This window comes from Spirosoma liriopis, from assembly GCF_023196085.1.
In the GTDB taxonomy this organism is placed as follows: Bacteria; Bacteroidota; Bacteroidia; order Cytophagales; family Spirosomataceae; genus Spirosoma; species Spirosoma oryzicola.
In genome coordinates this window covers 1,093,754-1,151,424 of sequence record NZ_JALPRF010000003.1, presented here as the reverse complement: position 1 = coordinate 1,151,424, position 57,671 = coordinate 1,093,754, and the positions used below count along the sequence as shown (strand labels likewise).

Below are 57,671 nucleotides of genomic sequence, written 5' to 3'. Positions count from 1 at the left end.
AGGTTTTCACCGTACTGCTGCTTGAACTGATCTTTCACGCGGTTCCGCCATTCGACAACGGGCGTAAGATCGGCCTCAACGAACGAACTAACGTGGGGAGAAATCTGCTTTGATTCCACCATCCGCTGAGCGATCATTTTACGCATCCGATCCATCTGGATAATGTCGTTCTGGCCATTAACGGAGCCATGCGCATTACCGTTGATAGGCGTTGCTGATCCTGATGCAGCGGGTTGGGGTTTCGGCGCTTCTGGTTGTGGCTTGGCGGGCTGAGCAGCCGGAGCTGGTTGCGACACTCTACCTTCAGCCCGGTCGATTACATAAGCCAGAATATCCTTTTTCGTAACCCGGTTTTCGAGACCTGATCCGGGAATCCGGTCGAGTTCATCGCGCGAAACACCTTCTTCCTTGGCAATGTTCAGTACCAGTGGGGAGTAGAAACGGTCAGGAAATGCCGTCTGCGTGCCCGCCAACGCCGTGGCCGAAGCGGCAACCGCTTTGTCGGGATTGGCGGGGCGGCTGCTCATGGCCGCGATACTGGTTTCTAGCTCCCGCGCAGATTCCGATACCTCGGACTGATCGTTGTTTTCAATATCGTCGGGAACGTTGGCTACATCACCGATCCCTTCAGGCGTTTGATTCGGTGGAAGTGGAGGGGTGCCCTCCGCTGACGGCTGGTTTTCCTCAATGTCGGTTTCAATACGGGCAATCGGCGCACCAACGGCTACCACGTCGCCGTCTTTAACAAGTAGTTCTTTCAGGATTCCATTTTCGGGTGCTGGTACTTCGGTGTCCACCTTATCCGTGGCTACTTCCAGCACGGATTCGTCGGCGTCAATACGGTCGCCTGGCTGTTTAAGCCACCCAATAACCGTACACTCCATTATACTTTCGCCCATTTTGGGCATTACCATGTCAATTAGTGCCATGTTTATAGGAGTTAGAGGGTAGGAGCTGGCAGCGAAAAACGGGGAAGGAAAATTCCCAAACGCAGCGCATTCACCAGGCTCGTCCTACTTTCTGTTTTACAGCGTCAATAATTCTTCCCGCAGCATATTAAGTACATACGTGGAGGTCAATTGAATATTTTGATCGCGGTACTGACCGAGCTTGAGCAACCGGGCAACGGTGCGTTCATCGGTCGAGCAGGCGATCCAGATCGTGCCGACGGGTTTGTCAGGTGTTCCACCGTCAGGCCCGGCGATTCCGCTGGTGGCAATGCCGACATTGGTTCCTAACGCTTTACGGACACCTTCGGCCATCTGCCGAACCGTCTCCTCACTGACCGCGCCGAACTGATCCAGCGTTTCAGGAGTAACGCCCAACTGGTTCACCTTGACGATGTTGCTGTAGCTGACAACGCTTCCCCAGAAGTACGCCGACGAGCCGGGTATTTTCGTGATCTGGGACGATACATAGCCACCGGTACAGCTTTCTGCAATGCTAAGTGTAAGACCTTTCTCGCTTAATAGCCGGCCAACGACCGTTTCAAGTTCGTCATTATCGAAGCCAAATACGTTCTTTTCGATCAATGGAAGTACTTTTTCTACCTGTTCGGCCAATTGCTGGTCGAGTATTGCTTCGTCGTTACCCGTCGTGGTCAGCCGTAGTTTAACACCGCCAAAGCTGGGCAGGTACGCCAGTTTGATCGGGTCGGGCAGTGCGTCTTCCCAGGCTTCAATGCGTTCCGCCAAGAATGATTCGCCAATGCCAACCGTCCGAATCATTTTGTGCTTGATCACCGGCCTGTTGAAATGCCCGCGTAACTTGGGAAGGATTCGATTCGTCATCAAATGTTTCATCTCGAACGGAACGCCCGGCAACGAAACGTATACCCGGCCTTCGTGTTCGAACCACATACCGGGAGCCGTACCCCAGTCATTCTGCATATAAACAGCGTTGGCTGGTAGGTCCGCCTGGCCCCGGTTGAGGTCTGTCATTTCGCGGCCTCGCTTGACGAAGAAACTCGTTACCAGCGCCAGGGCCTCTTCATTGCGCACCATACCTACGCCAAAGTACGTGCACAAGGTTTTCTTGGTAATGTCGTCTTTGGTCGGTCCCAGTCCTCCGGTCAGGATAATCACGTCGGCGCGTTGGTGCGCTTCGTGAAGAACGTCCAGAATGACATTGGCCTGATCGCCAACGGACGATTTGCGAACGACGCGGATGCCGATGTTTGTTAGTTCGGTTCCCAGCCAGGCCGTATTGGTGTCGGTAATTTGTCCGAAGAGTATTTCGTCGCCGATGGTGATCACTTCGGCACGGATCGTGTTGGTCATAAGAAATGCAACCCGAAGGTCGTCATAAAGTTTGAAGCGATTCGTTATTAAACCTTCGCTTCTGGCAGCGGTCAAAAGTACGAAAAAACGATTTAGGGGCGTTGGCCGTTATTAAACCGCAACCTAATTTATCAATGATGAAAAAAAGTGTGCTTACCGCTACATTGCTGGCGACACTGCTTAGTACAACCAGCTTCGCTCAGGACTCCACCCGTCAGAAGTCATCCGGTGGGGGCATTTTTGGTAAGATTCTCGATGCTGTTACGCAGCCCTCTGCCGGAACAGCGGGAGGGTTGACAAACAGCGATATTGCTTCCGGGCTTAAAGAGGCACTTCGTATTGGTGTAACGAATGGCTCCACGCAGGCATCGCAGGTAGATGGTTACTTTAAGAATCCTTTATTAAAGATTGCTTTTCCACCCGAAGCGCAAAAAGTAGCGACGAAACTTCGTCAGATTGGTCTTAACAAACAGGTCGATCAGTTTGAGTTATCGTTGAACCGAGCTGCTGAGGATGCTGCTAAAAAAGCTGCTCCCGTGTTCGTTAAAGCGATCACATCCATGAGTATTCAGGATGCAGTGGGTATTTTGAGGGGGTCAAACGACGCGGCTACGCAATACCTGCGCCGTACATCAGGACAACAACTCGTCATGCAGTTTACGCCCATTATTGACAGCACCCTAAAGAAAAACAACGCAACGCGCTATTACAGCGATCTCGTCAATACGTACAACAAACTGCCATTCGTGCAAAAAGCGAATCCGAACCTAACGGAATACGCTACCAACAAAGCGGTTGACGGTTTATTTATTCTTGTCGCGCAGGAAGAATCAAAAATTCGCGAAAATCCGGCGGCACGGGTCACGGATCTGCTCAAACGAGTATTCAGCAAACAGTAAAAGCCAATTGTTACGAAGGTATATGAAGCCGCTAAGTCCCGCCAAACGAAACTTAGCGGCTTCACGTGGTTTTAGCCCATGTAGGAATCGTTGTTTAGATACTCCAGCTTATTGTTCCAGACCAGCGCGATCTGGGTAGCCCGCTGTCGGACCTGCTCGGCGGTTTCGCCCGTGAAGTTCTCGGTCAGCGTGGCCGAAAACAACGATAACCAACGCTCGAAATGGTCCATGGTGAGCGTATGCTGCTGATTGATGATCAGATGGGGTCGGAACGGATGACCGTGGTAGGTGTTGTTTCCTAAAATCAAATTCTCCCAAAAGGCGTACATTTTGGGTAAGTGTTTCGACCAGTCAACCTGGGCTACATCGGTAAAGACGGGGCCAATGAGTGGATCAGCCTGTACTTTTTCGTAAAAAGAATCGACCAGAAAACGAACATCTTCCGGCGAATTCAGAGTTCTTGTTGGCATGACTTCGTTGCTTTTATACGAACACTTCTTCGTATTGATCCGCTTTAAAGCCTAACAAAATTAATTGACCATTCGATTCAATCAGGGGCCGGCGAATCACCGATGGTTTGTCGATCATCAGGGTAATAGCGTCACCGGCGTTGGCTGGCTTTTCGGCGTCGGGTAATTTCTTCCAGGTTGTTCCGGCGCGGTTTATCAGGTCCTCCCATGACTTTTGCGTAAGCCAGTGTTCAATCGTTTTTCGATCAATACCCTGTTTTTTATAATCGTGAAATTGGTACTCAATACCATGCTCGGCTAGCCAGACGCGGGCTTTTTTGACAGTATCACAATTTGGAATGGCGTATAAAGTATACATACAAGTTGCTTGCTTTAGGACGAAAGTAGGCGATTTGGGCCATACAATTCCCGACTGCGTTCCGTAAATTTGTGTCTATGAAAAAATCAGACATTCATTTTACGGTCGAGTTAGACAATCAGAATATTCCCGAGAAAATTTACTGGGAAGCTACCGATAACCCAAACGAGGGCCTCAGCGATACGCGTGCCATTGCCATTGCACTTTGGGATCAGTACCACAACAGCACGCTGAAAATTGATCTTTGGACAAAGGAAATGGAAGTAGTGGACATGAAGCGCTTCCTGATCGAGATGATGAGCGGCATCGCTGACACGGCGGTCAATGCAACGGGTGACAAACAGATGGCTACTGACATTGAAAACACCTGTCGGGTGCTGAGCAAGCGTCTCGAAGAAGAAATTAAAGAGCAGCAAAAGCAGCAGTAGCTGACACCGAAGCGACCCAATTGGTCGTTAATTTGCTATAGCCTACCTGGCAATGATTATTAATGTATGAAAAAGATTCTTCTGCTACTCTTCGTCGCTCAGATTGCCCTTGCCCAAAATCAAAAGCAGGGAATTCAATTTAAGCAGACGCCGGTAGAAAAAGTATTTCAGGAAGCTCGCCGAGCGGGTAAACCGGTATTTGTCGAGATTTTTTCGCCTACCTGTCACGTTTGCCAAAGCTTCGTCCCTACATTGGCCGACGCCCGCGTGGGAAAGTACTACAACGACAAGTTTCTCAGCACGAAACTAGACATAGGCCAACCATCGACACGAACATTTCTGGATAAGCACCATTTGTTCGTACCCTCGTTGCCTTTGTTTCTGTATTTCGATCCACAGCAGAATCTGGTTCATTTCGCAATGAGTAACAACTCGACGGATGAAGTGATTCGGCACGGCACTAACGCGTTGAGTCCATCGGGTCGTAGTCAAGCTATGAAGTCACGCTATCAGCAAGGCGAACGGGCTCCTAATTTCCTGATCGACTATGCGATGTATAGCCGCGTTACGAAAGATACAGTGGCAAATATCGCGGCCATGAATGAATACGCTCGTCAGCAGTCTCCCGCTACGTATGCCAACCAGACCAACTGGCTCGCGTTGCAGAAGCTGGTTCTGGACTTCGAAAACCCCATGTTTCAGTACATGCTGGGCCATCTGGACACCTACCGGAAAGCGTACGGGGCCGAACCAACGCAGCAGGTAGCCGAAAACATTCTAATGTCGTCCTTATACAGCGGGCGGGGGGCTCAGTATCCAGTAGCCAAGATTCTGGAGGTACGTCAGGGTCTAACGAAGATTGGTATTGATCCGAGAGTGGCGGCTAACCGCACGTTACTGCCCGAAGTCAATGCGTATTTCCGTGCTCGGCAAACGGGCAAGGCTGTGGAGCGGATGGACAGCCAGGTAGCATCAAACCAACTATCAGCGCCTGAGTACATCTACATCTCCCGGCTTTTCAACCGGGCAAGTCCCGATGCTACGGATGCGCCAACGGTGGTGAAGTGGGTCAATAAGGGTCTTGCTGCGAAACCTGCTCCGAAAGAACAGGCTGATCTGTACTTTGAATTAGCGGAAGCTTATCGACGCGGTGGTAAGAGTGCCGATGCGCAGAAAGCGGCTCAGAAATCGATGGAACTGGCGCAGGCAAGCCGACTGGACACTCGCCGGAATGTAGAGCAAATGGCTAAATTGAAATAGTCTCTGCGTACTAAAAGAGGCTTGGTGGGATGGAATGTCAAAACCCGACATCACATCCCACCAAGCCTCTTTTAATCTATTAAACGCTTACCGGTTTGGTAAACGGCGGTTGAAGCAGCAGGTGAAATGAATTTTCGTCGCCCAGTGAAACGGCCCGGCGTAAATCACTTTCAGCCTGCGGCAGTTGCCGAACCTGAATCCGGGCCAGGGCGCGCCACCGGTAAGCATCCGGTTGCTCGTCACGGAAGTGCCAGACCGCTTTGTCAAACTCGCGGAAAGCGTCGTTGAACTGCTCGGTTTTGTAATAAGCAATACCCCGGTCCAGATAGCAGTCAGCCAACGTATTGTCGCGGTTGATCGCCTGCGTAAGATCGTAGATAGCGGAGTAATAATTTTCCTGAACGAGCTGGCACTTTCCCCGATATGCGTAGGCAATGGCCGATTTCGGGTGCTGACGAACCGCTTCGTCGAAATAAGAATGAGCGCCGGTAATATTCCGATTACTGATCATCTCCATTCCTTTCCGAAATCGATTTCGATCTTTGTCGGCTGGTGTGTCGTGATCAACGAGGTAGTAGCGAATGGTTAAATACACTACAAACAGCAGACATATCAACGCAACTTCCATAACACAGGTCTGGTTTTCTAGCCTTGCGAAATTACAACTTTTAGCCCTGTCGGGGCAAGCCGATGGGTCAGTTTAATTGCTCCCGAATGGCTTTGGGTAAACTCTTGCGGACTAATTCGTAGGAATGATCAATCCACTCCTGAACCATGCTGCTCCGGACGCTACCATCAATCAGGACGGTGTTCCAGTGCGTTTTGTTCATGTGATAGCCCGGCATAACCGCCGAGTATTCGTCCCGCAGTTGCACCGCCCGCTCAGGATCACACTTAAGGTTGACAGTGGTAGGGCGGCTTTCGATGTCGGCAAGCGCAAATATTTTACCGCCAACCTTAAATACCAGCGTCGTTTCGCCAAAGGGAAACGACTCGGTAACACCCGCTTTTGTCAGGCAGTAATCACGCAGGGTTTCGATGTTCATCGGACGCAGTGGCGAACGGTGTAAACAATAATGGCAAACAAGAACATGACAATAGAGACCCGGTTAATGCCGTGCATCATGCGCAGGTTCACGTTTGTCGGATGGTTTGGGTCCGGCTTACGGAAAACGCGAAGAAAGTACGAAAAAACAGGACCAATTTTCAGGTAATCGAGAAAGCGATTCATAAAGAGTAATGGGCGGGTTGTAGTTGCTAGTGCTTACGACTTAAACATAGCCCGCCCTAGTTAACTAACAAAATTTATAGCGTGTTGAGTCACTACAAATCAACTTTTTCAGGCTCAATCCAACGATTATCTTCACGAATAAGGTCGATTAATTCGTCAACGGCCCGGTCGGCAGGAACTGACTTTTTAATGACCTGCTGCCCCCGGTAAAGCGCAATCTTATCGCGACCAATCCCCACATAACCATAATCGGCATCGGCCATTTCACCAGGACCATTTACGATACAGCCCATAATGCCAATTTTGACGCCTTTGAGATGGTCCGTGCGCTGACGGATGTGTGCCGTCGTTTCCTGCAGGTCAAACAGCGTTCGGCCACAGGAAGGGCACGAAATGTATTCCGTTTTGGTAATGCGCGTCCGGGCAGCCTGCAAGATACCGAAGGCCAGATTATTAAGCCGTTTTAGCTCGTCCGCTGAGGCTGAGTTCGGCGAAAGCATAACGCCATCACCCAGACCATCAATCAGCAATCCACCAACGTCGGTAGCGGCAAATAAGGGCACATCTTCTTCGGGTACTGCTGAATAGCTGCGTTGGATGACAACGGGTATCGTTATCGAATCGCTGGTCTGTTCTGGATTGATCAACTCGATGACCAACCGGCGTAATTCAGCCATCGCATGGGCATTTTCCGTTGCGATCAGCAGAACCGCCGTCTTATTCAAACGGAGCGCTTTCAACAGCTCATGCGACAAATCAGCCAGTACTACCCGTACGATGTTCAATCGGTTATGAAGCTTAAGCGCGGTTGACTGAGCGGTTAGGTATTCCGCTGCGGTTAATAACGGGAAAGCGTTAACCTGATCTCCATTTGTTTGCCAGACCGCAAAGTCCTGAATCTCCTTCAAGCCGTTGGGCAACATGAACTGCGCCGGATGCGAACCGGTGTAAATGTAGTCGGCACCGAGGTCATTCATACGCCATTTGTCGGGCACGGGCAGATAAAAATGACCGATTGGCTGTAGCGCGTCGTGGTCCGTAACCCGAATCTGACTGTAATCGGCAATGACCCGTGGTACGTTCTGACCGCCAAAATTAGCTACCTCGTGCGTAGTCCGGCGGGTATATTGGAACGGATTGATGGGGTAATTTGTAACGGGCGGAATGGGCGTCGTAGTAGCCGCCCGGTTGGTATAGCGATCAATCAGGGCCTGTGCAACGGGCGCTTCTCGCTCCGGCTCTTCGGTCAGCGATACGCGAACTGTGTCGCCAATGCCATCTTCGAGGAGTGTGCCGATACCCAGTGCTGACTTGATGCGTCCATCTTCGGCTTCACCTGCTTCCGTGACGCCAAGGTGTAACGGATAAGGTTGTAAGCCTTCTTCGGCCAGTCGCTGCACCAGCAGGCGGTACGCTTGCACCATCACCTGCGGATTGCTCGACTTCATCGACAAAACGATGTTATAATACTTTTCGTTCTCGCAAATGCGCAGGAACTCCAATGCCGATTCAACCATGCCCACGGGTGTATCGCCATAGCGGCTCAGAATCCGGTCGGACAAGGAGCCGTGGTTCGTGCCGATGCGCATCGCCGTACCGTACTCTTTGCAAATGCGGACTAGCGGCAGAAATTTTTCCCGGATACGGCCCAGTTCAGCGGCATAGGCAGCATCGGTGTAATCGATAAACTCGAACCGCTTGCGGTCGGCGTAGTTGCCAGGGTTGATGCGAACTTTCTCAACGATGCGCGCTGCCAGTTCAGCCGCATTGGGTGTGAAGTGAATGTCGGCTACCAGAGGGGTTGTATAGCCACGCGCCCGCAATTCCTTCCGAATATTCTCTAGATTCTGCGCTTCCTTCACACTGGGTGCCGTAATGCGGATATACTCACAACCGGCTTCGATCATGCGAATACTCTGCTCCACAGAGCCAAGCGTGTCCATCGTGTCAATGGTGGTCATGGACTGAACCCGAATCGGATAATCGGAGCCTAGCGGTACGTCGCCAATGGTGACCGTAATCGTTTTCCGGCGGTTGTATTGCGTCAGCGAAGGCGTATACAGTACTGGTGAGTCTGGCGTTGCCGCCGAAATAGAAGGAGTGAGCAGCGAATCAAGCATACAAATAGCGGCACAGCCGATTGACACAGATGGTTGTCGTAAACAAAGGTACGGAAAAAGGTCCTTCTTCGTTGTTATCTGTTTGTCCTGAAAACGTTGTGTTTCGCATAAATGTTCGCCTTTGAAATTTCATCTGTTGAGACTCTTTGCGCTGACTATGAGTTGGTTTAACACAACGTTAATAAACATTATAATCCGAAGCGAGTTGAATTAAGCTGATAAAGTTTAGCGGGCTTAGCTACATGGCTGAACCGGAAACTGAACGTACAACCTATCATTTACACAAAAAAATAGAACATGAAAACCAAGATAGTAAGTGTTATCGCGCTGGTTCTGATGGTAACTGTCGGAGCCTACGCCCAGGATAGTACAGCCGCGAGCACCAAAGAAATGCGTAAGCAGGAGCGGGCCGAACGGAAAGCTCGGGTGAAAGATGACGTGAAGACCGCAGGTCGTCGTGTTGGCGATGCGGCCACAGAAGTTGGTCAGGAAGTAAAGGAAAAAACGAAAGTAGCTGGTCAGGAAATCAGCGAAGAAACGAAAAAGGTAGGGGACAAACTCGACCAGAAAGAAAAAGAAATAAAAGCAAAGCGGGCTGCCAGACGGGCCGCTAAACGAGATACGCTGTAAGTGCCTTTATTCCTTGAGAAACGCAAATCCCGTCAGTGACCGATTAGTTAGGTCGCTGGCGGGATTTACGTTTTTACTTGACGAATTGTTCGGCTTACTGCTTGATCAATTTAACGGATTTTTGTTCGGAAGCCGTGCCAACGTGCAAGAAAAGCAATCCTTTCCGACCATTCACTGGTAAGCTAAGCCGTTCAACGGATTTGGCCTGATCGATCGTCCGCTGTTGCAACACTTTTCCTTGAACGTCGATCAAGTTGAGTTGTACGGATTGCCCGGAAACGCCTTTAATTTCGATGTCGGCGGTTTCGCCCACGGGGTTGCCTAATACGTCCACCTGTAAGCCAGAGCCCATTTCGGCGGCCAGACGTGCGCCGGTTGATCCACAAGCGGCCAGCCAGTTATAGGTAAAGCTTGCTTCTGTGGCGGTTCCCGTTTGGGTTGCTTTGAGCGTAATCACTGGATTATCGGTATAGATCGTTAGCGTATACGGACCGGGGTTGGTTGTTGGTAGCAATTCATTGACCACGGAAAAGGACACAGGCTGGCCACTTAGTCCTGCGTATTGGGGATTAAACGTTAACGTGCGCTGACTAGGGGTTACTGCTGTGCAGGTTACCGTTGTTACACCGATAATTGAAAAAGAACCCGATGGGATTGTGTTGGTTCCACAGGCGTCGAGCCAGTTATAGGTAAAGCTTGCTTCACCGGAGGAGCCTGCCTGCGTTGCTTTGAGTGTGATTACCGGATTGTCGATGTATAGATTAAGCGTGTAAGGACCAGGGTTTGTCGTAGGGCTCAACTCATTCGCTACGGAAAACAAAATAGGCTGACCGCTCAATCCTGCGTATTGGGGATTGAATGTCAACGTGCGCAGTCCCGCCGAAACCGTGGTGCAGGTCACTTTAGTTACGCCAACGATAGCGAAATCCGATGACGTGGCACTAATGGCCTGAATCGCTTTGTCCGCCTGAATGAAGCCATAACCAGTTCCAAAGTCAAAACCCGAATCAAAGCCGGCTGTTACCGGATCGTCCATATCCAGTGCCGTTTGCTCCAGCGCTGAAAGAATCGAATTGGTGGACAGACTGTTGCCTCCTTTTTCTTTCATCAGAGCAGCTACTGCTGCGGCATGAGGGGCAGCGGCTGATGTGCCGAAAAAGTTTGGAAAGGAATCCGGGTCACTACCTGAGTCGGCATAAAAGAACGTGGTATTCGTACCATCAACAGACGTGATCTCGGGTTTCTGGCGCGTGACTGAGCTGATGCGCGTACCATTGGTGTTGAAAAGAATGGGCGTTCCACCGGCGGACGAAAAGGGTTCGATGATAGCTGTTGTCAAAGCACCCTTGAATGCCGGCGTGTTATAGTAGGGAGCAGCACCTACGGCAATACAACGACTAGCGTTTGGGTGGCCAGCAATTGTCGAGCTTTTCGTGTCATGTTCAACAACAACATCATCACCAAAATTTATCCACTTAACCAGCGTTGGGTCTGGTCCCGAGTATTTAACAAGAGCGATTTCAATGGTAATCGCAGCGCTACCATTATTTTGTACACCGATGATTTCAACCGGGTCATTGCCTTCGTTGGCGTCAATTCCCGACAAGTTTGCCAGAAGGACTCCGTTGTAATAAACCAGGACATCCATATCCGTTTTGGCACCTGCACCGCCACTAACGGAAAAGAATGGATCATCCCATTGAAAACTAAAGATGGCCGTGCCCCCTCTCCCTGGAATCGTGATACTTTGTTTGATGTCACCTCCGCCGAAATCGTGAGCTGTATACGTGTTTGAATCGTACTGAGGATCTTTGAAAGAAACAGGCTTGAACGAGTTCTGGTAGGAGAAACGACCGGAGTTGCCTGCCGACGAAAAATACGTTACTCCCTTGTTGTTAACAACATCATCAACGGCCTGGGCAACGACGCCGTCCTGAAAAAATGGTTCAGCAAAATACCCGACATCATCCGTAATAATTTTACAGCCAATGTTGGCCAGATTACGAATACCCTGCGCAAACTCAAGCTCTGTATTGTAGGCCGTATGGAAAGCAATGGGGGAGCCAGGGGCTATATCGTGAACCAATTCGGCCATGGCGCGCCCTTCGTCAGTTCCTTCACCTGTAGGGAGGTCCGAAAGCACTTCTACACCGGAAGGCAGATCGCCGGATGCTACACCAGCGGCTGCTCCACCCAGCGCATTGTACGAATCAGACAAGATTCCTACTTTAACCCCCGAGCCTGATACACCATAAGCTGAGCGGGCAACATCCGCCCGTAGTGCTGCGTCGCCCTGTGAGGTAACCGATCCAACCCGATTTTTGGGTTTATAAGAAGGACGGGCAAATTTTAGCGATGGTATTTTTTTTAGCTCCGTAAGCTTGTCGATCGGCAAATAGCCCGATACTTTTTGCTTGTATGCCAATCCTCGCTGAAGCCCCAGGGCTTGCAACGCTTGTAATAAAGCTTCCCCTTCCTGTTCGGAGTTGGCTGTCGCGTCAATAGCGATCGTGTTGCCAGCTGTTTTGAATAAATTGGGGCGTTGCAACCCATCAATGGGTGCCTGATTTGGATTGCCGTTGTTGCTGATAATGGCATACAAATCAGGCGACACTTTGGCATCCTTAGCTACTTGCTTAGGGTTTTGCGCTTGACTCAGCGACGATAAGCATAGCATGGTGAGCGCAGAGGTAACAACCCATCTGCCCGTTCGTAAAAATAATTTCATAGGAAAGTTGAGATATTATAAAAGAAATTATAAACTACTTGGATAAAGATGGAGTAAAAAAAATGGTTATTACGTAATCGATAGAATTATTTATTGATTTAGTGAGGGAGCGTGTCGGTTTCGGTTTAAATAGCCTGTCGACTCCTAAAAAGAGCGTCCAGACGAAAGGCAAAAGCGTTAATACCATCTCTTCATGATAGAGGTGTCCGTCGAATGTGAGGTAGGCATTGTCTCTCAAAAGCTACTAGATCTTCGCGCCGACTTTCGCGTATTTACCCCGCCAGTGTTTCCACCGCTTGTGTGACCAGAGCCAGTCGGAGGGGTATTTTCGAATGGTCTCTTCCAGCAAATCGCGGTATTTCTCCAGCATAGCCCCCGAGGGTAAAGCATCGTAGGGGGGCTGGCCGATGTTGGTAAACGTCACTTCATAATAGCCACGCCGAACCCGGCGGAGCTCCGTATAAAAAACGGGTAGATTTCGGCTACGGGCCAGTCGTTCGGTACCTGGATAGAAAGGCGTGTCGCGGTGGAGAAAATCGATCCAGTGCGCGTATTCAGGAATATCCGGCACTTGATCGGCGACTAGAGCGACAATACGCGGAACGTCCTTTTGGGCTACCATCCGGCGGGGAAGGGTATTCATTGGTACCGGAACAGCGCCAAAACTAGCGCGTATCGACCGCATCAAATTCTCAAAGAAAGGATTATTCAGTGTTTTGTAGACACTGTCAGTTGGCATGCCCTGCAAGACGGAAGCGGATGGAATCCATTCCCAGTTGCTGGTGTGCGAAGCCATACCAATTACTGCCTGACCTGCACCCAACTGGTCTTTGACCAGCTCTGCATTTGAGAAATGGACCCGTCGTCTCAATTCATCGGCGGAGAGCGCGGGCATCTTGATCGTTTCAACGATCAAGTCAGTTAAGTTGCGGTAAAATCCTTTGGCAATCGACTGTATTTCAGCGGCTGATTTTTCTGGAAACGACAAACGAAGGTTTTCCAGTACCACATCACGCCGGTAGCGAACTACGTAAAGCAATAGAAAGTACAAGAAGTCAGATAAGCCATAGAGGACACTGAGCGGTAGTCTGGACAGCAAACGGAAAAAGATCATTCAGCAATCGACGGAATATTCAGCTACAAAATTGTGGTTTTGTGCCAGGGATACCCAATAAATTAAAAATTTATAAAATCAGTTGGTGGTATTGATTTTTTACCTTACTTGTGAACAGATACGTTTGTAGTTATTGGAAAAGTACCAACCGCAGCCTGATCATACCGAGTTACTCGTTGAATTACATTATTTGCCTTGTTTAGATTATGTCTCAGGGTTATTGCAGTTTCGGCGAGTGCGGGTTGAGGCTCATGAGCATTACCAGAAGCAAAGTTACAGAAATCGTTGCTACGTTCTGACGGCAAATAAAGTAGACACCCTGACGGTGCCGGTGCAGCAAGGAACGCACCACAATCCAGTTCGGGACCTTCGGATCGATACGAGTCAGCCCTGGCAAATGCACCACTGGCGATGCCTGAAATCGGCTTACGGAAAAGCACCTTTTTTTGACTATTACGCGCCGGAGTTTGAACCAGTGTACCAAAAAAACTGGGCATTCCTGTTTGATTTGAATTATGAACTGCTGACAATTTGTCTGAAACTAGTAGGGCAACGTGTCGACCTAAACCTGACAGATTGCTATGAGAAAGTACCGGAAGTCGGCCTATTTGACGCTCGCTCATTAATAAATCCGAGAAACAGGCCTGAATCGTATGTATTCTACAAGCCGAAGCCGTACGCACAAAACTTTGGCTTTGATTTTGTACCAAACCTTAGCATAATAGACCTATTATTTTGCCAGGGACCGCTGGCGACGGAGTTTTTAAGTTTGAAATGATTTATCGATTTCAGGTGTTATATACATAGCAGTTATCCTGAAAACGTACTCACCGATAATTGCAAAACTGGCTCGCTGGCAGAAGTGAACAAATCCTTAAATCTCTTCGTTAAGCCAGTATACGCTTACCCAAGGAGACCCCAAGCGAATGGAAGCAAAATTCTCAAACCGCGTCAAGGAAGTTATCACGCTAAGTCGGGAGGAAGCCTTGCGCTTAGGCCACGACTACATCGGCACCGAACATCTGCTGTTAGGCATGATTCGTGAGGGCGAGGGTGTGGCCGTCGGGCTACTGAAAAAACTCGGTATCTCGCTCGACGAACTCCGGGTCACTATTGAACAGGCGACGAAAGGAACGGCTACGAACAATGTGAAAAACCTGGCGAATATTCCGCTGACCCGTCAGTCGGAAAAAACGCTGAAAATCACGTACCTGGAAGCTAAGATTTTCAAAAGCCCGCTCATTGGAACGGAGCATTTGTTACTATCGATTCTGCGCGATGAAGACAATGTTGCCACGCAGATTCTGAATAAGTTCAACGTTAACTACGAAGTCATTAAAGAAATGCTCGAATATCAGTCTTCGGGAAGCCGTCCAGTGATGGGCCCCGAAACCGACGATGACGACAATGACCGGGGCATGTTCGGTGGTGGCGGTAGTTCCAGTTCGGGCAAAGATCCGAAGGGTTCTGAGAAGTCGAGAACACCTGTTCTTGATAACTTTGGCCGTGACCTGACCAAACTTGCTGAAGTCGGTAAACTTGATCCGATTGTTGGTCGTGAAAAAGAAATTGAGCGTGTGGCCCAAATCCTGAGCCGCCGGAAGAAAAATAACCCGATCCTGATTGGTGAGCCGGGCGTCGGTAAGACGGCCATCGCCGAAGGACTTGCTCTGCGCATTGTGCAGAAAAAAGTATCGCGGGTACTGTTCGGCAAACGCGTCGTGACGCTTGATCTGGCATCGCTCGTTGCTGGCACGAAATACCGTGGTCAGTTCGAAGAGCGGATGAAAGCCGTCATGAACGAGCTGGAGAAGTCGCCGGAAGTAATCCTGTTCATTGATGAGTTGCATACCATCGTTGGAGCTGGTGGTGCGTCGGGTTCACTCGATGCCTCGAACATGTTCAAACCAGCACTGGCACGCGGTGACATTCAATGCATTGGTGCTACCACGCTTGACGAGTATCGTCAGTACATCGAGAAAGATGGTGCGTTAGCCCGTCGTTTCCAGATGGTCATGGTCGATGCTACGTCAATCGAAGAAACCATTGAAATCCTGAATAACATCAAGGATAAATACGAAGATCACCACCACGTTAACTACACACCCGAAGCGATTGAGGCTGCTGTGAAGTTATCGGAGCGGTATATCTCGGACCGGTTCCTACCCGACAAAGCCATTGACGTGCTGGATGAAGTCGGTGCTCGCGTACACATCTCAAACATCACGGTTCCCGAAGATATTTTGAAGCTCGAAGAGCAGATTGAGAATATTAAGAAGGAGAAAAACCAGGTTGTTAAGAGCCAGAAATACGAAGAGGCTGCTCAGCTTCGCGATAAAGAAAAACGCCTGATCGACCAACTCGACCGTGCCAAGCAGGCATGGGAGGAAGATACTAAGAAACGTCGCTACACGGTAAACGAGGAAAGCGTTGCCGAAGTCGTTGCGATGATGACGGGTATCCCAGTCACGAGCGTATCAAATGACGAAGGCAAGAAACTCGTCAACATGGGCGAGGAGCTGAAAGGTCGGGTTATTGGACAAAACGCTGCTATCGAGAAACTGGTGAAAGCCATTCAGCGGACGCGCGTTGGTCTGAAAGATCCAAAGAAACCAATCGGTTCGTTTATCTTCCTTGGCCCAACGGGTGTTGGTAAGACAGAGCTTGCGAAAGTACTCGCTACCTATCTCTTCGACAAAGACGATGCGCTGGTTCGGATCGATATGTCGGAGTACATGGAGAAATTCAGCGTCAGCCGACTGGTTGGAGCTCCTCCGGGCTACGTGGGTTACGAAGAGGGTGGTCAGTTGACCGAAAAGATTCGTCGGAAACCATACAGCGTTGTATTGTTGGATGAGATCGAAAAAGCGCACCCAGATGTGTTCAACATTCTGCTGCAAGTGCTTGACGATGGTATCCTGACAGACGGTCTGGGCCGCCGGGTTGATTTCCGGAACACGATCATCATCATGACGTCGAATATCGGGGTTCGTGATCTGAAAGATTTTGGAGCCGGTATTGGTTTCGCGACACGCAAGTCTGCCGAAACGCAAGACGAGCTGATGAAGAACACGATCCAGAGCGCGCTGCGCAAAGCGTTCTCACCGGAGTTCTTAAACCGTCTGGACGATGTGATTGTGTTTAACTCACTGCAACGTGAAGACATTCACCGCATCATCGATCTTATGCTGGGTAAACTCCTGGGCCGCGTAACCAACCTTGGCTACACTGTCCAACTGACCGAGAAAGCGAAAGATTTCTTGTCAGAAAAAGGATATGACCCACAATACGGTGCTCGTCCGCTAAGCCGTGCGATTCAACGTTACCTTGAAGATCCCGTTGCAGAAGAAATTCTGAAAGGCGAATTGAAAGAAGGCGATGTAATCATGGCTGATTATCCCGGCGAAGGTGAAGTACTTACCATCACGGTTAAGAAGCCGGAAGCAGTGGTTGAGTAAGAACACCATATAGTTTTACAAAGAAGGCCGAGCGGAAACGTTCGGCCTTCTTTGTTTTAAGCTTATCAGGACTGACACCTTTACAATCAAGCCTAGCATGAGCGACTGGTGATGTAAGGTCATTTCGTCTTGCTTACCGTTTCAATGACCACCGAATGGAGTTCCAAACACACCTACTGCAAGCTCTATCCAAATCAGAAAGAGTGCCGCCAAAAGAGCTATACAGCCAGCAATTCGGTATTCGCTTTTGCTAACCTTTCTCATAACAAGCTCGCATAGATGACCGGTGCCCAACAGCAGGACAGCCGCGACGACAAAATCGAACACGGTCCAGTTCACTTCGTTCGTGAACTGCATCGCAACAAATGGTATAAGTAACAAAAATGCTATTACAAGCAAGATGGTAATAAGCCGTTTGTTTTGCATGATCGTAAAAGTGCTTGTTTATAATAATGTATAGATCTATTAAAAGTACTTTGTACTGCAAAGTAAGTAAAATCTGTTAGAAATAATCAAATAAATTTTTCAATAAATAGCGCTGACTCTGAGAGTTATGGTCTGTATAAACGCAATACGCATCAAATAGGAAGAGAGCGCCGAAAATTATGGTTCTATTTCCAAAATCCCATCGCTCTCTTCCTATTGGTAAGACTTCACTAGATACTTCGCTTTTTCACCTGATCGATTAGATACTCCGACGTGCGCATAGCACTGGCGAGAATAGTCCAGGTAACATTCTTGTCCCCTTGCGAGACAAAGGGAGCGGCATCGACAACAAATAGATTTTTTACGTCGTGTGCCTGTTGATATCCATTCAGCGCTGACTTTTGTGGATCGCTCCCCATCCGTACGGTACCCACTTCGTGGATGATGCGACCAGGAGCAGCCAGTCCGTACCCGTGTGCCGTATCAGGGCCGGGCTTTGGACCTAGCGCAATGCCCCCCATTGCATGAATAATTTCTTCGAACGTGTCCTGCATGTGCTTGGCCTGCTTCACTTCGTAGTCAGACCATTTGTAATGGAAGCGTAGGGCAGGAATACCGTATTTATCCACTTTGTCAGGATCAATTTCGCAGTAGTTGCTTTCGAGCGGGACGGGCTCACCGCGACCGGACATACCGATATAAGCACCATAAAATCGGCGGTAATCGTCCTTTAGCCCTTTGCCATAACCGCCCCCCGGCTTTTGTTTGCCATCGCGACCGGGAATCATACCGTTGAGCGCTTCGATACCGCCACCGAAACCGTAACCCGGCATACCCATTCCGCCCCCGTATTCGATGTGATAGCCACGCGGGAAATCCAGTTTTTTGTTGTCGAGCCACCAGGGCGTAAAGACGTGCATACCACCCACGCCATCTTCATTGTAGCGTTTGCGATCCATCAAGGCCGGGATAAAGCCGGAGCGGCTGGCCCCTGTCGAATCGTTCAGGTATTTGCCCACGACGCCACTGCTGTTGGCCAACCCATTCGGAAAGCGAGCGGATTTCGAATTCAACAGAATCCGCGCTGATTCGCAGGTACTAGCCCCAAGCATAACCGCTTTGGCCCGAACGGTTATTTCCTGCAACGTGCGAGTATCTACGTAGCTTACACCCGTAGCGAGTCCCGTGGCTGGATCGGTGAGCACTTCACGCGCCATGGCTCCATTGATCAGCGTTACATTTCCGGTCTTGACGGCTGGTATGCAAAGTACGGATGATGCCGAAAAATCGGCGTAAGCCTGACAGCCGCGATTACACTGATGACAGTAAAAGCACTGACCGCGCTCATTGTTAATGGGTTTTGTCAAAATGCTTAGCCGCGACGGAATAACCGGAATCCCAATGCTCTGTGCTCCTTTCCGAATCATCAACTCGTGCAAACGTGGCTTGGGGGGAGGTAAAAAGATTCCGTCCGGTTCGTTCGGTAAGTTCTCGATTGAGCCAAAGAGGCCAATCAATCGGTCCACGCGGTCGTAGAAAGGCTTGAGGTCTTCGTAGCGGATAGGCCAGTCATCGCCAACGCCCGTTAACGAGCGACGTCGAAAATCGTCCGGACCGAAGCGCATGGATATTCGTCCCCAGTGGTTGGTGCGTCCGCCCAGCATTCGGGAGCGAAACCAATGAAATTCCGTGCCTGATTTTGCGGAGTAAGGTTCACCGTCAATGGCCCAGCCACCCCAGGCCGCATCGAAATCTCCGCCGGAGCGAGCCGCCGTACTGGCCCCGCGCCGGGGCGATTCCCAGGGCCATTTCAATTGCGTAATGTACTTGGGGTCGGCGGGGTCGTAGTAACCACCCGCTTCCAGCAACACGACTTTAGCCCCGGCTTTGGCTAACATATAAGCGGCCATACCGCCCCCGGCACCCGAACCGACAATGGCTACATCGTAAGTGAGCGGAGCCTTCTTAAGTTGTGGAATTTCCATTGAGAAAGAAAAAGGTTAAGGAAAGACAACGAACGTTGATACCTCTATAAGACAGAGTGGTAGTATGTTTACTGATTGACAGCTAGGCACGTAAAAAGAAAAGCCCGACGAAAACGCCAGGCTTTTGTGTCGTGTTATGGATGAAAAATAAAATCGTAATGTGCTCAGTGGAATTCCTTCACCGCTTCGCCTACTTTGTCCGTACTGATCACGTCAACGCCGAGCTTCTTTAGTTTCTTCCAGGCATCGGGCGTGTCGGGCGCTCCCCAGAAACGCATTGGTTTATTGTCGTTGTGGGCTCGCTTGATGATGCGCTTAAGTTTCTCGCGATCAACATCAGGAATGTCGCCGATACCATTCCAGCGGGAATACGACTGAAAATTGTCGCTAATCATCGCCACACGCTGCAACGTTTCCTGATCATATACTTCACTAGGCCGGCCATCGAACTGAATCAGGAAAGGATAATCGAGGTAGGTGTCGATTCTTGGGCGGTTACCACTGACGATAACCTGTATAGCCTTGCTGTTTGCCGTTCGGTTAAAATAAGACAGGTTTTCCTGCAAAAGCTCGATTAGTTTGGGCAATACAACAGCAGGATCGTCCTTCACGTCGATCATCAGGCCAAAGGTATAATCCCGGTCGGGGCTTACTTTATCGCCGTATTGGGTGAACAGTTTGGCGATGGGCTTTATATACAGGGAATCCAGCGTAGGAGCGATAGTTGTAGGCTGGTCATGGACGACAACCAATTTGCCATTCTGTACCCAAACGTCGGCTTCGATAAAGTCGGCGCGTTGCTCGTAGGCTGTCGCGAAAGGTACCGGCTGAACATAGTCGTTATGAGCGAAAATTTTTTGAGCCTTGGCCGTAGATACAAATACGAGTAAAGGAAGTAGCAGGGCACGGAAATACATAAGCAGTGGGTTATTTATGACAAAGTAACATAGCTTATTTACTAAACCAAAACCGTCTGTCAACCTTGCCGTTTCCGCTCAAACTGCTATTTTTGGCTCTTCGTGTTTTTTACTAATAGTCCGTACGCGTTACGTTCGGATTTTTGACTAACCAATGGATTTACTGAAAGGAAAAGTTGCGCTAATTACCGGTGCGTCTCGTGGAATCGGGCGGGCGATGGCGGTTAAATTCGCTCAGGAGGGGGCCACCGTAGCGTTTACGTATTTGTCGAGTGTTGAAAAAGGACAAGCGCTGGAAGAAGAACTCCGGGCGTTCGGGGGCGACGTAAAAGGGTATCGCTCCGATGCATCGGACCACAAAGCTGCCGAAGAACTAATCAGCCAGGTGGTAGCGGATTTTGGCAAGATTGATGTACTCATCAACAATGCGGGTATTACCAAAGACGGATTGCTGATGCGCATGTCGGAAGAACAATGGGACAGCGTTATCAACGTTAATTTAAAGTCTGTCTTTAATTTAACCAAAGCGGCCATTAAACCAATGATGAAGGCTAAGTCCGGGTCGATCATTAACCTGACATCCGTGGTTGGTATTCGGGGTAATGCTGGACAGGCCAACTATGCCGCGTCAAAAGCGGGTATTATTGGTTTTACTAAATCGGTCGCGCTTGAATTGGGGTCACGGAATATCCGGTCCAATGCCATCGCACCGGGCTTTATCGAAACCGAAATGACCGGCGAAATCAATGAAAAGGCGCTGGAAGAATGGAAGCAGCAGATTCCGATGAAGCGTGGGGGGCAACCCGACGAAGTCGCCGACTGCGCTGTTTTTCTGGCCTCCGACCTATCCCGCTACATCACCGGCCAGGTGCTGCAAGTGGATGGGGGAATGCTTACTTAAAAAGTTCGGCGGTTGTCGTTTTTAGCTTTTCTAAAAACGACAACCGCCGAACTGAAACTCCTTACTGAATGCGCTCCGACGTTATTTTTCAATCTTCACCCTGGTGGATTTTAGTGTGCCTGCTCGTTGGAGCGGCTTACGCGTTTGCGATGTACCAGCCCTTGCCCCGGTTAGCGGGTAGTGGGGCCACAGTCGGTGGGTTTGACAAGCGAACTACGTATGGCCTGGCCGCTTTACGGTTTGTGATCGTAAGCTTTCTGTGCTTTCTGTTGCTTAATCCGCTCATCCGCGGTATACGCACGATCACGGAAAAACCCAAGGTAGTATTGGCGGTTGATAACTCGGAGTCGCTCACGGCGGCTGGTCGGCCTGCGCTGAACCGGGCGTTGACGAGCCTGCAAACCTTACGGCAGCAATTGACCGAAAAGGGCCTCGACGTGTCGGTGCGAACGTTTGCCGATACCGTTTCTGAAGCTGATCTAACCCAAATTCCATTCACGCAACGGACATCCAATCTGTCGGGTTTGTTGTCGGGCATTCGGTCCGATTACGAAGGGCGCAATTTAACGGATGTGGTGCTGGTGTCAGATGGTATTTTCAATCAGGGCTTATCGCCGACGTTCGGTCAGTACCCATTTGCCGTTCAAACGGTTGGGTTGGGTGATACGGTGGCCAAGAAGGATATTCAGCTAAAAGGCATTATCGCCAATCGCATTGCGTATCTGGGGAATCAGTTTCCGGTACAGGCCGAAATCGTTAGTAACGGTTTCCAAGGACGTAGTGCTGCCGTTGTCCTGCGTCAGAACGGACGGGAACTAGGTCGGCAATCAATCAATTTTGGTAAGAACGACACGTTTAATCAGGTAACTTTCCAAACGACGGCTACGCAAAAAGGGGTACAGCATTATGTGGTGGAGGTGCTACCGCAGCCGGGCGAATTCACTACGCAGAATAACCGTCAGGACGTGTATCTGGACGTTATCGATGGGAAAGAAAAAGTACTCCTGCTGGCCCTGTCACCCCACCCCGACGTTAAAGCGTTGCGGAACATCCTGGAGCGCAATCAAAACTACGAACTTGACGTACGCATTCTGACCGGTACACCCGCCGAAGCGACGCCACCCGCCGATAAAATCTACGATCTGATCATCCTGCACCAGATTCCGGATAATGGGGGTTTGGGCAATGCACTCGTTCAAAAGTATTTGGCTAAGAATACGCCGGTGCTTTTTGTGTTGGGCAATCAATCGTCGCTGGGGCCGTTCAACACGTCGAATCCGGTCGTACAGGTAGTGGCTCAACCGAACCAGAGCGACAAAGTAACGGGCGTTTTCAACGGCGAATTTAAGCAACTGAATTTCGATCCGGCAAAGCTGGAACTGTTAAGCAAGCTGCCTCCTATGGCCGTTCCGTACGGTGAGTTTCGCCTTCAGCCGGGAAGCGAAGTGGTGTTGTGGCAGCAGGTCGGTAATGTTCGTACCACAAAACCACTGTTGGCCCTAAACGTAACCGCACCCCGCAAAACGGCTGTTCTGGCGGGCGAAGGTTTGTGGTCGTGGCGGCTCGAAGAATACGCGCTGACCGACAAACAGGACGTTGTTGATGAGTTGGTTCAAAAGGTAATTCAACTGATCTCCGTCAAAGAAGATCGCCGGAAATTGCGAGTCTATCCAATCCGTGATGAGTTTGTAGCAGGAGAGAAGGTCATTTTCGAAACCGAACTTTACAACGACATCTACGAACGACTCTACGACAAACCCGTTAAACTCGATATTACCGACGAAAAAGGCGTAAACCGTTCGTACAACTATACGCCCACCGAGACAAACAGCCGTTTTGAGATCAGCCGTTTGCCCCAGGGCGCTTATCGCTTCCGGGCGAGCGTGACGGTCAACAACCGGCCTGAGCAATCGTCTGGTCAGTTTGTGGTGCGTGACCTTCAGCTCGAAGCCCTGAACACAACCGCCGATCACGGAATGCTTCGTCAGCTCGCTCAACAGACGGGTGGACATTTTTACGGACCCGCTCAGGTAGACAACCTCGTGCGTGACCTGACCGCCCGCTCACACCCAGCCCGGCTCAGTAGTACCGAGGAAATGAACGAAATCATCAACTGGCGCTGGCTGTTCTTTGTTGTGCTGATTCTAGCATCGGTTGAATGGGGATTACGTAAATTCTACGGCGGTTATTGATACCCTTCGACCTGCATCGCGTTTCGAACGAATCGAAGTTCGGTGTACGTGACGTCATTGCCAATGGCTTCCAGAGCCTCGCCCAGCGTTTCGGGTTGATTACTTTCGAGATACGAGCGGATCATTCGAATGCGGTCGGCAGGCAGCAACTCGTCGATGGACAGCTCACCAGTGGTTATGCATTTGGCTAAATGCCCCTCAACCGTCGAAACGGATAAACTGCGTTCGGTAGCAATATCGGTGACTGTTTTACCCGATTGAAAGAGCGTCAGGGTAACCGTGATCGTAGGGACTTTCGGTTCTTTAACTTTTGCTGCTTTCTGCGGTTTGGCCGGTAACTCGCTTCGGTCGGTGTAAGTGCGGATAATAGCCAGTACGTCAGCGCCAATTTGCTTAACTTTTGTTTTGCCAAAGCCCTTGATACGAAGTAGTTCGTCCGTTGTCGTCGGACGAACGCGGGCCAATTCGACAACCGTTTTCTGGGGCAGGACCATGTAGGTGGACGTGTTGTGTTCACCGGCTAATTCGTTACGCCATTTCATCAAGGCGCTGTACAAGCTGCCTCGCGAGGATTCGCTGACAGCGGCTTCCGATGGTTGTGGCTCGAATTTTCGGCGTTCGGGGATAAAGTCCAGTTCGGCCCGGTTTCGCGCCTGTAAATACGCCAATGCTTCAAAGCCATTAAGGCTGTTTTCGAAACTGCGCAGTTTACTGAACAACTCCTTCTCCAGTTCATCGAGCATATCGAGCATACTTTCGCGGACCTGTTTGTTGTCGCAGTCGGTCGGGCATTGATAGATGATCGGCAGCAACTCATCGGCGAGTAAGGTTCGGAAATAAGCACTGGCTTTTCGAATCCGTTCCTGCAACGGTTCGTTTCGTTCGGGAAGCACGTCGCTGGCGAAATAACCCGAAAGTTGCTGTTGAAACCGGTTCGCAATCTCCGATGCTTTCGTGCGTAAACTGTCGGCCAGTTGGGTTAATCCCAAGTGAAGTTCACTGGGAAAACTGTCGAGGTGCTGGTTGATAATGCGTCTACAGCGGTAGGCGAACGAATTAGCCCGCTCAAACGAAAACAACTCGCGAAGCAAATACTCCTGGTTAGTCCGCTTTGATTCTTCGAGGTGCTGTTCGGTGGGCGTTTGTTGCTGTACCTGATCGTGGAAATCTTCCAGCATTTGTTCGGTTTTAATGCTGGAGGAGGGGATAGGCGTTCGCAATACGAGACCGTCCAGGCTTTTGCATCGGCTCAGCGCCACGTACACCTGACCGTGGGCAAACGCTCCCGACGCATCGATAATTGCTTTCTCGAAGGTCAATCCCTGGCTTTTGTGAATGGTAATAGCCCAGGCGAGTTTGAGCGGAAACTGCGTGAACTTACCGATGGGTTCCGCTTTAATCTCCTTTGTCTCCGCATCCAGGCTGTAGCGAATATTGGTCCAGTCAGCGGGATACACGGCTATTTCCTCACCGTGACTTCGCACGAAAATGACATCCTCTTCCATCGCCGTTACCTGCCCGATCTTACCGTTATAAAACAGTTTGTCACGGGAAATATCGTTTTTGATGAACATAACCTGTGCGCCAACTTTCAGGTCAAGATCGGCTTCGGTCGGATAAGCATGGTTCGGAAAATCGCCCTCGACGGTAGCGGTAAACGTACGGAGTTTGGCCTTCAGGGACGCTAACTTCTGGTTATTGATCTGCTGCGCTGTCGTGTTATGCGTTGATAGCGTAATATAGCCTTCGTCGTCGTGCGGCTGAAAATCGGGGACGTAATGCTGGTTTAGTTCGTCCAGTTGCGTTCTCGTTATGGATTTTTCCCGAATGCTGTTTAAAATCGAAATAAAGCGTTCATCGGCTTGCCGGTAGATGTGCGTCAGTTCGATCGACACGTAGGGCGTTTGTTGCAGCGCTTTGCTGCCAAAGAAATAGCCCGTATCGTAATGAGGACTCAGCAAGGCCCAGTCATCGTCGCGGATAACGGGAGGGAGCTGCTGCATGTCGCCAATAAGCAACAACTGAACACCACCAAACGGTGCGGAGTTATACCGATACCGCCGGAGTACCTCGTCAATACCATCGAGCACATCGGCCCGGACCATACTAATCTCATCGATCACCAGCAAATCGAGAGTACGGAGCAGATTGATTTTCTCGCGGTTAAATTTACGGTTTTCGCGCTGCGTCGAACCCGGTACCAGCGGCCCAAAGGGTAGCTGAAACAACGAGTGAATGGTGACGCCCCCGGCATTGATAGCCGCTACGCCCGTGGGAGCCACCACGGCCAGCCGTTTGACATTCGACTGTTTGATCTGGTGCAAAAACGTCGTCTTTCCTGTCCCGGCTTTTCCGGTCAGAAAAATATTCCGGTTCGTGTGAAGAACAAAATTCGTGGCAAGGTCTAGCTTTTCGTTTACGGTAGGTGACATGGTACGGCGGTATAATCCCGGTAAAATTAATGAACATCGGGGACCACAAAATTTGTTTATAGAACGTCCGATATTTTCGGAACGGCTGCGGGGTTTTTATAATCAATCAATCAGTCAACGTTGTACTTTTGAAAATTGACTACAGAGTTATGAATATAGGTGATCGAGTTCGTCTGCTTCGGGCGAAAGAACAGGGTGTTATATCGCGCTTCTTACCCGGCGATATGATCGAAATAGAAATTGAGGACGGGTTCCGGATTCCCGTGATGCGGTCGGAGTTGGTACCGGTTTCGCCATTGGAATCGGAGCGGTTATTAAAAACCAGCGCTTACGCCCCACAAAAAACGGTAGCACCATCGGCACCAGCCATTTTGGCCAATCAGGGCATTTATCTGGCATTCGTCCCCGTCAACGATCGTGAATATACACTTCACTTGATTAACAACACGGATTGGGAATTTCCCTACACGCTGGGCGAAGAATCGGCGGGCGTTGGTAGTGGTGTGCAGTTTCGGGGTTTGCACAGTGGTCTGCTGAAACCAAAGACGCAGCAGAAAATGAATGACCTATATCAGCACGCCAAGTTTGAAGAATGGCCGACGTTTGTGGTTCAGGGACTTTGGTTTCGGGCCGGAAAATCGTCGCTCCGTACCCCACTGCTCAAACGCTTCAAAGCGCGGGCTGCTACATTTTTTAAGAACAAAGTAACCGTTCCGGTGCTGAATCAAACCGGTTTTCAGACGCAACTGGATGCCGAAGCCATAAACGCAAATCCGGCTGATTCAGGACAACCCGCAACGGCTACTAAGCCGCAGAAAACGACGACCATTCAGCCCGAAGACCTTAAAGCGGAAATGCTTAAGTCGAAATCGGAGTTGGGAGGCATATCGGTCGAGCGCCCATCGTCGGTAGTTGACCTGCATATTGACGCGTTACTGCCGAATGGTTCGGACAAACGAACACCCGCCGATCTGCTGACGCTTCAACTCACTACGTTCGAAAAATCGCTTGAAAACGCCATCGCCAGCGGCATGCACGATATTACGTTTATTCACGGCGTTGGAAGCGGAGCATTGCGGACAGAACTGCACAAACGGCTGAGTAAACATCCGAACGTGAAATTTTATGAAGACGCCCAGAAACAGAAGTTCGGTTATGGGGCGACAAAGGTTACCATTAAGTAATAGCGAGCTGGGCGAGTTGCAACGATTATCTACGACCAACCAGGTAGATGGCTGATTGCAACTCGCCTGAAGCGCGTACATACCACCCGCTATGAGTCGTTTTCTCGTGGTTCGCCTGGCGGTTGGCTGGCTGTTTATTAACTTGCTTAGTTGCCAGTCTTCGCACAATCGTTTAAACCCACAAGCGCCGAAAGAGGCCTATAACACCACCGAAATGGAAGTCCGTAACGAACGCTTTCTGTCAACCGTGCATGTTCCTGTATCCATTGCGTTGGGGGATGTGGAGCGGCAGATAAACGCGCAGGTCAATGGTCTGATCTACGAAGACAACAGTCTGGAAGATAACAACAACGACAACTTTATGACGAAGGTCTGGAAGCGGGGAACGATTATCGTGAATGCTCAGGATAGCCTTTTTCATTTCGTAGTTCCGTTAAAAATCTGGGCAAAAGCGGGCGTTTCGGCGTTAGGATTCACGCAATACAAAGAAACTGAGTTTGAGATTGACCTTCGGTTCAAAACCAAGTTCGACCTGGAGCGCGATTGGTCTGTTCATACCCAGACGCAGGGTGACGGGTATGGCTGGGTACGTCGGCCTACGGTGAGTTTCGTGGGACTAAATATCCCGATCACGAATATTGTCGGGCGACTGATCGACAAGAATTTAAGCAGCATTACTAAGACGCTGGATCAGCAGATTCGTCGCAACGTTGACCTTCGAACACCGGTATTAAAGGCCTGGAATACCCTACGCGAACCGTACCTTGTTTCGGAGAAATACCGGACATATCTGCAAGTCGTGCCGAAACGTATTCTGATCACACCGCTCCGCTTCGAAGGACGGACTATCCGGTCTACAATTGGTATCGAAGGTTATACCCTCACGACAACGGGCGCAAAGCCCGACGTGCGCCCGGCAGTTTCATTGCCCGATCTGACCGTTGTGCCGCAGGTGAAAGACGATTTCCAGATTGGACTGCTCAGTGAAGCCAGTTATCAGGAAGCCGCTCGAATTGCCTCGGAGGAGTTCGTCGGCAAAACGTTTTCGTTCAACAATGACCGGTACAGCGTCACGATCTCCAGCATGGAAATGTATGGTCAGAATGAAAATCTCATCATCAAAGCGGGCCTGAAAGGAACGGTCAATGGCGACATCTATCTCAAAGGCCAGCCTTATTACGATCCGCAAAGCCAGACGATTTCGTTGAGGGATCTAAAGTATGACCTTGACACGCGCAACATCCTTCAGCAATCGGCTAGCTGGCTGCTAAAGGGAACACTCGCCCGGACGCTGGAAAAGCAACTAACCATTCCGGTGGGTTCGCAGATCGCTGAAATGCAGAAGTTACTTCAGGAGAAGTTGAAGAATAATCAGTTAGCAAAAGGTGTTGTGATAAACGGACGGATTGACGAAATCAAACCAGATCAGGTTTATCTGACACCCACTGCTATACTGGCTGTTGTGAATGCCCGTGGTCAGATAAACGTAAAAGTAGACGGCTTGCAGTAGTTAAATAAGGTCTGATACGCCGGGTGAGATGCCCTGGCTGGTTGGTGATAAACCGACTGGCCAGGGCATCTTTTTTAGCAATGACTGGCGTGCCGGAATAAACGCTCACCGCCAAAAATTCATAGGTTGTCGGGTTGACGCATAGTATGCCTCATTTGTAATAAATTCGATGTATTATCTAGATATCTTAAAAATGTATGGTATATACGACATATTTATTTAATAAAGACTGTACTATTTGTAAAATGCAATTTAATATTCGGTTTAGTCATTAAATAGCGGCAGTACTAAGTAGTAATACTTATAAAATACTTGATTTGAATCAGTTAAATTCTGTCCTTGTAATTGTATTATTCTTTTATGAGTGGCTTAGAAATATACTAGCGTGTTAGTTTCGGTGTTGCAATAAGAATCACATATACAAAAGATAATTTCATTTGTAAGGCTACAATTGCAACATAGTACGGCATAAAGGTGCTTTATTGAACTAATTGATTAGGATAGATTATTTTCTAAACTAGAAAATGGTTATAATTTTTTCTATGTTAAAATTTGCTTTAGAATTTAAGGCACCTACTTTTGTGAAAGAGACTTCTGAGTACTATAGCCTAATTGATTTGATTAATTTATGAGGAAAGTTTTACTATTGAGCTTCCTTCTGGTATGCTCAACCTGGGCGTTGACCTGGGCGCAAGGACGGACGGTTACGGGTAAGGTAACTTCTGCTGAAGATGGTACCACGCTTCCCGGCGTGTCCGTAGTTGTCAAAGGAACCACAGTCGGCGCTGTCACCGATGGTAACGGGAGTTATTCAATTTCTGCTCCGGCAAAAGGAGCGTTGGTTTTTTCCTTTATTGGTATGGCTTCGAAAGAAGTTGAGATCGGTGCCAGTTCAGTAATCGACGTTATACTAACGACCGATACAAAGCAACTCTCCGAAGTGGTTGTAACCGGAGTTGGTGTCGCCACTGATAAGCGGAAGATCGCGATCTCGGTTGAATCAGTTTCCGGTAAAGATTTACCCCAAACGCCCTCGGCTTCGGTTGACCAGGCTCTGATCGGTAAAATTCCCGGCGCGCAAATCACCAGCCGGAGTGGTACACCCGGTGCCGACGTTAATATTCTGTTGCGGGGTATCAACACCATCAACCGGGGAACCCAGCCTATGATCCTGATCGACGGGATTCAGATGGGAGCGACCAGTCTGCAAACCATCGATCTGAACTCGATTGAGCGCGTTGAAGTGGTACAGGGAGCCGCTGCCGCTACCATTTACGGTGCGCAGGGTGCCAATGGCGTTATTCAATTATTTACCAAAAAGGGTAAGAACGGACAGCTAAATATTGATTTCTCGTCCAGCATTGCCCAAAATACCTTTCTGAACAATGGTGGCGTCAGCAAAGCCCAATACCACGCGTTTGCTACCGATGCCAGCAACAACATTATCGGTTCATCGGGCAGACCAATCGTATATGATGCCGTCAATGGGATTTATTCGGAGAACGTACAATACAACTCGATTGATCCAACTGCAACCAACAGCAAACCGTACGACGCTAATCTGAAATACCACGATCACTTTGCGTATTTCTTCAAGCCAGCGAATACGACCAACAATAGTATTGCGATCACCGGTGGTAGTCAGAAAGCCGATTTCGGTTTGTCTGTTTCCAACAGCCATCAGGAAAGTAACATCCGGGACAACGGTTACTGGGACCGGAGCAACTTGTCGGCTAACATTGGTGCGCAGTTAGCCAAAGGGCTGACCCTGCGGTCAATCACTCAGCTTGCCTACACGAAGAGTACGCTCAAATCACTGGACCGGACCATTCTGTACAACCTGCTGAATGCGTATCCATTGGCTGATTTCGACCTGACAACCACCGACGGTTCTATTCCGCTGAATATGAACCAGACCATCGGTATCAATGCGTCGAACCCATCGTATCGTCAGGCGTACACCCGCAACAACGACAATAAGGTTGACATCATTCAGAACCTGAACCTGAATTATAAATTCCCGAAATACGTTGACCTGGATCTGAAATACGGACTAAACTACCAGACCCAAAACCGCGATCTAGAGTATCTTAACCAGGCTAATAATGCCAATAATAAGTATTGGATCACGCAGGGATCGGTTAACTTCATTACTAACAGTTATAATGGTTCTAACTTTAACTCCACAAATACGGGAGATTTAACGAAGTATACGAATAGTAAAGTATTCCAGAACTTCCTGGCGACGGCTACAGCTACCTTCGATTTTAAAGAAGACTTTCATTTGAATCTTCCCATCCGATCGACGACACAGGCCCTGTTCGACTGGCGGAATAGCCAGATAAAAGAATACACTAGTGCGGGCATTGGCCTTCCAGCCGCTTATTCTCCGTACAATGCAGCTAACACAACCTCGTGGCGGGTGTATCGCGATTATGTAGAGCCGTTCATTACGTACGGGTATCTAGTGAACCAACGGTTTGAAATTGGCGACTTTGCGGGTTTCTCGGGCGGTTTCCGGAGTGACTATTCCTCTGCGTTCGGTCAAGGTTCTAAACCCTTTACCTTCCCGCGTGGTGATGCTTACCTGCGTTTGTCGGCCCTGAAATTCTGGCAGAACAGCACCGTTAACGGGTTTCTTCCTGAGCTAAAACTACGGGCGGCTTACGGTCAGGCCGGTATCCAGCCGCAGCCGTTTGACCGGTACGTGACCATCACCCCCACGACGGTAGGCAACACAACGGCATTCTATTACGCCAACCAGCAGCCAAATCCAGCGCTAGGGGTGGAGGTATCGGAAGAACTGGAAATCGGGACCGACATGGTATTCAGCTTATTTAAGGGTAGCAGCTGGTTGAACGCCATTGCGCTGTCGGCTACGTACTGGGACCGGAAAACAAAAGACGCCATTTACCAGATTGATGTAGCGCCTTCTATTGGTCTGGGTAAGCTAACGGATAATGCATTCACACTGGGTTCGAATGGCCTTCAGATGTCGTTAAATTCGACGGTTTATCAGGGGTCGAATCTTAAATGGAATACGACCGTCAACTTTGGTAAGCAATCATCGCAGATCATTGCGGTTCGGGGCGATGCACCAATTATTGTCACGTCCAACGCCGGAAGCACAAACTACGTCCTGAAAGCTGGTGAAAAAATCGGTCAGCTATACGGTTACAAAACCATCCACGATGTCGATGCACGGGATGCCAATGGCAATCCGTTTATCGCCACGGCGGATCAGGAAAATTATACCTTGGCCAGCAACGGATACGTGGTTAACAAAGCCACGAAGCAGCCTTACTTCACGGCGGACAAGTTTAGCTTCGGTGATCCAAACCCGAAATTTAACATGTCGTTCATCAACGATGTGACGTTCAAGAGCTTCCTGACGTTCGGCGTTCAATTTGACTGGGTAAACGGTAACCACCTGTACAACCAGACCAAAGAGTGGATGTATCGGGATGGTATCCACAGTGATTACACAAAACCCTTCACGATTGATGGACAGACGGGTGCCTGGACGGCTTTCTATCGGGGTGTCTATGCGCAACGGACCGCCAACGGAACCAAAGATTATTTCTACGAAGACGCATCGTTCCTACGGCTGAGGAATATTTCGGTCGGTATTGATTTCGCGAAAGTGTTCAAGATTCCGGCTGTCAAAAGACTGCAACTGGTGCTGTCGGGACGTAACCTCTGGACGCTTACCAAGTACACCGGTTTCGATCCTGAAATCAGCTCAGGAACGTCGAACTCGGCCTGGGACAGAGGAACTGACCATAGCACGATGCCGAACTTCAAGTCGTACCAGGCTTCTTTAAACTTTGGCTTTTAAAGAAACCCATTCCCAAACTGACCGTATGAATAAGTTAAAAATACTTGCCTTAACGCTGGCTTTCTCAGGCTTTATGGCATCTTGTAAAGAACAATTAGACGTTAAGAACCCTAACCAGCCGTCGTCACCGGCCCTGAAAACGGAAACGGGTCTGGTCTCTTTCGGCGAAGGCTTTTATATCACGGGTTTTAAAGATGTAAAATACTATGATGGCGTACCGGGTTATTTCTGGTCGGGGGCCATTGGCAATCACGAACTGATGGGCGACGTGATCGGGACGGATATTGCTAACGTCTTTATCAACCAGATCGGTGCGCCGAATCAGATTACGCTCGACGACGGTACGGTGTTGCTTAATCCGAACTCACCCAATAAGCAGATCGATTTTATCCGGATTACGGCGAACGTCAACTCGACGGGCTTCCAGAACTCGACCTACTACGAGTGGGCATACATGTACAACATGAACAATGCCGCCAACACGATTCTGTCTAACATTGACGCGGTAACGTTTACGGGAGCTGCTGACACGAAGAAGGGCGTGTTGAAAGCGTGGGCCTATTGGTGGAAAGGGTACGCGTACTCCCGGATTGGCTCCATGTATTATGCCGGTATTATCAATGATAAGGCCAATGGCGAAGCCCTGAACGGTACAAACGGCAATTATGTGTCTAAAGAGACGATGATCGCCGAAGCAAACAAAAACCTCGATGCGGCTGCTACCATTCTGGCTAGCTTAACGGTTAATACGGATTACACAGCAACGATGGAAGGGCTTATCCCAAGCTTTAACCGGGTCGGTAGAGGGGGCGTCTTGACACCCGCGATGTGGCAACGGAATATCAATACCATGAAAGCCCGGAACCTCCTGGTTAATACCCGCGTCAGTGGGATGACGGCTGCGCAATGGGCCGACATCATTACTCTGACTACAAACGGGATTCAGGCGTCTGATTTTGTCTTTACGGGTCGGTCAAACACAACGGGCGATTTCCTGTCTCCGACTGCCGGGACCGTTTCTGCGAAAACCACCGGAGCGAACAACACCTATAAAATCACCGAGCGCCTGATTCAGGATTTCAAGACGGGTGACCTTCGTTTTACCAATAACTTTAGACGAAGAACGGCTCCCTACATCGGTGAAGCGTCGCGGGGTAACTCGTTTTTTACCCGCTATGACCTGATCAATCGAGGGGCTGCCGGTTCGGAAGGCAGTACGTCTGTCATCACGTATTCAAACTTGAATGCGGGCGGGTATGAATTGTATCTGGCCAGTTCGTACGAAGAAAACCAGTTGATGAAAGCCGAAGCCTTGATCAATACCGGCAAAATCGAAGATGGCCTTGCCCTGATCGACGAAGTTCGCAAATTTCAAGGCGCTGGTTTGCCCGCCGTTGCCGGAACAAACCTGTCGCTGGACGTTGCTAAAGAAGAACTACGGCGCGAACGACGTGTCGGTCTGCTGTTCCGCGCCCTGTCTTTCTACGATGCCCGGCGCTGGGGTTTGCTGGAAACTGGTCGCAAAGGGGCTGTTGCGCTGAGCCGTACCGGCGCTGTCAGCACGAACGCCACCATCAATTACGGCTACCTGGATTACTGGGATGTGCCCGACAACGAAATTGTCTATAATCCACCGGCAAGCGGAAGTGCACCGACGAAAAATCCGAAGACCAATTAAGGAGTCAAATCGATCGTCTTTAAGGTGTGTTGGAGAAGGGGGTGTTTCATATGCCATATCTTCGAGATACGGCATATGAAACACCCCCTTCTCCAACATAAAACCCCAAATGAAAAGAATGATCAGTTGAGAAACCGGCGGGATGGGTGTACCTTTGTCCGACCTGAACAATACGAGTTGGCTTATCGCGGCTGAGCAATCAGATGAGGAAAGTCCGGGCAGCGCAGAGCACCTTACTTCCTAACGGGAAGGCGGACGGCTGGGAACGGCCGTTCGACAGCTAGTGTCACAGAAAATATACCGCCGAAAGGTAAGGGTGAAAAGGTGGGGTAAGAGCCTACCGCCCAACGGGTGACCGGTGGGGCAGGATAAACCTTAGGGGCTGAAAGACCAAATAAGCGTCGGATGTGGGGCGGCTCGTTCCCGTTTCGGAGCAATCCGAATGCCGACGCGGGTAGGTCGAACGAGGTGGCCGGTGACGACCATCCTAGATAAATGATAAGCCATCTGGCCGAGCTAATAAGCTTTGCTGGAGGACAGAACCCGGCTTATAGACTCGTATTGCACAGGTATTTTACAGAGAAGCGGATAAGTATTTAGAAATGTAAGATTTATATGCATTTCTAAATACTTTTTTTGTACCTTTGCGGCCACGTTTTACGCGGGGGACGCGTCCCCCATCAAAACCAACAAGCACAAATGGCTGTTAAAATCCGTTTATCGCGTCGTGGACGCAAAAGAATGGCGATATACGACATCGTCGTGGCTGAATCAACATCGCCCCGTGATGGCCGGTTCATCGAGAAAATCGGTTCGTATAACCCCAACACCGACCCTGCAACGGTTGTATTGAAATCGGAGCGGGCCGTACATTGGCTTCTGGTAGGTGCTCAACCAACCGACACAACCCGTTCGGTATTGTCGCACGAAGGCATCATGTACCGCAAGCACCTGCAAGTTGGTGTCAACAAAGGCGCTATCTCGCAGGAACAGGCTGACGAAAAATTCAGTACCTGGAAAGAAGACAAAGAAAATCGTAAGGCAGGTGCTGCTGAAACCAAAACGCAAACGAAAGAGCAGGCTCGTGCCGCTCGTCTGGATGCGGAGAAAAAGGTTAACGAAGCGCGCGCTGAAGCGATTGCCAAAAAGAACAAAGTTGAAGAACCTGTTGCCGAGGCTCCTGCTGAAGAAGCACCCGCTGCGGAAACGGCTGCACCCGAAGAAACACCGGCTGCGGAATAGTTTTTCGACCGTCTCGGCGGTTTGTAAATCTGTAAGTAAGAGCCTGTTCATAAGTGGACAGGCTTTTTCTGTAAACAACGTAGCGGGATGGCTTTCCGGTGGAAAGCCGTATTTTTGCTGCAAAAATGGGGCTTCGTGGCCGCGTTACTTATGACTAAAGACGATTGCTATCAGCTAGGCCATATCACCAAGACGCACGGCGTCAGTGGTGAGTTAGTGCTTTATTTAGACGTTGACAATCCCGATGAGTATGCCGATCTTGAGTCGGTTTTGCTCGAAGTAAAGGGGGAGTTGATTCCTTATTTTATTGAATCCATCGCTATCGTGAAAGGTAGCCGGGCGATTGTGGCCTTCGAAGACATCGATACCATTGAGCAGGCCGAACGACTCATCAACTGCGGAGCGTTTTTGCCTCTTGATGAACTGGAGCCGATTACGGACGAAACCCGCTTTTACTTCCACGAGATCGTCGGCTATCAAATTGTTGATGAGAAAGAAGGCTCGCTGGGTACCGTTCGGGGCGTTTACGCCATGAATGCGCAGGACCTGATTGCTATGGATTACCTCGGCAAAGAGGTGCTGATTCCCATCAATAGCGATATCGTTCGCACGGTTGATCGGACCAATCAGAAGTTAAACGTTGCGCTTCCGGACGGACTGCTGGCGATTTACATGGAAGAAGACAGCAACGAAAAGCCGGAAGTTGACGGAGATCAAGATCATACCGATGAGGATTGATATTATAACCTGTCTGCCGCGTCTGCTCGATAGCTTTTTTGGCCATTCTATTTTGCAACGAGCCCAACAGGGAGGATATGTAGAAGTAGTCGTCCATGACCTGCGCGATTTTACGGCGGATAAGCATCGGCGGGTAGATGATTATGCGTTCGGTGGGGGCGCGGGGATGGTGATGCAGATCGAACCGATTGCCACTTGCATCCGGTCGCTACAGGAGCAACGGACCTACGACGAGATCATTTACATGACGCCCGACGGCGAGCGACTGAACCAGCAGACGGCTAACTCCTTATCGCTGCGCCAGAACCTGATCATTCTTTGCGGTCATTACAAAGGCGTTGATGAACGTGTTCGGGAAATGTTCATCACGAAAGAAATCAGTATCGGTGATTACGTATTGTCGGGTGGCGAACTGGCTGCGGCTGTTTTATCTGATGCTATCATCCGGCTTCTGCCGGGTGTGCTGAATGACGAAACCTCGGCACTGACCGATTCGTTTCAGGATAATTTATTAGCTCCTCCCGTGTATACCCGCCCGGCAGAGTTTGAAGGACATCGAGTGCCGGACATCCTGCTGTCCGGCCATGAAGCTAAAATTGACGAGTGGCGGCATGAACAGGCGTTGGCCCGTACGCGCGCCCGACGCCCGGATTTATTAGACTAACAGAAACAAAAACAAATGCCGTATCTCCAAGATACGGCATTTGTTTTTGTTTCTGGTTTACTCCACCGGATGTGAACTGACGATCTTGCAATCGCAACGTTTGGTACCCGCAGGCAATGTAACGGGTTTGTCGAAGCTGCTGTTGGGCAACAATGTTCGCGAAAACGTAGTGAACTTCTCTTTCAATTGATTGCCTGATTCATCGAAAGCCTCAATCTTGACGGAGATGTCGTCGTGCGAGCGTGACGACAAGTTCTTTACGACGACATTGACCGTTGAGGTGACTAACACGTTATCAACGTCAGAGCAGTCAACCGCTAAGTCAATGGTTTGCGTCTTGAAAGAAGTGTTGTTGTACTGCGAAAAAAAGTAGATCGCAATGCCACCGATGACCAGAACAATCAGGACAAGTCTTATCAATGCTTTCATAAACCACGTGGTTACGGATTACCGGATTCTTCGCGTAATCGCTCCTCTTCTTTTTCCCGACGCTTTCGTTCCCTACGCTCCTGGCGTAATTGTTTACGCGTTTTCACGGTATCCGTTGGTGCTGTTTCGCCAGGAAAAGGAGTATTACTTTCGGGTTGAACCGTTGGCTGTTCGTCCGTCCGGTTATTATCCCGGTCGCTTTTGGAGCCTTTAAACAGCCGCCGGAAGAAATTACCAATTCCATTTCCTTCGTCATTCTCCACGTCGATTCCATCAATGGGTTCGGTCATCAGGCTATCGGTCTGATACAGAGAATCAACCGGTGCAATCTGACGACGTAGTCCTTCCCGTAGCCGAACGTTGTAGAAGCCATAGGCTCCCGAATCGGGAGCAGTTAAGCCACGGCGCGCCATAATCCTGCCGATAAGTCGGAAGTAACCGCGTACGTTACGAGCCTGGAGTGACCCATCGGGCAGAAACCAATCGAGCGCGCGCTTAGGGCGAGGAACGACAAAGGCGAGGAAAATACTTTCGCCTAAATTCAGATCGGCGGGTCGTTTGGAAAAATAGTACCGGGCCGCTTCGCCAATACCGTAAATATTGCGTCCCCACTCGATGATGTTCAGATAAACTTCGTACATCCGCTCCTTGGAGATGATGCGCTCGTTTTCGATAAGCCAGACGATGAGAATCTCTTCGACCTTGCGCGACAGCGTTTTGTTGCGGTTCAGGAAGGCATTTTTTACGAGCTGCATGGAAATCGTACTCGCTCCTCGTTTGAATGATTTTTCCTTGAAATTCGTCGCAATCGACACCCGGAACGCTTTCTCGTTGAAGCCTTTGTGCGTAAAGAAATTATAGTCTTCCGAGGTTAGCAGAGCGTTCCGCAGGTCGGGCGAGATCTGGTTCAGGGGTGTGTAATCCGGATTGTCGGGACCAACGACAATATCCCGAACGGGTTTGTCTTTTTCGTACGGGGTATAAATGAACGGCTGATTGATAATCGTAAAGTCCGTCCGTCCCATCTTTAGGATCTTGAACCCTTCCTGAGTTAAACCCGACTCAAATTTTACGGAATCGGGCAGCGAAGTGTCCAACTGAAACACCATATCGTATTTCAATTTACCTGCCACCTGCATACCTTCCAGCGATTCGAATAGCCCTTGCGGAAACGAATTAAAGACAGCCTGCGCATCTTGTTGGTCGGTGTGCAGCTGTACTTCGTACATTTTTGCTGGTTTCAGCGTGTATTTAACGAAAGGTCGTGCGCTGGCCTCGCCCAGCCGAAGAACCGACGAGCTATCAACTCCTACGTAATTTTCGCCCACAAACAGATTGGCATCCATCGAAGCCTGCGGAACAAGCACATCGGTGCGAGCAATAGCCGGGTGGTTAATACGCAGATTACGAACCGAGCCGACCCCTTCCAGACGAAACTCATCGCCTGCGCGGTCTACATCGCGCAGTTGTGCCCGCACGGTGTCGGCTTGCAGCTTTAGGTTAAAGCGTTTTTGAATGTAAGCCAGTTCAAGCGGTTTACCATCCGCATACAACGCCAGATCATACTCACGATCCGCCGGATCGGCAGTGCCCGTAACGTGCCAGGTGGCTTCGTTCCCGTTGAGCTTCAGCGTTGACGCCACCACTTCATCGTTGATCGAAGCCGTTTGGGTAAGTAAACTGAGTCTGGTTTTATTCTCGATCCCCCGAAATTCTAAATTGCTGATATTTAGATCGTCAGGAATTTTTGAGAGGATATTATCAATGAGGTTTTCGGCGACATTGGATAGATCCGCCCGCCGACTACTTTCCTTTTTCGTTGAATCGCGACTCCGGCGAAGCAGAAAATCGATGTTTGTCAGCGAGTCGCGCTTAACGACCTGCACCAGGCCGTTTTCCAGCGTCATGCCTGACAATCCAATTTTACCGGCCAGAAGGGGCCAGAACCGGACGGCCACTTCCACGCGCTGGATGCGAGCAAGGCTGTCGCGCTCTTCGGGAACAACCGATATATCCGTAAAAGCCACCGAACTCAGACCCGTGAATTTGGCCGAGCCAATCCGAACGTCGAGATTATAATCTCGCTTCGCTTTGCGAATGGCCCGCTCAAGACCGGATTTGAGTAAGCTCTCGCGTTTAACGTAGGCGATAACCGCTCCTACACAGCCGATCAAAAATATACTTAGAAATACCCAGCCAGCAATTCTGATGGCTTTACGTTGACGATACGTCATGCTTTGTCACTATGCTCGAACTGCAAAGATAGTTTTTTTGTGATGGGGCAGGGCGTATGGAGCCGGGACTTTTAGAAACCGGCTCCATACGCCCTGGTTTGTGCGTATTGACTAAAAATCCAGATGACAGTTGGTCCATCCATCATCGAACCGGGTTCCGAACTGCTGATAAAAACCGATGGCGGGCTTGTTCCAGTCCAGAACCTGCCACATCATACCGGTACAATGCGTCTCGCGGGCCATCTCGATGGTTGCGTCTAAGAGCAGCTTCCCGATGCCGTACCCCCGGAAATCTTCGGTAACGATGATGTCTTCCAGATAAAGCCGCTTGCCTTTCCAGGTCGAGTACCGGAAATAATACAACGCGATACCAACGATTTTCTGACTTTCGGATTCTTCGGCGACAAGCAGTCCGAAGAGCGGGTTTGCGCCAAAACCGTCGTCGGCCATCTGCTCGGCGGTGTTCGAGACCTGATCAGCGGCTAACTCGTAAACGGCAAGTTCGGTAACTAAGGCAAAAGCCTGCGGAACGTCGGCACGGGTGCCGGGGCGGATAGAAATCATGGAGGAAGTGTGCGTGAAAGGTGATGGGTACTTGTTTTAAGAATGCGTGAACACGCTAAGTTAATGCCTCAGTCTTCATCAACCATCATTTTCTTCCGCCATTTATCAAGTACAGACCGAAAATCGTCGGGAAGTTCGGAGGTGAACTGAAGCCACTCGTGGGTGCGGGGGTGAATGAAGCCAAGCGACTTTGCGTGTAAGGCTTGCCGGGGCAGCAACTTAAACCCATTCTCGACAAAGGCTTTGTAACTGCCAACCGGATTGCCCCGCAGAATGCGGTCGCCCCCGTACATTGCGTCGTTAAACAGCGGATGGCCGATGTGTTTCATATGTGCCCGGATCTGGTGCGTGCGACCTGTTTCCAGATTACACTGAACCAGTGCGACGTATTGCAATTGCTCCAGCGTCTTGTAATGCGTGACAGCCCATTTACCTTTGGTTTCGTCGTCATAAATCACCTGTACCTTGCGGTCTTTCACGCTCCGGCCAATGTAACCCGTAATGGTGCCGTCGGTTGGATTGGGCAGACCCCAGACGAGTGCGTTATAGGTCCGTTCGATGCTGTGATCAAAAAATTGCCGGGCCAGGTGAGTCATGGCGTATTCGGTTTTGGCGATGACCATTAGCCCCGACGTGTCTTTGTCGATGCGGTGAACCAAACCGGGTCTAATGTTTCCATTCCGGGATGTGGGGAGATTCTGAAAGTGATACACCAGGGCGTTGACCAGCGTACCGTCCCAGTTGCCGTGAGCAGGGTGTACGACCATACCCGCCGGTTTATTGAGGACTAACAGTTCGTCATCTTCAAAAACGATGTTGAGCGGAATGTTTTCCGGCTTAATATCGGTGTCGCGGGGCGGGTGGGGCAACGAGATCGTAATGACATCCGCCGGTTTGATCTTGTAGCTGGCCTTCGTGATTCGACCGTTCACGCGGACCGATTCAACGTCGATAGCCGCCTGAATTTTGGTACGCGTCGCATTCTGTAGCCGATCCATCAAGAACCGATCAATGCGCAACAAACTCTGGCCTTTATCAACCACAATGCGGTGATGTTCGTATAATTCGTCGTCTTCGGGTAAGTCGTCTTCCGTTTCCGCTACCATTTTCTCAGATTTGCAGTCATGCCGGGGAGTAAAGCGTATTGCTCTCCGGCGATTAACCCACAAAAATACGGATTATGGACGAACTTGCCCGGCAACTGTCGCAATTAGCTGGTAACTCGCCGGTGCAACTGCTTTCCGACCCATTTCCTGAACCCGTTGGTATTCGGTTGCTGCTGAAACGTGACGACTTGCTGCATCCGCTGGTATCGGGCAATAAATGGCGTAAGCTAAAATACAACCTGCTCGAAGCGCGAAAGCAAGGCTTCGACACCTTGCTGACCTTTGGTGGAGCGTATTCAAATCATTTGTACGCGACCGCTGCTGCCGGAAACGTGTTCGGATTCAAGACGATTGGTGTTGTACGCGGGGAGGAGCTAGCCAATGTACCCCGAAATTCTACGCTGCTGTTCTGCGAATCGTGCGGTATGGACGTGCAGTTTGTCAGTCGTGCGGAGTACCGACGGAAAGAGGACTCCGCTTACCTGCTCAGCCTGACAGATCGCTTTGGACCCTGCTATGTGTTGCCTGAGGGTGGAACGAATGAGTTGGCGATGCGCGGTGCGTCAGAAATCATGCCGGAACTGATTGCTCAATTGGGAAATGGCCCCGACTACGTTTGCTGTTCGGTTGGCACGGGCGGTACGGTCGGCGGACTGGTTCAATCGGCCCCATCCGAAACAACCGTAGTTGGGTTTCTGGCGCTCAACGCATCCGACTTTCGATTGCCTTTTGAGAGAGAAACCCACCTAAATTTCCGTCTGGATAATCAATACGCCTTCGGGGGGTATGCGCGGACAACACCCGAACTGCTTCACTTTATCCGGCAATTTGAACGAAAGACAGGTGTGCTACTGGAACAGGTCTACACCGGAAAGATGCTGTACGGCATTTACGACCTGGCTCGGCAAGGCTTTTTCCCCGAAGGAGCAGCCGTTGTGGCTATTCACACGGGTGGGCTACAAGGCCGCAGCCTGGAACTGGACCGTTCCGAAAAATAAGCGCCGGAGATCAGGGTTGTACAGCCGCCCGGCGAAGGCGGTCGTTCATCGCCCAGCCCAATCCCTGGTTCGGAAGCGGTTCGGCATAGATCATTTCTACGGGTAAACTGTCCAGAGTACGCAGGTGGGCAAACAGGTTTTTAGCCGCTTCATTCAAATCGCCGGTGGGCGACAGCACGCGTTGGTGATCGGGCTGAATCCCGCCAAACGGTTCGCGAAACACCAATGCGCCCGCTTTGTCGTGGAATGGCGGTGTTTCGCCGGGTTGCAGCAGCACCAGCGGTTTGCGCGGAGCATAATGACTGCTCAACATACCGGGTGCTTTGGGGTTCGAGGTCGAATGCGTTCGTACCGCGACCGGGCCAATAACACGCTCAATCTGTTCCAGCGCCATGCCACCCAGCCGAAATACGGTAGCGGTGTTGTTTTCGAAGCCGATAATCGTTGATTCCAATCCGACACTCGCCGGACCTCCGTCCAGAATGTACGGTACCTGATCGCCTAGCTGATTGGCAACGTGCTGAGCCGTAGTCGGGCTGATGTAACCAAACGGATTGGCACTCGGGGCCGCCAGTGGAAAATCAAGCGAACGAAGCAGGTCGAGCGTAAGCGGATGATTGGGAATGCGGACAGCCACAGTCGGTAAGCCAGACGTGACCAGATCCGGAATCCGGTCGTGGCGGGGAAGAAGCAGGGTTAACGGGCCTGGCCAAAAGGTTTCCGCCAGCAACCGTGCCGGTTCGGGTATGTCGGTAACAAACTGTTCGACCTTGATCAGCGAGTCGGTATGCACAATAAGTGGGTCGAAGGCTGGCCGGTTTTTGACCCGAAAAATGGTCAGTACGGCGTCGGGATTGAGGGCATTACCGGCTAATCCGTAAACCGTTTCGGTTGGAATGCCAACCACATTGCCTGCTTCTAAAAATTGGGTTGCTACGTGAATATCCGTGCCAATCTGCGTCATAGCCGCAAAATTACGAATATTTTGGGCAGATACCTTTGCTGACGAAACAGACTATAATGACTGGAATCGTAACTATCTTTGTCGAAAAAAGGACAGCCATGAATGAGCGGTTTAAAGTATGGCTTAAGCGCGTTGGTTGGCTGGGCTTCTTGTTTTTTCTAATCAAAGGACTACTCTGGCTCCTGATTCCGTACCTGATAGCCAAAGGCGTTTTTTCAAAATAAATCGCTTGGCATATTCGGTTTATGACAAGTTAGGCTGCTCTTAATCAGTACCTAAACCCATCATAAACCGAGTACCTTACTGATTAATGGTGATGATGGCCGCCTGGACCGTGAACGTGGCCATGAGCTAGCTCTTCGTCAGTGGCGTCGCGAACGTCGATTACTTCCACATCAAAATGAAGATTCTGGTCGGCCAGCGGGTGGTTCCCATCAACCGTAACGGAGTCCGGACTTACGTTCGTCACCGTGATGAGTTCGCCCTGATTGGTTTCAAACTGCATCCCGACTTCTACTTTTTGTCCACCAAAAGCTTTGATGGGCACTTCCTGAATAAGCTGAGGATTCCGTTTGCCGTAGCCTTTTTCGGGCGCTACATCTATTTTTGCTTTATCGCCTTTTACTTTTCCTTCCAAGCCTTCTTCCATACCAGGAATGAGATTCCCCTTGCCATGAAGGTAATAGAGCGGATCATTGCCCTGGCTCGAATCCAGGACGTTTCCCGCGTCATCACTGAGCGTATAATGGATGGCGGCTACTTTGTGTTTCGATATTTGCATGGTAATAAGCGTTACCGGTTGATTTAAGATAGGAAACAACCGAAAGGCAAAATTGGCTTTTCTCCTTTAAAATATTTTAGTCGTCGGCAATAATTAGTAACTGGCCCTGTAAACCGGCTTAAACTGCGCTGATCAATTTTACCGTATAAGTCCTTTAACTCGTTTTAAGAACGATAAACTACCGCTTACGAAATATTTGGTGATGGAGTTCGTTTCCCTCAAACCGGTGTGTGTAGCATTGGGACTTGTTCGGTAGAACAGGTCAGGTTTATTCACCATCAATACTCGACTATGACTACGAAACCTTGTTTCGGCTGGGCGATTGCTTTCGCTCTACTCATCGGAGCCAATGGAATGGCGCTGGCTCAAGACCAAAATGCAGCGGTTCAGTCTGCTTCGGCAAGCAACATGGGTATGCCTGGAAGCGCCCTCAAATCGGGTGTGTCGACCGGGAAAGATTTAGCCATTAGTGCAGCCAAATCGGCTGATCACACGATTCTGTTCCGGGCGTTGCGGGTGTCGGGTTTAACCGAACAAGCGAGTAGTAAGGGTCCATACACCGTTTTTGCGCCGACCAACGACGCGTTCAGCAAACTACCCTCGGGTACGGTCGATGAACTGATGAAGCCAGCGGCAAAAGCAAAACTGACTAAGTTGCTCGCGTATCATGTCGTGAAAGGCAAGCTGACTTCCAGCCAACTACAGGACGGGCAGAAGCTTAAGACGGTAACCGGCGGTACATTGACCGTGGGTAAACAAGGTGATACGGTAACCATTACCGACGGAGCTGGCAATACGGCCACCGTCAATGCCGCTGATATTGAAACAACCAACGGGATCGTTCATTCGGTAGATACGGTATTGATGCCTGCTCAGGGCGGAAAATAAACCGCTGATATCGTTAACAATAGGCATAATCCGCTGATTCGGCTGTCGAGTTAGCGGATTATGTGTTTATAGACAAGCCAAACAATATCAGTAACCGGTGGTTATCTCAATGAAAAGAGGCTGTTGCTAACAGCCACAAAACCCTGAAAGGAGGACGTTATGGAAAGTGAAGACAAAGAAAATCTGATTCGCGCAAAACAGGCTATTTCACCCGCCGGTTTGGGTGACCAATCCGTCGAAGGAACCAGCGGACCGGGCAGCGAAATAGACCCTGAAGAACTTGCTCCCGATGCGTTGGAAGATGAGTATATGGACGGTGATGAGCCCGCTGCAAACGTGCATATGATGCACCCAAACCGCAATCCGAATCCAAAACCTGATATCGATAAGCCGCCCTATAGTTAACGAATAGGATTAACGAAATGTAGGACGCCCTCATCAGATACTCTGGCGAGGGCGTTTTCTATGTTAACGAACAAACGCCCTCGATAACCTAAAGGGGCGTTTTCGAGTTTTTAAAGAAAGCTACACTCAACGAAAATGGATACACGTAAAATTTGGATTGGCGTGGCCGTATTGGCCGGATTAGTGGTCTTGTTTTTTGTTGGTCGTGAGGTGATCTCCTGGCAAAAGGGCAAGCGTGAAGAAACAAACAACCGTGAACAGGCTATCCGCAACCTGAGCTTGGCGAAGCAAAACCTTCATCAGATTTGTCGATATGCCGATTCGGTAGGGATTGACACGAGCCGTTATGCGATTACGCCATCGGTTACCCGAGAAGAGGTTGCTGATAAGATCGCGCAACTGATGATGGAAGTTCGATACGGGAAAAAACCATCGCGGGTCGTTTTCAGCGGACTGCCCGAAGCAATTGATTCGTCGTGGGTTGGGAAAGCCGATACCGCATTTTCCCGATCATTGTTGGGGAATACGTCCTTCGCTCCCTACAACCAGTTAGTAGGTCATTATAACCGGTTGCGTAATCTGGCCAAAACAAATCCGGCGGTTGCCGATTCGCTTCGGTTGATTCGCCAGACGCTGAACTTTTACCGCTACATTAACCGCTTTGAACCCGAACGGTTTGTGGTTGTAAATATACCCGCTGGCGAGTTAAACGTGTTTGATCAGAGCGGAAAACGGTTTGTACCGATGAAGGTGGTTGCCGGTAAAAAAGACAAACGCACGCCGTGCATGACAACCTACATCAAGGATATCGTGGCGTACCCTTACTGGAACGTGCCAAAGAGCATTGCCACCAAAGAAATGCTACCGAAGATTCAGAAAGATGTGGCGTTTCTGTATAATCAAAACCTGGAAGTGCTCGACAGCCGAAACCGCGTGGTAGATCCCGAAGAGGTGGATTGGGAAAGCCTTTCCGAGACGAACTTCCCGTATCGTATCCGGCAGGCGTCCGGCTGTGACAACGCGCTGGGGCTGATTAAGTTTGATCTGGAAAATCCATTAGCCATTTACCTGCACGATACCAATGGCCGCGATATCTTTACCGTCACCAACGACCGCTGGCGCAGTCATGGCTGCGTGCGGGTACAAAAACCGGTTGAGTTGGCCAACTTCGTACTCGGTAAAGAAACGTTCGATGCTGGTTTTATGAACCGTTGCCTGATCGATCAGAAGCCGCAGACACTCTCGATTCCCAAGCGCTTTCCCGTTTTTATCACCTACAATATTGCTGACGTCGATGCGGCTGGGAAACTGCGTTTTTACAACGATGTGTACGAGTTAGGCAAATAAATGAACTCAGTGGATGCGCTTCTGTAAAAAAACAGCCAGGTATCCAGTTAGCAAATGGCATCGATTTTGTTGCGGCTCTCGTGTGCCTACGAACGTATAATCGGTGACAATTGCAGCGCGTGAGAAAAGTAGTTTTGATAAGTCTTTTTATTTTGCTGCTCTGGCACGTGTTGGCTTATGTCGTCACGTCTGTTGGGACGTGGAAGCAGCAAGAGAATGACTTATCGAAACGCTTGTCGGTTTATCGGTCGGTAGACAGCCTTGTCGAGTTTTACGTACCCTTGTCAGATTCAACGGATAACACCGTACTTACTCGCATTACTCAGCAGGGGTTTACTCACCACGGTCAATACTACGCTGTTGTCAGCTTAGCGCTAAACAATGACACGCTATACATTGCTGGCTTGGAATCAGATAATCATTCGTTCTGGCAGGATGATCTACTAACATTTCTGAATCCGCATTTATCGACTGGACCGGAAACGAACCGTAAGGCCAGTCAGTTACTCAAGTTGTTGCTTAAGGAATATTCTCCGGGTTCCCGCATTGTACTCTATTTTTTGAACCTCTCCTGGCGGGAATCTACGGCAATTTCCAGTGCCCCCTTTATGTACTCGACTCGCTCTGAGCCGACCTATTCGCTCCCTCCCGAGCGGGTAATCTGATCAAACTTCTTGTGTTTTTCGTCAACTGGCTGGCTACTGCTTCAGTAGGTAGAAACAGATTGTCTACTGTGGCTTTGCTGTTTGACGTAATGGGGCTGTCTTTCACGAGTTAAACTCGTTGGCAGGCAGTCTATCTGTGCGTAAAAGTCAAACCATCGAACTTGTATTTACTAAAACCGTATGCGTAATTTTTATGGCCGTTTTCTGAACCGGTACGCCAAAAGGTACATCGGCTATGTAGTTGGTGTTGTTTTGGGTGGCTTGCTCTGGGCTTGTCAACCCCGTAATGAGGTGATAAAGCCCAGCGCTGATGCGTCAACAGTCGATGCGTCGGTAGCCCTTCATTGGATGGATTTATTCTTAAAAATTGAGCAGTATGCGCCTGGCTATCGGCCACCCGTTGCGGCTCGAACCTTGGGTTATATCGGTCTGGCGGCTTACGAAACCATCGTTCCCGCGTCGGCTACCTATCAGTCTATAGCCACCAAACTTCCTGGTTTGTCGGTACCTACAATTGACGCAGGAAAATCGTACCGGTGGGATATAGCGTTGAATGAAGTCTACTATCTGACGATGAAAGGGTTCTTTCCCCATATTACCGATGCCGACAAAGCTAAAATAGAGAATCTGTATAAAAGCCTGCTGACGAATGCTGTTGGTACTGCCGACGAACTTGACCGGTCAAAGCAATTCGGGCAGGCTGTAGCGACAGCGGTACTTGCTTATGCTAAAACCGATGTTGCGGGCGATGCGGCTTATCTACGCAATCAGCCTAGCGATTATGTTCCCCCGGCAGGTGTTGGCAAATGGCTTCCCACGGCTCCTGATTACAGCCGGGCTTTACTGCCTTACTGGGGTAAAGTAAGAACGTTTGTTGCGGGTGATGCTGACAAGCTAGCGAAGCCTCCACTAGCGTACAGTACCAACGTAACCTCAACTTTATTTGCCCAGGGACTCGAAATCTATTCGGCCACAACGCCCCTGTCCAGGGAACAGCAATGGATTGGCGAGTTTTGGAGTGACGATATTTATAAATTGACATTTGAACCAGCCGGGCGCTGGCTGGCCATTGCGCAGCAGGTTGTGCGTAAGGAACGGGCGTCTTTAGAAAAAGCTGTGTATACGTACGCTAAAGTAGGTATCGGTCTTAGCGATATTGGGGTAGCCTGCTGGAATTCGAAATACGTATACAATATCGAACGGCCTATTACTTATATCCGCCGGACGATTGATCCGACCTGGCGAACCCGATTAAATAATCCGATCACGATTCTGGAAGGCATTACGCCACCGTTTCCGGCTTACCCTTCCGGCCATTCGTGCTTTGGGGCCGCAGCTGCCGAAGTTTTGACGGACATATACGGCGCTACCTACGCCATGACGGATCATTGTCACGAGGGACGTACCGAATTCAACGGGACGCCACGAAGCTACAACAGCTTTTACGAAATGGCACAGGAAAACGCTTACTCGCGCGTGCTTCTGGGCGTACACTATCGTATGGACTGTGAAGAAGGGTTGCGGATGGGCTATTCTATTGGCCGAAAAGTGAATCAGTTGGCCTGGAAAAAGTAGAATTTTAGTTGTAATTGAGCAACAGTGCTTTACACTTGTGTCAGGATATCGTCAATCGGTATCCTGACTGAGCGGGGTGTTGACAAGTGAAGCGAGTACGTATTGTCCGCATAAAGTAGTACTTTTAAGCCCTTTATACTTCTTTATTTACTTGCTTGTAAGGCGCGCAACGGTATTGTGTTACTTCGTATAGCCTAGGATTGATCGGATCAAACTAGCGTATTAGACCAAGCTGTATAAAATGAATTATCGACATACTACGAGCAAATACTAGAAAACCGACAGTGAATAAGACCGAATCAACGGAGCAGTTTCTAGGCGGTGGCGGTGAAATGGGAAAGTTGATCCGTTCAATGGACTGGTCGCAAACACCCCTGGGACCCGTTTCTTCCTGGCCACAAAGCCTACGTACTTCCGTTAGCTTGTGTCTTTCCTCAACATTCCCCATCCTTATTGCCTGGGGTCCCGAAACGATCCAGATTTACAACGATAGCTACCGTCCGATTTGTGGGGCCAAACATCCGGAATCGATGGGGCAGAACTTCCGTATCTGTTGGGAAACAGCTTTGCCCGTCGTTGGCGATGCATTCACCCGTGGGCAGCAGGGAGAAGGAACCTACATCAAAGACCAGCGGATGTTTTTGGATCGGAATGGCTATCTCGAAGAAGCCTTCATGACCTTCTCGTTCGCTCCGATTCGCGATGAATCCGGGGAAGTAGGAGGGATTTTCCACCCGATAACCGAAACGACCGACAAGATGCTTAGCGCTCGTCGGACGCAGGCTTTACGTGACATTGCTGCGGCAACCGGGCAGGTAAAAACCAATGGGGAGATCTATAGTAATATAACAGCTACGCAGTCAGACGCAGCTCTCGACTTACCTTTCCTGTTATTCTACGAGTTTCAGAACGGAGGAACGGTAGGAACGCTTGTTCAGGCAGCGGGCTTGTCGAGTACCCCCACGTCCCAACAACTCGATGTTGCGGCTACAAACTGGATAGCTGAATGGCCCAAGACGCTTATTATCAATGAGCTGAATAACAGTGTAGGCGTTTTGGAGGGAGGTCCTTACCCGGAACCCACTCATACTGCGGTTGTCTTACCCATTTACATTTCAAATAAGGCCGAGCCGTTCGGTTTTCTGATCGCTGGGGTTAGTCCACGACGGGAGCTCGATATCGACTATTTGAACTTTTATGAACTGCTGGGTAATACGATCAACACGGCGTTTTCGAACGTATATGCCTATCAGGAAGAACAAAAAAGGGCCGAGGCACTCGCTGCTATCGATCAGGCGAAAACGGCTTTCTTTAGTAATATCAGTCACGAGTTTCGGACGCCATTAACGCTGATTCTTGGTCCGCTGGAGGAGCTTTTGCAGGATGCATCGTTCCAGGCATCCGCCTACAAAGAACCGGTTGAATCAACGCACCGGAACGCGCTTCGTCTGCTCAAGCTTGTGAATAACCTGCTGGATTTCAGTCGGATTGAAGCAGGACGCGTAAAAGCCAGCTATCGCCCCCTCGATCTGGTTGGTCTGACTACGGACCTGGCCAGTAGTTTCCGCTCTCTCATTGAAAAAGCGGGTCTGCGCTTTGTAGTCGACTGTCAGCCTCTCACGTCCGTCGCGTATGTTGATGCGGAAATGTGGGAAAAAATTGTACTCAACCTGCTTTCAAACGCGTTTAAGTACACCTTGCAAGGAGCGATAACAATTCAACTGAGACAGGAACAGAACACCGTTGTACTGACTGTTATCGACACCGGAGTCGGCATTCCTGAGCGCGAAATTCCGCACATGTTCGAACGGTTTCACCGGGTAGAAAATGCGGGTGGTCGGACGCACGAGGGCACCGGTATTGGCCTCTCGTTGGTTAGCGAGTTGGTTCGTCTGCACCACGGCGTAATCTCGGTAAATAGTGCAGAGGGCAAGGGAAGTACATTCACCGTACGTATTCCCTTAGGGAAAACCCATTTGCTTCCTAGTCAGATCATTGAAGAAAAGCACCAAAAAGGGTTGACCAAACTGGCCGATAGTTTTATTCAGGAGGCCAGTACCATGATGACCAGCACAGAATCACCCGTATCGCAATCGGAATTGCCAGCCGAGGACGAAGAGGTAGATAAGTCTATACGGATTTTGATCGTTGACGACAATGCGGACATGCGGGCTTATCTGGTACGCCTGCTTACTCCTTATTTCACCGTTCGGACGGCGGTCAACGGGGCCGACGCACTGGCGCAGCTGACGAATTATGTGCCGCAGTTGATTCTGAGTGACATTATGATGCCGGTGATGGATGGCAAAGAATTGCTGAGCCGGATCAAAGACAACCCCGCTACGACACATATTCCTTTGGTTTTCCTGTCGGCGCGGGCCGGACAGGAAGCCAGAATCGACGGACTCGAAGCAGGTGCTGACGATTATTTGGTAAAACCCTTTTCGGCCAAAGAACTATTAACAAAGATTCGGGCGCAGGTCGCGATTTCGCAGTCGCGTCGGCAGGCTGAAAACCGCCTGAGCAGTCTGGTGCAGCAGGCTCCAGTCGCTATGATGCTTGTGAAAGGGGAGCAACTTGCGATTGAGTTGATCAATCAGGCCATGCTCGCGTTACTGGATCGGGATACGGACATTGTGGGCCAACCCTTACTTACGGCTCTGCCTGAACTGGATGGACAGTCGGTGGCCGACCAGTTTCGTGAGGTATATAAAACCGGGAAATCTACTTACGGCTGGGCTGTAGAGGTACCCGTAACACGAGATGGACAGCTGGAAACGGGGTATTTCAACATTACATTCGCTCCTTATTACGAAGGGGATACCATCACAGGCGTGCTGGAAGTGTGCACCGAAGTAACTGATCTGATTCGGGCAAGCCGGGCACTGGAAACCAGCGAACAACGGTATCGTCAGTTGTCGGCTGAACTAGACCAGCAGGTTCAGCAGCGCACCGAGCAATTACAGGCGTCTATCCAGGATTTGCAGCGCTCTAATGACAACCTGCAACAGTTCGCCTACATTGCTTCGCACGACTTGCAGGAGCCTTTGCGAAAAATCCAGTCTTTCGGGGATTTGTTGAAAAATAAATACACGGATCAACTCGGTGATGGGACTGCTTACCTGGAACGGATGCAGTTCGGGGCTAATCGAATGTCGCTGCTCATCAAAGATCTGCTTGCCTTTTCCCGGATTTCGACTCGCCAGGATGCCTCTGCGCCGGTATCGTTGAACAGCGTGCTTAAAATGGTGCTGACGGATTTAGAGCTGACCATTCAGGAAACAGGGGCCGTCATAGAAGTCGGGCCATTACCAACGATCATGGGCGACAAATCGCAACTAGGCCAGCTGTTTCAGAACTTAGTGAGCAACGCGCTTAAGTTTCGCCAGGTTGATCGGACGCCCCACATTCAGATCAGCGCTCAAACGGTATCCGCTCTGGAAATGTCTTCGTTGGCAAGACCGACTCGGATGGCGTCCGCTTACACCCGCATCGATGTTGCTGACAATGGAATTGGTTTTGATGAGAAGTATCTGGATCGCATTTTTCAGGTTTTCCAGCGACTGCACAGCAAAAGCCAATATCCAGGAACGGGAATCGGATTGGCCATCTGCGAAAAAGTGGCAATCAATCACGGGGGAGCCATTACTGCTGTCAGTACACCGAAACAAGGTACCACATTTCAGGTCTACTTTCCCATGCTATGGTAAACTTGGCAGAATACTGATAGCGTCCGGTCCTGGCTCTGCTCGGTAGCTACGCGTGGATTGCCTGAGCAGCAAGATTGGCTTCATCGATAGGATTCAGGCTAACCGGATTAATATGCAAGTTCTTGACTTCTTTCAGATTGATTGAATAGGAATTCTCCGATTCGGCCCGACGAAAGCAGTGTTCTAGCAAAAAGAGTTTTGATTCAAGGGCCGTTACCTGATGAAGAGTAAGCGTTTTTTTGGTTAACGAAAAGGAGCCGTTGAAATTTAACTCGTCCTTATCAACAATCATGCGAATAGTCATTTCCTGATTACTTAGCTAGCGAATGTATCTTATGTCAGATGTCGCATTCGTGCTGGACTGAATGCTGTTTTAAGACGGAGAAAGATGAATTAGGTATCGCATGATTTATGGACTTTCTTTCGCAGAATTGCCGATGGATCTAGTGGGGTAGTTGTTTCAGCCAAGTCAGATCGAATCGGTAATGCTGACTATAACTGACTAAATAAATCAAATTTCCGGGCGTTTGCGTGATCGCGAGGTAACCTTTCGACTCCGCAACGGATGCCAACGGAGTTTACGGATCGACTAAAGTCGGATTATGCCTGTAAACAAAGCAGGACACTTTGTCTAATCACGGTTAATGGACGAGTTTGAGCGGTTTTCCCAGACGGTACCGATGAAACCAAGGAATAAGCCTGTTAGAGCACTAATCAAACATGACTTCGTGAGTGAGGTATTCTCGTAATTGACCGAGGGGTTTTAGATTCCACCAGTCTTCATCCGGGATGCGAATACTAAATGTGGTTTCGACCTGAACCAACAAGTCCGTAACATCCAACGAGTCGAGGCCGAGATCCCGCGTGAAATCGGCCTGATCGGTAAGTGCCATAAAGTTGACACCCATGTTGGCAAGAATTTCCTGCAAGCGACTGTTTATCTGACTGAGTTTCATAAAGTACGAGTTGAGCGTTGTTGAAAAGAGCTTTTTCGGGAAAGGATACGGTGTCGGCAAAAAACACATGATGGTTTTCTGCCGACACCGTATGCAAGGGTGTATTACGCAGTTGCTTCGGCCAGTGCTTCGGTTCGCTTCGCCTTACGGAAACGGTTTTGGAACCATTCCTGGAGCCGATCGACCAGGTAATACATCATCGGTACCAGGTAGATGGTTAGCACCATCGAACTGCTTAGCCCACCGATCAGCACCCAGGCCAGCGAGTTTTTCCATTCGGCACCCGCACCACTTGCCGTCGCAATGGGAACCATACCGATTACCATGGCAATGGTGGTCATCAGAATGGGCCGTAAACGTTCTTCACCCGCCGTTAGAATCGCTTGTCGAAACGGTACGCCCTGCGCTTTTTGCTGGTTGGCAAAATCGACGATAAGAATGGCGTTCTTGACCACCAGACCAATCAGCATTAACATACCCAGCATGGCGAAAATGCCGATGTTTGACGAGGTTAAGGCGAGTGCCAGCAGGGCACCGATTACGGCCACGGGCACCGAGAACAGCACCACAAACGGATAAACAAAACTATCGTAGAGCAACACCATGATGAAATACACCAGCATCAGACCGGCCAGCATGGCGATTCCTAGTGATCCGAATCCTTCACTCTGGTTCTTGGCGTCGCCACCCCAACTCACGGTTACGCCAGCCGGCAATGGGTTTTTAGCCAGATCAGCCTGAATTACGGCGGTCAAGGTACCCGAACCCGTACCGAGTGTATTGGCCGTTACCGTTACCGATGAACGCCGGTTTTTGCGCTCTAGCAGCGACGGTCCATTGCTAAGGGTGACGTTGGCAAATTCGCCTAGTCGCACCGCCCGATTGGCCAAGGGACTGAAGAAGTTGATATTCTTTACGTCGTTGGGGTCCTTGCGGTCGAAGGCATCCAGCATAACCCGGATTTCGTAATCTTCGCCACCATCCCGGAACTTCGAATCGTCGTTACCGGCGAAGGCGTTTTGCAGCGTGCCGCCCACGGTCTGGATGTTCAGACCCAGTTTGGCCATTTTCTCCCGGTCGATATCGACCCGGACTTCGGGATTCCCCGACTCTACCGATACATTGACATCGTTGGCGCCGGGCGTTCTACTGATTCGATTGGCCAGTTCCTGAGCGGCTGCGAGATTTTGATTGACATCGTCACCACTGAGAAAAATTTCGATTGGAGCCGTTCCTGAGTTGACAATACCCACCACCGATGAGTTGAATTCGATAGCCGGAAAATGCTGCGTCAGTTCTTTCCGAACGTCGATCATGTACTGTTCGGTTAAGACATGACCAGGTCGTTCGGCAGCGTCGGCCAGTTGTATGGTCAACTCGGTTCGATTCGTTTCGCCTTGCCCGGTGCTATTCATCCCGGTACTCGCTCCACCCACGTTGGCAAAGATGGTCTGTACTTCGGGTTTCCTGCGCAGGTAATTTTCAATGTTTCGGGCAGTCAGGTTATTTTGCTGCAACGAGGCACTTTTGTCGAGTTTCATCGTTAACAGGAATTTTCCCTGATCGCCCTGAGCGACAAACTCCGAGCCAATAATTCCCAAACTCATTACCCAGCCGGTGAAGACGAAAATGGCAATCAGAATACCCGTAAACGCCAGCTTATGACTCAGTACCCAAGCCAGGCTGCTATGGTATCCAGTGGTCAGCGCCGTCAGCCCTTTTTCAAACCAAAGCAGAAAGGCCTGGAATGGATTTTTGGGGTTTAGGTGTTCCAACTTGGCGAGCATTGACGTAAGCCAGGGCGTCAGGGTGAAACTGACCACAAGGCTAACCATTGTGGCGAAAGCAACTGTCAAGGAGAATTGACGGAGCAAATCGGCGATGACCGAGTTGACAAGCGTGATCGGTACGAAAACAACCACGATTACCAGGGTAATGGCTACGGCCGCGAAGCCAATTTCGCTGACGCCATCCAGGGTGGCACGCCAGCGGTTTTTGCCCATTTCGAGGTGTCGTTGGATGTTTTCGAGCACCACAATCGAGTCGTCGACCAGAATACCGATTACGAGCGAGAGTGCCAGCAGCGTCATCAGGTTGAGCGAGTAGCCCATCACGTACATAAACAGGAAGGCGGAAATCAGCGAGGCCGGTACCGACACCATGACAATGAAGGCATTCCGGAAACTATGCAGGAAGAGAAGCATAACGACCGCCACCAAGCCAACGGCCAAAAACAAATCGTGCGTTACCGCTTCTACGGATGCGAGTGTGAACACGCTGCTGTCGTAGGCGATCGCAAACTTAACCTTATCTTTTACGTTGTCTTTCTCGATCTGCGTTAACTTCTCCTGTACCAACCGGCTGATTTCGACTGCGTTTGCGTCGGATTGTTTTTTTATGAACAGACCAATTCCGTCCCGACCGTTGTAACGGCTGATGCTGCTGGCTTCGGTTAGCCCGTCGGTTACGTTTGCTACGTCGCTCACCCGAATCGGGCTGCCCTGCGGAGGTGTTGCGATTACCAATTTACGAATGTCGTCCAGCGATGTGAATTTTCCAGCCAGCCGCAGCGTCATGTTTTCGGTGGTGCTCTTCACTTTGCCGGTTGGGAAATCGAGGTTGGCCTGATTGATGGCCTGCGTCACCTGAAGCAGGGATAACCCGTAGTAGTTAAGCTTATCATCATCGACGTTAATACGGATTTCCCGCTTGTCGCCCCCGACCATTGTAATGTCGGCTACGCCTTTAATCTGCTGGAGAACAGGCAGGTATTTGTCGTCAACCTGTTGATAAAAGACTTCGTTTGGCAGCGTTGAGGTGGCCAGCAACTGCATGATGGGCTGGTCGCTGGGCGATATTTTTGAGAGGGAGGGTTGCTCCGCATCATCGGGCAAATCGCTCACCATCTTGTCAATCTCCCGTTGCGCATCCTGCAAAGCCAGATCAATGTCGGTTCCTGGTTTAAACTGCACGACCAGAACTGACGCGTTTTCGAACGAATTGGCCTTTACATCATCGAGGTTATCCAGGCCCGATACAGCGTCTTCAATTTTTCGGCTTACTTCCGTTTCAACCTCCGATGGAGCCGCGCCCGGATACGCCGTCGTGATGGTAATGACCGGCGTGGAAAATTCCGGTAGCAATTCATAGCTCAGCAGGCGGTACGAAAACAGACCTCCGATTGTCAGTATCGCGAATAACACGATAATGAAGGAGGGACGTTTTATGATGGTTTCGACAAAATTCATGGTATAGATTCGTTAGAGTATCTGTAAAACTGGTCGGCACAGTTGCGTATCCCTACCGGAAGGTCTGGCTAACTCGAGGAAAACTGCATCGGTGGATCGACCGGTCGTTACGCATTTTTAGAAAGCTCTATTGTGCTGTGACCGGCGTTCCGTTTTGCAGGTTGACCTGTCCACTTGTAACCACTTGAACGCCCGGTTCCAGTCCATTGGTGATTTCGTAATAGTCGTTCGTGGTAGCGCCGATCTTGACCGACTTCAGTACCGCTTTTCCGTTCTCGACAACATAGACCTGTGGCTGCTTCTCCGAGCCAATGATAGCCTGCCGTGGGATAGCCAGCATTTGTCCTTTCAGCTTGTTCGTGTTGGCAATAGAACCGTACATGCCTGCCCGCAACTGATTTTTACCAGCATTATGAACCGTAATTTCAACCGGATAATTGTGAGCCGCATCCCCTTCGGCGGCAATCAGCGTGACGCGTCCCGCAAATTGAGCATCCGGGTATACTTCGGTTGACACGGAAAGAGTCTGACCAACGTGAAACTGATTGATGGCTTTTTCGGGAACATCGACCACGAGTTTCAGCGACGAGATATCCGTGATCTTGGCGATAGGCGAACCAGGGGAGACTACCGAGCCTTTTTCTACCATTTTCTCGGTTACGATACCGGCAAAAGGCGCAGTGATGGTGGCGTTGGCAATCTGCTTCTGGAGCTGTTTGATCTGCGCCTGGGTCGAGCGGATGCTGAGTTGGGTGCGCTCGATGTTAACCGCCGGTGTAGCATCCCCTTTCACCAGATTTTCGTACCGTTTCAGGTCGTTCTGATAGCCTTCGAGCGTTACTTGCAGCCCTTCGATCTGGTAGCGAAGTTGCTCGTCGTCCAGCTTGGCAATCAGCCGACCCGCTCCGACCTGTTGGCCTTCTTCAATGGGTAGTTGGCTGATCTGACCGCCCGCCTGAGGCCGGATTTCGACCTGACGGTTGGGTATAAACGAACCCAGAAATGCATTCTCCTGCGCTAAGTTGCGTAGTGTAGCGGTGGCCGTCCGCACGCCGACTTTCTGATCTGGATTCGGCTTGTAGACTTTTTCTTCGACTTCTTTTTTGTTGTTGAGTAGTG

General features: G+C 50.0%; 47 protein-coding genes and 1 other RNA gene (2 of these 48 running past the window's edge). 24 read left to right on the top strand and 24 right to left on the bottom strand.

The window, feature by feature from the left end; genetic code table 11:
* A protein-coding gene (locus tag M0L20_RS21740; RefSeq protein WP_248479003.1) for a dihydrolipoamide acetyltransferase family protein crosses the window boundary here: on the bottom strand, positions 1–929 show its 5' portion. Its footprint begins 535 nt before the window's first position; 929 of the gene's 1,464 nt are visible here — the first part of the coding sequence; its start codon is at positions 927–929; the stop codon falls past the left edge of the window.
* A gap of 96 nt (positions 930–1,025) precedes the next feature.
* Positions 1,026–2,279: a competence/damage-inducible protein A gene (locus tag M0L20_RS21735; protein ID WP_248479002.1), complete on the bottom strand. Its 1,254-nt coding sequence runs from the start codon at positions 2,277–2,279 to the stop codon at positions 1,026–1,028.
* A gap of 134 nt (positions 2,280–2,413) precedes the next feature.
* Between M0L20_RS21735 and M0L20_RS21730 the strand changes: the two genes are divergently transcribed.
* Positions 2,414–3,178, top strand: a complete 765-nt coding sequence (locus M0L20_RS21730) for a DUF4197 domain-containing protein (RefSeq protein WP_232558699.1) — start codon at positions 2,414–2,416, stop codon at positions 3,176–3,178.
* 71 nt (positions 3,179–3,249) lie between these two features.
* Here M0L20_RS21730 and M0L20_RS21725 read toward each other — a convergent pair whose 3' ends face one another.
* Positions 3,250–3,648 carry a group III truncated hemoglobin gene (locus tag M0L20_RS21725; protein ID WP_232558698.1) on the bottom strand — a complete coding sequence of 133 codons (399 nt, stop codon included), beginning with the start codon at positions 3,646–3,648 and terminating at the stop codon, positions 3,250–3,252.
* Between the two features lie 13 nt (positions 3,649–3,661).
* Complete coding sequence (locus tag M0L20_RS21720) at positions 3,662–4,006, bottom strand: ArsC family reductase (protein WP_248479001.1); 345 nt, start codon at positions 4,004–4,006, stop codon at positions 3,662–3,664.
* Positions 4,007–4,083: 77 nt separating this feature from the next.
* On the opposite strand from M0L20_RS21720, the gene gldC reads away from it, so the two are divergent.
* Complete coding sequence (gene gldC / locus M0L20_RS21715; RefSeq protein WP_232558696.1) at positions 4,084–4,434, top strand: gliding motility protein GldC; 351 nt, start codon at positions 4,084–4,086, stop codon at positions 4,432–4,434.
* Between the two features lie 66 nt (positions 4,435–4,500).
* A complete protein-coding gene (locus M0L20_RS21710; RefSeq protein ID WP_232558695.1) occupies positions 4,501–5,694 on the top strand; it encodes a thioredoxin family protein in 1,194 nt (397 codons plus the stop codon).
* A 79-nt stretch (positions 5,695–5,773) separates the two neighbouring features.
* Here M0L20_RS21710 and M0L20_RS21705 read toward each other — a convergent pair whose 3' ends face one another.
* The 4 genes from M0L20_RS21705 to ispG all read right to left on the bottom strand — a co-directional run bounded on the left by M0L20_RS21705 (position 5,774) and on the right by ispG (position 9,045).
* Positions 5,774–6,322, bottom strand: a complete 549-nt coding sequence (locus tag M0L20_RS21705; RefSeq protein WP_248479000.1) for a tetratricopeptide repeat protein — start codon at positions 6,320–6,322, stop codon at positions 5,774–5,776.
* 67 nt (positions 6,323–6,389) lie between these two features.
* Positions 6,390–6,740 (bottom strand): MmcQ/YjbR family DNA-binding protein, encoded by a 351-nt coding sequence (locus tag M0L20_RS21700; protein ID WP_248478999.1) that lies wholly within the window; start codon positions 6,738–6,740, stop codon positions 6,390–6,392.
* Positions 6,737–6,925 carry a DUF6728 family protein gene (locus tag M0L20_RS21695; protein WP_248478998.1) on the bottom strand — a complete coding sequence of 63 codons (189 nt, stop codon included), beginning with the start codon at positions 6,923–6,925 and terminating at the stop codon, positions 6,737–6,739. The genes M0L20_RS21700 and M0L20_RS21695 overlap by 4 nt, the downstream gene beginning before the upstream one ends.
* A 92-nt stretch (positions 6,926–7,017) precedes the next feature.
* The gene (ispG, locus tag M0L20_RS21690; protein WP_248478997.1) at positions 7,018–9,045 is read right to left on the bottom strand and encodes a (E)-4-hydroxy-3-methylbut-2-enyl-diphosphate synthase; all 2,028 of its coding nucleotides are present in this window, start codon (positions 9,043–9,045) and stop codon (positions 7,018–7,020) included.
* 297 nt (positions 9,046–9,342) lie between these two features.
* Between ispG and M0L20_RS21685 the strand changes: the two genes are divergently transcribed.
* Complete coding sequence (locus M0L20_RS21685) at positions 9,343–9,675, top strand: hypothetical protein (RefSeq protein WP_248478995.1); 333 nt, start codon at positions 9,343–9,345, stop codon at positions 9,673–9,675.
* Between the two features lie 94 nt (positions 9,676–9,769).
* On the opposite strand, the gene M0L20_RS21680 is transcribed toward M0L20_RS21685, so the two are convergent.
* Together M0L20_RS21680 and M0L20_RS21675 are read right to left on the bottom strand one after the other, a co-directional pair.
* Complete coding sequence (locus tag M0L20_RS21680; protein WP_248478994.1) at positions 9,770–12,403, bottom strand: S8 family peptidase; 2,634 nt, start codon at positions 12,401–12,403, stop codon at positions 9,770–9,772.
* 244 nt (positions 12,404–12,647) lie between these two features.
* Positions 12,648–13,517 carry a lysophospholipid acyltransferase family protein gene (locus M0L20_RS21675; protein WP_248478992.1) on the bottom strand — a complete coding sequence of 290 codons (870 nt, stop codon included), beginning with the start codon at positions 13,515–13,517 and terminating at the stop codon, positions 12,648–12,650.
* Between the two features lie 133 nt (positions 13,518–13,650).
* Between M0L20_RS21675 and M0L20_RS21670 the strand changes: the two genes are divergently transcribed.
* On the top strand, positions 13,651–14,295 hold the full coding sequence (locus M0L20_RS21670; RefSeq protein ID WP_248478990.1) for a WbqC family protein: 645 nt from the start codon (positions 13,651–13,653) through the stop codon (positions 14,293–14,295).
* Positions 14,296–14,443: 148 nt separating this feature from the next.
* A complete protein-coding gene (locus tag M0L20_RS21665) occupies positions 14,444–16,975 on the top strand; it encodes an ATP-dependent Clp protease ATP-binding subunit (RefSeq protein ID WP_232558686.1) in 2,532 nt (843 codons plus the stop codon).
* Positions 16,976–17,116: 141 nt separating this feature from the next.
* On the opposite strand, the gene M0L20_RS21660 is transcribed toward M0L20_RS21665, so the two are convergent.
* The 3 genes from M0L20_RS21660 to M0L20_RS21650 form a co-directional block, all read right to left on the bottom strand.
* Positions 17,117–17,401 (bottom strand): hypothetical protein, encoded by a 285-nt coding sequence (locus M0L20_RS21660; protein WP_248478989.1) that lies wholly within the window; start codon positions 17,399–17,401, stop codon positions 17,117–17,119.
* A gap of 230 nt (positions 17,402–17,631) precedes the next feature.
* Positions 17,632–19,386 carry a GMC oxidoreductase gene (locus M0L20_RS21655; protein ID WP_248478988.1) on the bottom strand — a complete coding sequence of 585 codons (1,755 nt, stop codon included), beginning with the start codon at positions 19,384–19,386 and terminating at the stop codon, positions 17,632–17,634.
* Positions 19,387–19,550: 164 nt separating this feature from the next.
* Positions 19,551–20,303 carry a phosphatidylinositol-specific phospholipase C/glycerophosphodiester phosphodiesterase family protein gene (locus tag M0L20_RS21650; protein WP_248478987.1) on the bottom strand — a complete coding sequence of 251 codons (753 nt, stop codon included), beginning with the start codon at positions 20,301–20,303 and terminating at the stop codon, positions 19,551–19,553.
* Positions 20,304–20,457: 154 nt separating this feature from the next.
* Here M0L20_RS21650 and fabG point away from each other — a divergent pair, with 154 nt between their 5' ends.
* Together fabG and M0L20_RS21640 are read left to right on the top strand one after the other, a co-directional pair.
* On the top strand, positions 20,458–21,204 hold the full coding sequence (gene fabG / locus M0L20_RS21645; RefSeq protein ID WP_232558682.1) for a 3-oxoacyl-[acyl-carrier-protein] reductase: 747 nt from the start codon (positions 20,458–20,460) through the stop codon (positions 21,202–21,204).
* Between the two features lie 68 nt (positions 21,205–21,272).
* Positions 21,273–23,396: a VWA domain-containing protein gene (locus tag M0L20_RS21640; RefSeq protein WP_248478986.1), complete on the top strand. Its 2,124-nt coding sequence runs from the start codon at positions 21,273–21,275 to the stop codon at positions 23,394–23,396.
* Here the strand turns inward: M0L20_RS21640 and M0L20_RS21635 are convergent.
* Positions 23,390–25,828 (bottom strand): helix-turn-helix domain-containing protein, encoded by a 2,439-nt coding sequence (locus M0L20_RS21635; protein WP_248478985.1) that lies wholly within the window; start codon positions 25,826–25,828, stop codon positions 23,390–23,392. The genes M0L20_RS21640 and M0L20_RS21635 overlap by 7 nt on opposite strands.
* Before the next feature lie 149 nt (positions 25,829–25,977).
* Here M0L20_RS21635 and M0L20_RS21630 point away from each other — a divergent pair, with 149 nt between their 5' ends.
* The 8 genes from M0L20_RS21630 to trmD all read left to right on the top strand — a co-directional run bounded on the left by M0L20_RS21630 (position 25,978) and on the right by trmD (position 36,682).
* Positions 25,978–27,012 (top strand): Smr/MutS family protein, encoded by a 1,035-nt coding sequence (locus M0L20_RS21630; RefSeq protein ID WP_232558679.1) that lies wholly within the window; start codon positions 25,978–25,980, stop codon positions 27,010–27,012.
* A gap of 91 nt (positions 27,013–27,103) precedes the next feature.
* The gene (locus M0L20_RS21625) at positions 27,104–28,522 is read left to right on the top strand and encodes a DUF4403 family protein (protein ID WP_248478984.1); all 1,419 of its coding nucleotides are present in this window, start codon (positions 27,104–27,106) and stop codon (positions 28,520–28,522) included.
* A gap of 628 nt (positions 28,523–29,150) precedes the next feature.
* Positions 29,151–32,360 carry a SusC/RagA family TonB-linked outer membrane protein gene (locus M0L20_RS21620; RefSeq protein WP_248478983.1) on the top strand — a complete coding sequence of 1,070 codons (3,210 nt, stop codon included), beginning with the start codon at positions 29,151–29,153 and terminating at the stop codon, positions 32,358–32,360.
* Between the two features lie 25 nt (positions 32,361–32,385).
* Entirely contained in the window at positions 32,386–34,038 is a 1,653-nt protein-coding gene (locus M0L20_RS21615) for a RagB/SusD family nutrient uptake outer membrane protein (RefSeq protein WP_248478982.1), read from the top strand.
* A 169-nt stretch (positions 34,039–34,207) separates the two neighbouring features.
* An RNA gene (gene rnpB / locus M0L20_RS21610) (RNase P RNA component class A) lies at positions 34,208–34,605 on the top strand.
* Positions 34,606–34,737: 132 nt separating this feature from the next.
* Entirely contained in the window at positions 34,738–35,280 is a 543-nt protein-coding gene (locus M0L20_RS21605; RefSeq protein WP_232558675.1) for a 30S ribosomal protein S16, read from the top strand.
* Positions 35,281–35,430: 150 nt separating this feature from the next.
* Entirely contained in the window at positions 35,431–36,018 is a 588-nt protein-coding gene (gene rimM, locus M0L20_RS21600) for a ribosome maturation factor RimM (RefSeq protein ID WP_232562857.1), read from the top strand.
* The gene (gene trmD, locus M0L20_RS21595; RefSeq protein ID WP_232558674.1) at positions 36,008–36,682 is read left to right on the top strand and encodes a tRNA (guanosine(37)-N1)-methyltransferase TrmD; all 675 of its coding nucleotides are present in this window, start codon (positions 36,008–36,010) and stop codon (positions 36,680–36,682) included. The genes rimM and trmD overlap by 11 nt, the downstream gene beginning before the upstream one ends.
* A 57-nt stretch (positions 36,683–36,739) precedes the next feature.
* Here trmD and M0L20_RS21590 read toward each other — a convergent pair whose 3' ends face one another.
* From M0L20_RS21590 to M0L20_RS21575, 4 genes are all read right to left on the bottom strand, one after another.
* Entirely contained in the window at positions 36,740–37,111 is a 372-nt protein-coding gene (locus M0L20_RS21590) for a hypothetical protein (RefSeq protein WP_232558673.1), read from the bottom strand.
* An 11-nt stretch (positions 37,112–37,122) separates the two neighbouring features.
* Positions 37,123–39,345, bottom strand: coding sequence for a transglycosylase domain-containing protein (locus M0L20_RS21585; protein WP_248478981.1), 2,223 nt, complete (start codon positions 39,343–39,345; stop codon positions 37,123–37,125).
* 111 nt (positions 39,346–39,456) lie between these two features.
* Positions 39,457–39,909, bottom strand: a complete 453-nt coding sequence (locus tag M0L20_RS21580) for a GNAT family N-acetyltransferase (RefSeq protein WP_232558671.1) — start codon at positions 39,907–39,909, stop codon at positions 39,457–39,459.
* Between the two features lie 68 nt (positions 39,910–39,977).
* On the bottom strand, positions 39,978–41,015 hold the full coding sequence (locus M0L20_RS21575; RefSeq protein ID WP_232558670.1) for an RluA family pseudouridine synthase: 1,038 nt from the start codon (positions 41,013–41,015) through the stop codon (positions 39,978–39,980).
* A 74-nt stretch (positions 41,016–41,089) separates the two neighbouring features.
* On the opposite strand from M0L20_RS21575, the gene M0L20_RS21570 reads away from it, so the two are divergent.
* Positions 41,090–42,013, top strand: a complete 924-nt coding sequence (locus M0L20_RS21570) for a 1-aminocyclopropane-1-carboxylate deaminase/D-cysteine desulfhydrase (protein WP_248478980.1) — start codon at positions 41,090–41,092, stop codon at positions 42,011–42,013.
* 10 nt (positions 42,014–42,023) lie between these two features.
* On the opposite strand, the gene M0L20_RS21565 is transcribed toward M0L20_RS21570, so the two are convergent.
* Positions 42,024–42,977 (bottom strand): L-threonylcarbamoyladenylate synthase, encoded by a 954-nt coding sequence (locus tag M0L20_RS21565; RefSeq protein ID WP_248478979.1) that lies wholly within the window; start codon positions 42,975–42,977, stop codon positions 42,024–42,026.
* A 56-nt stretch (positions 42,978–43,033) separates the two neighbouring features.
* On the opposite strand from M0L20_RS21565, the gene M0L20_RS21560 reads away from it, so the two are divergent.
* Complete coding sequence (locus M0L20_RS21560; RefSeq protein ID WP_232562906.1) at positions 43,034–43,201, top strand: hypothetical protein; 168 nt, start codon at positions 43,034–43,036, stop codon at positions 43,199–43,201.
* 83 nt (positions 43,202–43,284) lie between these two features.
* On the opposite strand, the gene M0L20_RS21555 is transcribed toward M0L20_RS21560, so the two are convergent.
* Positions 43,285–43,758: an FKBP-type peptidyl-prolyl cis-trans isomerase gene (locus M0L20_RS21555; protein WP_232558667.1), complete on the bottom strand. Its 474-nt coding sequence runs from the start codon at positions 43,756–43,758 to the stop codon at positions 43,285–43,287.
* A 291-nt stretch (positions 43,759–44,049) separates the two neighbouring features.
* On the opposite strand from M0L20_RS21555, the gene M0L20_RS21550 reads away from it, so the two are divergent.
* From M0L20_RS21550 to M0L20_RS21525, 6 genes are all read left to right on the top strand, one after another.
* A complete protein-coding gene (locus tag M0L20_RS21550; protein ID WP_232558666.1) occupies positions 44,050–44,646 on the top strand; it encodes a fasciclin domain-containing protein in 597 nt (198 codons plus the stop codon).
* A 159-nt stretch (positions 44,647–44,805) separates the two neighbouring features.
* Positions 44,806–45,051 carry a hypothetical protein gene (locus M0L20_RS21545; protein ID WP_232558665.1) on the top strand — a complete coding sequence of 82 codons (246 nt, stop codon included), beginning with the start codon at positions 44,806–44,808 and terminating at the stop codon, positions 45,049–45,051.
* Between the two features lie 135 nt (positions 45,052–45,186).
* A complete protein-coding gene (locus M0L20_RS21540; RefSeq protein WP_248478978.1) occupies positions 45,187–46,398 on the top strand; it encodes a L,D-transpeptidase family protein in 1,212 nt (403 codons plus the stop codon).
* A 119-nt stretch (positions 46,399–46,517) separates the two neighbouring features.
* A complete protein-coding gene (locus tag M0L20_RS21535; RefSeq protein WP_248478977.1) occupies positions 46,518–47,063 on the top strand; it encodes a hypothetical protein in 546 nt (181 codons plus the stop codon).
* A 180-nt stretch (positions 47,064–47,243) separates the two neighbouring features.
* Positions 47,244–48,638, top strand: a complete 1,395-nt coding sequence (locus M0L20_RS21530; protein WP_248478976.1) for a vanadium-dependent haloperoxidase — start codon at positions 47,244–47,246, stop codon at positions 48,636–48,638.
* Between the two features lie 284 nt (positions 48,639–48,922).
* Complete coding sequence (locus M0L20_RS21525) at positions 48,923–52,348, top strand: ATP-binding protein (protein WP_248478975.1); 3,426 nt, start codon at positions 48,923–48,925, stop codon at positions 52,346–52,348.
* 46 nt (positions 52,349–52,394) lie between these two features.
* Here the strand turns inward: M0L20_RS21525 and M0L20_RS21520 are convergent, their stop codons facing one another.
* The 4 genes from M0L20_RS21520 to M0L20_RS21505 all read right to left on the bottom strand — a co-directional run.
* On the bottom strand, positions 52,395–52,652 hold the full coding sequence (locus M0L20_RS21520) for a hypothetical protein (RefSeq protein WP_248478974.1): 258 nt from the start codon (positions 52,650–52,652) through the stop codon (positions 52,395–52,397).
* Positions 52,653–53,058: 406 nt separating this feature from the next.
* Entirely contained in the window at positions 53,059–53,304 is a 246-nt protein-coding gene (locus tag M0L20_RS21515) for an acyl carrier protein (RefSeq protein ID WP_248478973.1), read from the bottom strand.
* Between the two features lie 104 nt (positions 53,305–53,408).
* Positions 53,409–56,552, bottom strand: a complete 3,144-nt coding sequence (locus tag M0L20_RS21510) for an efflux RND transporter permease subunit (RefSeq protein WP_248478972.1) — start codon at positions 56,550–56,552, stop codon at positions 53,409–53,411.
* A gap of 127 nt (positions 56,553–56,679) precedes the next feature.
* Positions 56,680–57,671, bottom strand: partial view of an efflux RND transporter periplasmic adaptor subunit gene (locus M0L20_RS21505; protein WP_248478971.1) — the 3' portion only. Its footprint extends 58 nt past the window's final position; the window shows 992 of its 1,050 coding nt (coding positions 59–1,050); its start codon lies off the right edge, out of view; the stop codon is at positions 56,680–56,682.

Excerpts from the sequence above, each read along its gene's own strand:
- M0L20_RS21735 (WP_248479002.1), bottom strand. The coding sequence starts at position 2,279 with ATGACCAACACGATCCGTGCCGAAGTGATCACCATCGGCGACGAAATA.
- M0L20_RS21730 (WP_232558699.1), top strand. The coding sequence starts at position 2,414 with ATGATGAAAAAAAGTGTGCTTACCGCTACATTGCTGGCGACACTGCTT.
- M0L20_RS21725 (WP_232558698.1), bottom strand. The coding sequence starts at position 3,648 with ATGCCAACAAGAACTCTGAATTCGCCGGAAGATGTTCGTTTTCTGGTC.
- M0L20_RS21720 (WP_248479001.1), bottom strand. The coding sequence starts at position 4,006 with ATGTATACTTTATACGCCATTCCAAATTGTGATACTGTCAAAAAAGCC.
- gldC (WP_232558696.1), top strand. The coding sequence starts at position 4,084 with ATGAAAAAATCAGACATTCATTTTACGGTCGAGTTAGACAATCAGAAT.
- M0L20_RS21710 (WP_232558695.1), top strand. The coding sequence starts at position 4,501 with ATGAAAAAGATTCTTCTGCTACTCTTCGTCGCTCAGATTGCCCTTGCC.
- M0L20_RS21705 (WP_248479000.1), bottom strand. The coding sequence starts at position 6,322 with ATGGAAGTTGCGTTGATATGTCTGCTGTTTGTAGTGTATTTAACCATT.
- M0L20_RS21700 (WP_248478999.1), bottom strand. The coding sequence starts at position 6,740 with ATGAACATCGAAACCCTGCGTGATTACTGCCTGACAAAAGCGGGTGTT.
- M0L20_RS21695 (WP_248478998.1), bottom strand. The coding sequence starts at position 6,925 with ATGAATCGCTTTCTCGATTACCTGAAAATTGGTCCTGTTTTTTCGTAC.
- ispG (WP_248478997.1), bottom strand. The coding sequence starts at position 9,045 with ATGCTTGATTCGCTGCTCACTCCTTCTATTTCGGCGGCAACGCCAGAC.
- M0L20_RS21685 (WP_248478995.1), top strand. The coding sequence starts at position 9,343 with ATGAAAACCAAGATAGTAAGTGTTATCGCGCTGGTTCTGATGGTAACT.
- M0L20_RS21680 (WP_248478994.1), bottom strand. The coding sequence starts at position 12,403 with ATGAAATTATTTTTACGAACGGGCAGATGGGTTGTTACCTCTGCGCTC.
- M0L20_RS21675 (WP_248478992.1), bottom strand. The coding sequence starts at position 13,517 with ATGATCTTTTTCCGTTTGCTGTCCAGACTACCGCTCAGTGTCCTCTAT.
- M0L20_RS21665 (WP_232558686.1), top strand. The coding sequence starts at position 14,444 with ATGGAAGCAAAATTCTCAAACCGCGTCAAGGAAGTTATCACGCTAAGT.
- M0L20_RS21660 (WP_248478989.1), bottom strand. The coding sequence starts at position 17,401 with ATGCAAAACAAACGGCTTATTACCATCTTGCTTGTAATAGCATTTTTG.
- M0L20_RS21655 (WP_248478988.1), bottom strand. The coding sequence starts at position 19,386 with ATGGAAATTCCACAACTTAAGAAGGCTCCGCTCACTTACGATGTAGCC.
- M0L20_RS21650 (WP_248478987.1), bottom strand. The coding sequence starts at position 20,303 with ATGTATTTCCGTGCCCTGCTACTTCCTTTACTCGTATTTGTATCTACG.
- fabG (WP_232558682.1), top strand. The coding sequence starts at position 20,458 with ATGGATTTACTGAAAGGAAAAGTTGCGCTAATTACCGGTGCGTCTCGT.
- M0L20_RS21640 (WP_248478986.1), top strand. The coding sequence starts at position 21,273 with ATGCGCTCCGACGTTATTTTTCAATCTTCACCCTGGTGGATTTTAGTG.
- M0L20_RS21635 (WP_248478985.1), bottom strand. The coding sequence starts at position 25,828 with ATGTCACCTACCGTAAACGAAAAGCTAGACCTTGCCACGAATTTTGTT.
- M0L20_RS21630 (WP_232558679.1), top strand. The coding sequence starts at position 25,978 with ATGAATATAGGTGATCGAGTTCGTCTGCTTCGGGCGAAAGAACAGGGT.
- M0L20_RS21625 (WP_248478984.1), top strand. The coding sequence starts at position 27,104 with ATGAGTCGTTTTCTCGTGGTTCGCCTGGCGGTTGGCTGGCTGTTTATT.
- M0L20_RS21620 (WP_248478983.1), top strand. The coding sequence starts at position 29,151 with ATGAGGAAAGTTTTACTATTGAGCTTCCTTCTGGTATGCTCAACCTGG.
- M0L20_RS21615 (WP_248478982.1), top strand. The coding sequence starts at position 32,386 with ATGAATAAGTTAAAAATACTTGCCTTAACGCTGGCTTTCTCAGGCTTT.
- M0L20_RS21605 (WP_232558675.1), top strand. The coding sequence starts at position 34,738 with ATGGCTGTTAAAATCCGTTTATCGCGTCGTGGACGCAAAAGAATGGCG.
- rimM (WP_232562857.1), top strand. The coding sequence starts at position 35,431 with ATGACTAAAGACGATTGCTATCAGCTAGGCCATATCACCAAGACGCAC.
- trmD (WP_232558674.1), top strand. The coding sequence starts at position 36,008 with ATGAGGATTGATATTATAACCTGTCTGCCGCGTCTGCTCGATAGCTTT.
- M0L20_RS21590 (WP_232558673.1), bottom strand. The coding sequence starts at position 37,111 with ATGAAAGCATTGATAAGACTTGTCCTGATTGTTCTGGTCATCGGTGGC.
- M0L20_RS21585 (WP_248478981.1), bottom strand. The coding sequence starts at position 39,345 with ATGACGTATCGTCAACGTAAAGCCATCAGAATTGCTGGCTGGGTATTT.
- M0L20_RS21580 (WP_232558671.1), bottom strand. The coding sequence starts at position 39,909 with ATGATTTCTATCCGCCCCGGCACCCGTGCCGACGTTCCGCAGGCTTTT.
- M0L20_RS21575 (WP_232558670.1), bottom strand. The coding sequence starts at position 41,015 with ATGGTAGCGGAAACGGAAGACGACTTACCCGAAGACGACGAATTATAC.
- M0L20_RS21570 (WP_248478980.1), top strand. The coding sequence starts at position 41,090 with ATGGACGAACTTGCCCGGCAACTGTCGCAATTAGCTGGTAACTCGCCG.
- M0L20_RS21565 (WP_248478979.1), bottom strand. The coding sequence starts at position 42,977 with ATGACGCAGATTGGCACGGATATTCACGTAGCAACCCAATTTTTAGAA.
- M0L20_RS21560 (WP_232562906.1), top strand. The coding sequence starts at position 43,034 with ATGACTGGAATCGTAACTATCTTTGTCGAAAAAAGGACAGCCATGAAT.
- M0L20_RS21555 (WP_232558667.1), bottom strand. The coding sequence starts at position 43,758 with ATGCAAATATCGAAACACAAAGTAGCCGCCATCCATTATACGCTCAGT.
- M0L20_RS21550 (WP_232558666.1), top strand. The coding sequence starts at position 44,050 with ATGACTACGAAACCTTGTTTCGGCTGGGCGATTGCTTTCGCTCTACTC.
- M0L20_RS21545 (WP_232558665.1), top strand. The coding sequence starts at position 44,806 with ATGGAAAGTGAAGACAAAGAAAATCTGATTCGCGCAAAACAGGCTATT.
- M0L20_RS21540 (WP_248478978.1), top strand. The coding sequence starts at position 45,187 with ATGGATACACGTAAAATTTGGATTGGCGTGGCCGTATTGGCCGGATTA.
- M0L20_RS21530 (WP_248478976.1), top strand. The coding sequence starts at position 47,244 with ATGCGTAATTTTTATGGCCGTTTTCTGAACCGGTACGCCAAAAGGTAC.
- M0L20_RS21520 (WP_248478974.1), bottom strand. The coding sequence starts at position 52,652 with ATGACTATTCGCATGATTGTTGATAAGGACGAGTTAAATTTCAACGGC.
- M0L20_RS21515 (WP_248478973.1), bottom strand. The coding sequence starts at position 53,304 with ATGAAACTCAGTCAGATAAACAGTCGCTTGCAGGAAATTCTTGCCAAC.
- M0L20_RS21510 (WP_248478972.1), bottom strand. The coding sequence starts at position 56,552 with ATGAATTTTGTCGAAACCATCATAAAACGTCCCTCCTTCATTATCGTG.